Source organism: Ferdinandcohnia sp. SAFN-114 (genome assembly GCF_059415045.1).
In genome coordinates, this window is record NZ_JBPFDQ010000033.1 from 1 (window position 1) to 54,002 (window position 54,002).

The window sequence follows — 54,002 nt, forward strand, 5'->3', positions numbered from 1 at the left end:
ATCAAATTAATGAAAAAGTGTTAAATTTAATATGGATAGGTGTTTTATATATGTCTCATTTGGCTAGGTCAGTTCAAGCCATGGCCATCCTTTTTATTTCTTTTTCAGATCTTTCGTTTCTTCGTCATATTCCTCTGCAAACTCAGTTTGATAGCTTGGTCTAAAATGCGTTCTTGTCACATGTTTCTCTTCATTAAGAACCTTATTTTGCATATATGCATGGAAGAGTACTTCACTTATAGCAATAACACCAGCCGCAACAAGAGAGGCTGTGATTAACCCTGATGTATTATCCATGAACATGTAGCTCAATATCCAAATTGCAAAGAAAGATAAGCCAAAATCAGCAATAGTAGCAACGGTATTACCCGCTCTCGGCAGTGTAAATAAATCTCCAACGACGTATGCGAGCCCCGTTACAAGTATACTCATGAGTAGAATTTCTCCAAAGGAAGCACCTCTAAATATTCCAAAAAGGGACAAGAGTACAATGGATATTACGATAAACTTGATTCCTAAAGCCTTAAAGTGCCTCATGAATGAACATCACCCTTAATTCTTATTTAGGTTTATCATTTGATGATGCCCTATAGAATATAAAAGGTAATTTTTGGATTTAGATAACCTGATTCTCTAATTGACTATGATAGAGGTTATGATAATACCCTTTTTGCTCTAAAAGGGAGAGATGATCCCCTTTTTCGATGATTTCTCCGTCTCTCAAAACAATAATTTGGTCTGCTCTTTCAATCGTATTTAAGCGGTGGGCAATGATGAAGCTTGTCTTCCCCTTCATTAATCGTTGTAGTGCTTCTTGGATTTTCATTTCTGTGACAGTATCAATGCTACTTGTTGCTTCATCTAGGATAAGAATGGACGGGCTTGCAAGAATGGCTCTTGCGATTGATAGTAGCTGCTTCTGTCCCTGACTAATGCCACTACCATCTTGGTTTAAAATCGTATGATACTGTTTCGGAAGTTTCATGATAAACGAGTGTGCATTTGCCAATTTTGCAGCTTCTATTACATCTTCGTTCGTTGCATCTAGTTTCCCATAACGAATATTATCCAATATAGAGGCTTGGAACAGATAAACATCCTGAAGCACAAAGCCCATATTTTGACGAAGGCTTTCCCTTGTCATGGACGAGGTATTAACTCCATCAATTTTTATAGAGCCTTCGTCCGGTTCGTAAAATCTGGAAAGTAAATTAATAATCGTTGTTTTCCCAGCACCCGTTGGGCCAACAAAGGCAACTGATTCTCCTACCTTTACTTCAAATGATACATCTTTAATTGTATTGCCACCCTTGTCATAGGCAAAAGAAACATGGTTGAATTCGACCTTACCATCAATTTTATGCATTTTTTTCGCATTGGTTTCGTCCTTAGCCTCTACTTCTTCATCTAAAATATCAAATACACGTTCAGCGCCTGCAATAGCGGATAGTAATGTATTGAATTGATTGGCTAAGTCATTCAGTGGACGAGTGAATTGTCTCGAATACTCTGCAAAAATGACAATCGTTCCGATGGTGATATGTCCATTTAAAGCAAGTATCCCACCAATCCCTGCAATGATTGCAAAGCTTAGATTATTTAATACGTTCATAAGTTTCGGGATAAAACCAGAATAAGCTTGTGCATAATAGCCTGCTTTCTTTAGCTTTTCACCCTTTTCTAAAAATTCATTGATCACTTTTTCCTCTTGTGAAAAAGTTTTTACAATTCTTTGACCAGAAATCGTTTCTTCGATATAACCGTTCAGTTCTCCCAAATAACGTTGCTGTTCCTTAAATAGCTTCCCTGTTCGTTTTGTAATCCACTTAATCCCGATGAACATGATAGGGATGATTATCATCGTAATCAGAGTTAACAGAGGGCTTAGCCAGACCATTATCGCTATAGTACCAACCAATGTAAGTAAACTTGAAAAAATTTGAATGACTGACGTATTCAAAGTTGAGCTTACATTTTCAATGTCATTTGTAATTCGGCTCATCAGTTCCCCATGTTGGCGTTTATCAAAAAAGTAAATGGGTAACCGATGTAACTGCTCGAAAAGCTCAGTTCTCATAGAAAAGACTGTATTTTGAGCAATCCCTACCATCCAATAGTTTTGATACCACAGAGAAATGGAATGAAGAATATACACAATTCCTAAACTAAGAAGTACAATGAGGATTCCATTATTGTCTTTTGTTACGATATATTCGTCAATTCCTTTACCTAACAAGTACGGACCAAGGAGACCAAGCCCTGAACTCACGACTACCATAGCTAAGACAGCGATTAATAATTTATTATTGACCGCCAAATAGGACCAAATTCTTTTGACAGTACCCATTCTGTCCTTAGCCTGTTGTGGCTTACTCCCATCATTTTGTTTAAGGCGATTAATTCGCGTTGACATGGGCTTGTCCCCCCTTTCCGAACTGTGTTTCAAAGACTTTTTGATAAAAAGCTGAGGTTTGTAAAAGCTCTTCATGGTTTCCGGAGGCAAGTAATCTTCCATCTTCCAGCAGTAAAATCGTATCAGTTTCCATGGCAGTGTAAATCTTGGAAGTAATGATCAATGTTGTACAGGTGTATTCTTTCAATGCCGTTAATAATTGGGCTTCTGTTCTTAAATCTAATGCACTTGTACTATCGTCCAATAGCAGAATTTTAGGGTTGCGAACAAGTGCTCTCGCAATTGATATACGCTGTTTTTGTCCTCCAGATAAGTTAACTCCTTTTTGACCAATGATGGTATCGTATTGTAATGGAAGCTTTTCAATCGTTTCATGAATTTGGGCCACCTTTGCTGCTTCTATGATTTCTTCCATCGTCGCATCCTGTTTACCCCAGCGTATATTCTCTTTGATCGTTCCCGTGAACAACAATGCCTCTTGAGGAACATAGCCAATTTGTTTTCTCAATTCATCAAGTTTTCGATTCTTCACATCTATCCCGTCAATCTCAACACTTCCATGAATCACATCATATAATCGTGGAATTAATTGAAATAAGGATGTCTTACCTGAACCGGTTGCACCAAGGATTGAGACTATTTCACCTGGCTTAATTAAGAAAGAAATATCATGTAAAACCTTCACGCTTGTTCCAGGATACTTGAAATCAACATGAGAAAATTGAATGCTACCTTCCGGATATTTCATACTTTTAACATTCTTTGTTGACTCTATTAAGTCAACTTCAGTATCTAATACATCAATGACACGTTCAGATGAAGCTTTTGCTCTTGAAAAATGCATGATAATCCATGAAAATACACCAAGTGCACCGGTAATCCTTGTCGTATAATTGATGACTGCAACAACTTCCCCAACTTGAACATTCCCTTTACTCACATCTATACTTCCAAACCATAGAATCGCAATGATGCTGCCATTCATCAAGAGCAAAAGTACCGGCATTGTCAATTCAATAAGGCGAAGCGATGTTATCGTTTTTTTCTTTAAGTCTTCATTGGCATGTATGAAACGGAATGTTTCATGTTTCCATCGCACAAACGCTTTGATAAGTCGCATCCCCGATAGGTTTTCCCTCATCACTTCATTGACTGTATCTAGTTTTTGTTGAACAGATTGAAATAGCCTTCTTGCTTTTGTCATTACAAAAATAAGAAATAATATTAAAAAAGGGATTGTTAATATTAGCATCATCGATAGCTTGGCATTTACGAGGAATGCCATAACCATTCCAAAAATGATGAGCATCGGTGCCCGAATGGCGATTCGAAGACTCATAAATACGGTATTTTGTAACTGGGTGACATCATTGGTCATTCTCGTAATTAATGTTGCTGTATCAAATTTTTGAAGATTTGCAAAAGAGAAGGATTGAATTTTCCCAAACAATTCTTTTCGAATGTCAAAAGCAAAACTTTGACTGGCATGTGATGCAAAAAAGGAATTTGTAATACCGGATAAAAACGCAAGAAGCGAGATACCGACCATAATTCCTCCCCACTTCATTACAACAGAAAGATCATTTTGTAGTATACCATCATCAATCACTTTTGCGATTAAAAGCGGTTGCAAGAGTTCCACCGTGAGTTCAACAAAAGTCAAAACAAGAGCAACCGAAATGGCTAGTCGATAGGGTTTTAAATACGAAAAAATTCTAAACATAAGGGCCTCCAAAATGTATACCAACAAATTATTTCAAATTCCGAATTATTTTAATCATACAATAAAATCATATATTATTATAGAAAAAAACACCAAAAGCATCCGCTTTTGATGTTTCAATGATTTTCTAGTTTGTGAGAATATAATTTATTGCTGACCAAAAAGCTAATAATCGTTGCAAGAGTAACTGAAATTAACATATAGAGTATCAAATGATGCATTCCTTTTCCCACATCAACCTGACTTGTAATAAGCATTCCCATAATACTTGCCCCAAAGGTGGTTCCAATGTTTCTTGCAAAGAATTGAAGACTTGTTGACATTCCCTTTTGATGAGCTTCTGCTAATTCTTGTGATCCAATTGTCCCGATTGTAACGACTATTCCGAATGCGAAACCTTGAATCGTTAAAATCATGAAAATATACCAGAAACTTGTGTCTTTATTCATGAAAAATGCAAGAACTGCGGATAATATGAGCAGGCCGTTTCCTAGAAAGATTGTTTTTCGATATCCATATTTTAAGATTAGGTTTCCTGCCGGAACAGATGCAAGCATCCAGGCAACACTCATTCCGAATAGTACGAGTCCACTAACTGTTATTGAAATCCCTTGAACTTCCTGCATAAACAATGGAACATAGTTAGAAAACGCAAAAATACTTAAAAAGATTAAAAAACCATTAATATTCAACCAAGAAATGTTCTTATTCTTTAATATTTCAATTGGGATGAAGCGTTTATCTGATTTTTTCTCGGCGTATATAAATGCAATTAAAAAGAGGATCCCAATTATATTGTAGATTACAAGATTTTCAGTTGTAATGGTGTTCATTAAAAATGCCAGCATACTTCCAGTAAAAAGAAATGCGCTAAGATAATTAAGCGGATTTTTATCCTTAGTAATGTTTTCTTTGTAAGGAATTAAACATAAAAGGACAATGATTCCAATTGGAATATTAATAAAAAATATCCAACGCCATGAAAGTGTCTCTACAAAATAGCCCCCGACAAGCGGTGCGATGACAGCAGCAACTCCCCACATAGCTGAGAAGAACCCTTGAATTTTTCCGCGTTTTTCAATCGAATAAAGGTCACCGGCAATGATCATGGTTAGTGGTGATACTCCACCAGCACCTAAGCCCTGGATTCCACGGTACACGATTAGTTCTACCATCGAATCTGCTAATCCACAAAGTAATGAACCGATTGTAAATAGAATGATAGAAATACTAAATATTTTTTTCCTTCCATAAATATCGGCGAGTTTCCCGAATATTGGTAAGGAAACAGTAGAAAATAAAACATAGATGGCAAACATCCACCCATAAAACTTATATCCACCTAGTGTTTCTGCAATTGTAGGGGCAGTTGTTTGGAGGATTGTCGTATCCATAGCACTGATAAGCATCGCAAGTACAATACTTACTAACACAAATGGTCTAGATTTCATAATGTCTTCCCCTTTTTTACTTTGAATTACTCCATTATACTACAAAAATTGGAAAAAATAAGTTATATGTTTTTCAAAAATATTCTTTACAAACAAGATTTTATAATTAAAATGAGGTTATTTAATGATTCGCATTCTCGCAATTAGTCATCAAAATGAACGTTTAACTGATATCTCGATTACAGAAATAAAGGATATAGATTGTAAATGGTATTGGATTGATTTTAACAGACCAACAGAATCGGAAATTGAAGAATTGTCAAAAACACTTCAATTTCACCCACTGGCTATAGAAGACTGCATCCATGTGTTGCAACGACCTAAATTAGATTTTTACGAAAAAAATACCTTCTTTGTTTCTCACAGTCTTCATCGATTAACACTAGAAAAAGAAGAAATCAATATGTTTCTAGGCGAAGAATATATAGTGACCTTTCATTTATCAGAATTAGGTGAAATAAATGATGTGTGGAATCGATTAATGGTTACTGAAATGATTGAGAATTGGGACCCCTCTCTCGTGTTGTATCATATCATTGATAAGCTGGTTGATAATTATTTTCCTATTGTGTATCAACTTGAAGATACCTTAAATCATATTGAGGATAATTCAAATGAAAAATCGATGGAAGAGCTACTAGATGAACTTTTTGATACGCGTCATAATTTACTTACCTTACGTCATACGGTGATACCAATGAGGGATTTGGTATATCGAATTATCAACTCGCATCGACTTGACTTATTGCAGCATCGAATTGAGTATTTTCATGATATCCATGATCACCTGTTACGTCTAACTGAAAAAATTGATGCGAGCCGAGAGCTTACTGCGGATATACGAGATAGCTATTTGTCATTGAATTCCCATCAAACCAATAAAGTGATGCGCATTTTAACGGTTATAACGACAATTTTCATGCCGTTAACCTTTATAGCTGGTATTTATGGTATGAATTTTAGTCATATGCCTGAACTTACATATAGATATGGGTATTTTGTAATTCAAGCGATTATGATAATAATTGGAATAGGTATGTTCGTGTGGTTTAAGAAAAAAGGTTGGTTTCGGTGAGGTTACGGTATAGATGTTTTTCGAATAAGGGAGAATTCATTTGAGCCGACCAACATATATTTGGTCGGCTCTCCTTTCATTATTTCTTTTTACCCTTATTAGACTTCTCTTTTTCGTAAGATAGTCCAAATCCGTATTCGTATTTGACACCCGCTTTAGTTTTATAAGTAAAATGTTTATATTCTTCAGGTGCAAAGCTTGGAACGTCACCTACTTCTCGTTCTACGGCTTTTGCGCTAGCTGGAATTGCAAACGGAAGTTTACCAACTGGGTTGAATTTTCCTGTGATGACATCAAATACTGCTTCTTGTTGAGTACCAAATGTACCAATAAATGCAGCTGCTTTTGGTTCAAGCTTATTAATTAGCCATTGGTTCGTAAAGTTTACAGCAGTAATCGTTGGAACTGCTTTTTGAATCTCAACAATTCGGTCTATATCAGATATTCCTGTTTCTGGACCAACCGTAATTCGTGGGTTATTATCCCAGTTCGATTGAGTTGGTTTCAAATATACATATGCATGAGTTGCTTCCTCAACACGATCCACTATTTCAATGTTAGGGAATTTTTCGTTAAGTGTATGCTTTAAATCTGAAGTAAAGCCTTCAGATTGTTTTTTAGATTCCTCAATCACATATTGTTCAGGATTATCATTACCTCTAGGAGCTGCAACCCCAACAAATCCTTCAACATAAAGCTTAACAGTTTCTAATTTTTCTTCAGTAAACGGTAATAATTTTTCACCCTTTACTTTATCATTACGCATTAGAACAACTGATTTTTGATGTGCTTCATAAGCTAACGCTCTGTGTTCATCATCATTTGCCAAAGCAATCGCTTCTTCAGGATTTACATAAGGATCTTCAAACAGTCCTAATGTCATCATTTCAGAAAGAGTATAAGTTAATGATTCATTTACTTTGTCAATGTCTAGCAGGCCATTGTTAACTGCCTCGATTAAGTATTCTGGTGTTGCACTCCCTGAAATAATATTGGTACCAGCATTTACAGCTTTTGCAACTTTTTCTGCTGCTGTTTTATCATTGTATCCCCATGCACTACCTGCAACTGCTCCAGAGTCAGAGTTAACATAACCTTTGAAACCAAGGCCTTCACGGAGGTAACGGATTATCCCTTCATTTAAGGTCATACCCACTTCTTCAAATTGCTGATCCTCTTGATTTACATAAGGTGGTAACCCCTGGTCAGCACTATCATTACTTGGATATGCATAATAAGGCATTACGGATGAAACTCCTGCTTCAATCGCTCTTTGGAACGGAGGAATGTGATACTTTTCCATACTTCCCTCTGTCGGATAAATGTTAAAGCTACCGTTTTCAAAGTGAGGATCTTGTCCATCATCACGAGCTCCGCCACCAGGGAAATGTTTTACTGTGATCGCAACACTGTCTTTCCCAAGTTCTTCACCTTGGAATCCTCTAATAATTTCATAGTTCATATCTCCAACTACTTTTGGATCTTCCCCGAATGTTTCTTCAATTCTTGCCCATAGTGGATCAGTTGCAACATCCGCCATATATCCATACACTTTACGAATACCTGCTGCTCTCCATTCTTGACGGGCAATATCGGCGAACTCACCAACAGCTTCTACATCTCTCGCTGCAGCTAAACCTAATGTCCCTGGCCAGAATGTGTGTTGATCTTGGACATTGGTGATATTTGTATAATCGGTAGATGCAGAGTTTCTAGGATTTGAAGTGATAACAACTGGGATCCCTAACTCTAAATTTTCTGCTAATTTTTGCATTTGGTTATTATAGTTTGCGATATCCCCTAAGTTTTGAGACAAACGATAAATAACATGGCGCAATTTTTTATCAGTAACAATTTTACTATTTTCCGGAGTTACAAAATTTCCATCTGCTGGATCTGCTTCTGGAGTATGTGTAGCGATGTACATCAACCCAGCCTTTTGCTCAAGACTCATTTGACTAATTAAATCAGCAACACGTTCTGATACCGGCTTTCTCCAGTCCTCGTAGACATCTAAGCTTTGGTCTCCATTTGCATCTCTATAATACTTGTCGTTAATTTTTAGGATTCTATCTTGAGTTGCTACCTCAATTTCTGGTTGACCTTCAGCTTTTTCAATTTTATAGGTTGTGATTGCACCTCTTCCGTCATACGGTGTAGCCTCTCCCTCATTGCCGGTGTACCCTTGCTCATCTGCAAAACCAATTGTAGGAGCTACAATTGAGAGTGCAAGTGTACTTGCTAATAGTTTCTTTCTTAATTTTGAAGATTTTCTGATTTGCCTTGATACTGATGCCATTTTACTTCCTCCCCTAATAAATAAAAGTTTTCACATAAAAATAGTGAGTTTTATAGAAAAATACTCCCCTTCCAAATAATTTTAATAGTTTTTTTGGGGGTATTTATTCTCAAGTTCATTTCCTGCTTGATCGAATTGTTTATAGAATGAATAATTTTGGAACGTATATCCAGTTAACGCTTTCAGAATGCGCTTCCATTTTTTAATGAAAAAATAATTAATTCGGCTACTAAACAAATTAATTACTAATATATTACCATTCAAATAATTGCAGCGTCATGAGTCTTAGTTACTTATTTAGACCGGGACTTTCGGTGGTAATTATTTCTAGTATGTATATTAAAATGTAGTATCTTTGACTAAATAATCAGATGTATTTAAATTTTTCATAAAAACTTTTTGAAAATACTATTTAATCCCCCCTCTTTTCAGATATAATAATACTTAGAGTAACGAAATACTTTTTAGGAGGTAAATTTATGACAAAGGTTAAAGAAAAACTATTAACTCGTGCTGAGGTCCCTGTTGAACAAACCTGGAGACTTGAAGATTTGTTTCAATCGGTTGAAGAATGGGAACAAGAATTAGCTTCGATTGAGTCTGATGTATCAACTGTCACAAAATATAAAGGGCAATTAGGAAACGGTGCAAAAACATTCCTAGATTGTTTACTTGCAAAAGAAGAACTTCAAAAGCGAATGGTTTTACTAGGTACATATGCGAGTTTACGATTTAATGAGGACGCCACCAACCCTGAGAATCAAGGAAATGCAGCAAGGGTTTCGTCTCTTTTTTCAGCAATTGGTGCAGCGCTATCATTTATTGAGTCTGAAACACTTGCATTACCGGATGGAACAATTGAACAATACATAATAGAAGAAAAAGAATTAGAAGTATTTCAGAATAACTTAAGCTTCATCTTGGAAAAAAAGCCACATACCCTTTCACCTGAAACGGAAGAAGCGCTAGCTGCTCTAGGCGAGGTTCACGACGCACCATATATGATTTATCAACGTAGCAAAGCATCTGATATGACTTTTCCTTCTTTTAAGGACGAGGATGGTAATGAACTGCCACTTTCCTTTGCTTTATTTGAAGATCGCTATGAGCTTTCTGAAAACCCAACGGTCAGACGCAATGCATTTAATACTTTTTCAGAAACATTGAAGAAATATCAAAATACGTTTGCTGCTGCCTATGCAACAGAAGTAAAAAAACAAGTGGCATTATCAAAATTACGTAACTATGAATCTGTTACTCATATGCTCTTGCATCCACAACAGGTTACACTTGACATGTACCATAATCAATTAGATGTTATTCAAACTGAACTTGCACCTCATATGAGAAAGTTTGCGAAATTGAAGCAGCGCGTTCTCGGCTTAGACAACATGCACTTTAGTGATTTAAAAGCACCAATGGATCCTGATTTTAATCCAAAAACAACCTATGAAGAAGCATCAAAAACAATTCTTGAAGCTCTACAGGTGATGGGCCCAGAATACAGTGCAATCATGGAAAAAGGTCTTATTGAACGTTGGGTTGACCTTCCTGCTAACGTTGGGAAATCTACGGGTGCATTCTGTTCTAGTCCATATGGTGCACATCCTTATATTTTAATCACTTGGACTGATACAATGCGTGGTGCGTTTATTTTAGCTCATGAACTTGGGCATGCGGGTCATTTTTACCATGCAAATAGCCATCAACGTATTGGAAACACTCGTCCATCCACTTACTTTATCGAGGCGCCATCAACTATGAATGAGTTACTATTAGCGGAACATCTATTATCGAAAACAGATGATAAGAGAATGAAGCGTTGGGTAATCCTTCAATTGTTAGGAACTTACTATCATAACTTTGTGACTCATTTACTTGAGGGTGAATATCAACGTCGAGTTTATGCATTAGCCGAAGCTGGTAAACCAATTACAGCACCTGCCTTAAGTGCAATTAAAGGTGAAGTATTAAAATCTTTCTGGGGAGATACGGTGGAAATTGACGACGCAGCAAGCTTAACATGGATGCGTCAGCCACATTATTATATGGGACTATATCCATATACGTACTCTGCTGGATTAACAGCTTCTACTGCTGTAGCACAATTAATCAAAGAAGAAGGACAACCAGTAGTTGATCGTTGGATTGAAGTATTAAAAGCTGGTGGTACGATGAAGCCACTTGAACTCATGAAATATGCTGGTGTCGATATGTCTAAACCAGATGCAATCCGCAAAGCAGTTGCTTATGTTGGTGAGTTAATTGATGAATTAGAAGATCTATACGAATAATGTGAAATGCCCAGAGCTTATCTGGGCATTTTCTTACATCTTTAATCCATATACTATCCATATCAGCAAGTAATGTATTCTAACCTAAATTTCAAACGAACATTCTAATTCCCACAAACGTTCTCCGATTTCTTCGATTAGCGCCTTTGCTCTTTTTTCAATGTTGGTAGGAAGATTATCTTTGTTAAAGAACGCTAAATTTATACTTTCTCCATCGTTCATTTCTAAATTACCACTGACATTAAAAGCATGAAATAAGTTAATTACACTGTAAGTTTCATCCCCATTCGGATAACGAAAATAATATCGGGGACCAGAAAAGACACCAATTAATCTGAATTTATTTGCTATAAGTCCAGTTTCTTCTTTTAATTCACGGGTTGCAACTTCTTCAACTGCTTCCCCAAGTTCCATAGATCCGCCCGGTAATCCCCAATCCAATGTGTCCGAACGATGTTGAAAAAGAAGCTCTCTTTTATCATTAATCACAAGAATTGTAGCTCCTACTGTTATGATAGGTTGAGTACCGATTAATTTTCTTAATCTAGTAACATAGCCCATATATGTACCCCTCACTATTAGATATGTACTCTGAAAAAATTGACAAGATGCCATTATATGAATCGTTATTGTTAACCCGTACAAGCCATTATGACATTTCCATCGAGGTCTTTGAAATTAAACCAAGCAAAGTTCTCCCCCACTCTTTCAATTTCCCTTACGATTTCGATATCACATGATTTAATAAAATCATAAGCAACATCAATGTCTTCGACTAGAAAATTAAAGATTGGATTTGGAGATGGTTCATGATTGAAAGTAGGGTCAAATGCATGGTCGTCTAAGGTTAAACTCGTTGTTCCATTAATTGGAATGTTATAAACCGGTGACTGGACACGATTAATATCTGGTTCAAATCTTAAAATCTTACTGTACCATTCAACTGATTTTTTTAAATCTGTAACATGGATGAACACTCCTCCCATTATGTTTTTTATCGGTGTTTGGTTCAATTTCTTCATTTTGCACACTCCTTTTATAGTTTTCGAGCTTTTACGATCATCGTCGTAGGAAATTTTCGTGCTTTGTATAGCGAATAATAACGGTCAGAAACCTCCTCTTCACTTGAACGAAATATTGATGAAACATCACTTTCGATTACTTGCTCAATTGTAAATCCTGCTTTAATTAATTCGTTTAAATATGTACTCATTTTTCTTGTAGGTATTACCATCGGCGCATCTTCACCTTTAAAGTTATTGTATTTAACAAACCCTTCATTCTGGTATGATCCTTCTAGATAAATACGACCATCTTCACTTTTTAGATGAGGATATAATGGATGATCCCAACTGAATATAAAATAACCACCAAATAACAAATAGTCATAGATTAATTTAAATGTTTCTGATAAATCTGTCGACCAACCGATTGCATAAATTGAATAAACTAAATCAAAATATTCTTTTGGTATGCCAACATCCTTCTCCATTGGAGCACAAAATAAGTGAGGATCCAAACCCGACAATGTATGGTTGGCCGTTGTAATTTGGGCATCTGACAAATCTACTCCCCATAATTCAGTAGCTCCTTTATCTGCCATGTATTTTAATGAATGTCCGCTTCCGCAGCCGATATCAAGTACTCTCCTAAGCGTTACATTTTCAAACAGTCCCAGTTCATTCTCTGTTTGTGAAAACGGACCATAGCTAGGAAGAGCATCCTTTCCGTTAAAATGATGTGCTACGATATCCCAGCTTTTCTTATTGTTTATCAGAATATCACTTGTCATATTCTATACCTCCTCTAAAACATACATTCTATAAAAAATGATAATACCCTTTTACTTAATCCCCAAAAACTTACAAAAAATTGAAGGGGATTTTCCAAGATTAAAGAATTTATTAAATATCATTACTTTAATTAGCGGAGGAAAACATGCTTGAAGTGAAGAAAATAGAAGCAGAAATGACGTACGAATTGAGACACAGCATCTTACGCCCACATCAGCCAATGGAAGCTAGCATGTACGAATCAGATCATGAAAATGGAAGTTTCCATGTTGGAGCATTTTATTACGGGAGATTAATTAGCACCGCATCATTTTGTGCCATGTTAAACCCAGACTTTTCAAGTGAAAAGCAATATCGTCTAAGGGCTATGGCTACAGTTGGGGAATTTCGAAAGCGAGGAGCAGGAAGAGAAGTAGTGAATTATGCAGAAAGTATTCTACAAATAAAAGATATTGAACTTTTATGGTGCATGGGTAGAACGAATGTTCAGGGGTATTATGAAAGATTGGGTTTCAAGCAACATGGGGAAGTTTTTGATTATCCACCGATTGGACCTCATATTGTAATGGTGAAAAAGTTATTATAATTAAAAGAGGAGAGTTTAGGAACAATCGTTAATTCCTCTGCTCTCCTCCATTTTTCTTTAAAAACAGGTAAATGATTGAATTTGTCTTAAACTAATTCCAAAATACACCCAATTGAACCCAGTCCATCTAAATCCAGAGACAGATCTTCTGCCAACAAAAGTCGGGTAGAACCAGAATTGTCCAGGCCCACGTAGCCATACATAGGTATATCTAAACATACATCTCCTTATGCTACCAGGATCAACAGCAAATGTTTGAGCTTGTTGAGTTGGAACAAACGATGGTGGCGGTGCTGTTGGTGCTCCTCCCTGACCTTGGCCAGGAAATCCAAAAGGTGGTCCTCCTCCTTGACCTTGGCCAGGAAATCCGAAAGGTGGTCCTCCTCCTGGACCTTGACTAGGTGGTCCAAATGGAGGTCCCATAGAACCTCCTCCAAAAGATGGGAATAATGAGCCTAGTTGTCTTTCGTAATCATAATAATCTTCTAAATCAGTGTGGTATGGTAGTGATGTCGGCAATTGCCCGTTTGGGTCGTAATAATACATCTGTTAATCACTCCTTATTCATAGCCTACTAGCATCCTATTCCATAGGCTTATGCCTTTCAACTTGTACCTCAAAAATGTGCTTTTTACCTAGATGAGAGAAAAACACAAAAAACCTATCCCTACACGTTAGTATCTAGAGACAGGCATTTCCTGTTAATGGTTTCTATGTACAAAATAATTTAATGTTTGTTGTAAGAATCTAGTTTTTAGTTGAAGATCTTGCAAAGTTTCCATCGCCTTACAGTAATGCTCCCACATTTTTCTTTTAGCCCCCTCTAAACCAAGGACCGTGACAAAAGTTGATTGATTGTTAAGAGCGTCAATACCAACCCTTTTTCCAAGTATTTCGGATGTTCCTTCAACATCTAGCAAATCATCCTTAATTTGAAAGGCTATGCCAGCATGATAGGCAAACTTTTTTAAAGCTTGAATTTTTTCGTTGTTCACATTTGCGAGGATAGAAGGCATAATGAGAGCAGCCTCAAAACCTTTCCCTGTTTTTAAATGGCACATCAGATTTAATTCTTCTAATGTTAATTGTTTTCCCTTGGAATTTAAATCCATAACTTGACCTTTGCACATATCTTCCGTACTTTGTGTCGAGTATTGAATCAATTTTAGTACTCTTTCTGGATCAAAACCAAGTGATGCTTGCTCGAAAGTGGCCCTTTGAGTCAGAAAGAGCCCCGTTAATTCCGCAATGGCGGTATTATATTCTTGATGCACAGTTTTTTGACCACGTCGAAAGGCTGCATTATCCTGTGATGGAAGATCATCATAGATTAAAGATGCCGTATGCATATACTCTAATGACTTCAGCAATGGCATAATCGTGCTTTCTTTTAACCCATATTCTTTTACACCCATCATCCAAGTTGCGATAGGTCTCAGCCTTTTTCCGCCTCCGTTCAGACTATAATTTGCAGCGTTAATTACTGGTGAAACAAGGGTGTTATGTGGTTGGATGTCTATAAGGTTATCTATCTTTGTGCGCACTTGTTCAACTAGTTCAGTAAAGTCTTCTTTTTCTTGCTGTTCTTTTTTTAAGTTCGTAACCATGTGATCTCGTAATAGTTTATCAAAAAAATCGACATCTTCTGCTTTTCGAACCATTTTCTGAACGATATGATTAAAGGCTGGATTACCCGAAGCGAATGTCTCCATCATTTCTTCATACACTTTGTTTCCTACCCGCTTTTTAAATCGTTTCAATCCATTAATAGCTCGATTCAAAATAATGTCACAGGCTTTCGGATCAGATTTGTATATGTTATGGATTAGATAAGAAATGACAGCCCAGTATAATTCATACGGGTTTATTAAGTCGGTTCGCTTCTTGTGATAGGATAAATAATACGTATAAGGGGTTACAGCACTGTGCTTCATGTCAGAAAACATATCAGAAAAATCATCTGCAAGTTGATTATAAATCCCGTAACAGAAAATCCGTTTGTCATGACCTTCATCTTCGGGAGCATTTATTAATGAACGAACAATCAAACGTGATGAAGATGATTTAATAATAATGGGTACATATAAATCTTCATTAGTATATGTTGCATTTGAAAGTACCTTATCACGATCGATTTCTTGTGATTTAAAAAATACATAGGATTGTTCAAAAAAAGAGTGCAACTTCTCTGCGGGTTGCTGACTCTTAATATACTGGAAGGCTTCTGAAAGTTCAGCCTCAACAAATTCAAGTAATTTCTTATTTTTCCCTGTCCAATTCCCTGACTCAGGTACAGATTCAGTAAGTAGTGTTGTACGAATCATCTCGGAATATTGCCGCTGTTCTTTGTCAGACAATATATTTGCATCCAAAAGGTCATCAATAAATGGATAGGTAAGACCATAGGAAAAGCCTAGTCGAAGGGCTTTATCTAGTTTTTGGGTGCGTACATCTTGTGCGAGGTCCTCCCCCATTTCCTCCATCTCATTAATAATGACGCCAGCGATGATTTTGAGTAATTTTCTCTGAGCATGGGTTCCATCCATTCCCTCTGGAATATTTAAAGACACCGTCTTTAATTTATCCAACAACCAAATAATCGACGATTCAATACCTTCCTTTTGTCCCCATTTATATAATCCTACCGTACTAAAGAAATCAAATCCTTCATTTTCTTCTTTTGATACTGTTTTAAGTAAATGATCTTTCAGACTAGTAACTACGTTATCAATCCTTGATTGAGTATCAGACACTAAAAGATCTTTTCCCATATCTCTCATAAATATATATGAAATACTTCTGTCTAAGTAATGATCTAATTTTCCAGTGTAATTTAGCCATTTTATATAACTATGATAATCCTTTGTATCAGATGGTCTGTTCGCCCCTTTCAGAAAAGGAAATGGCGACCGATGAATATGCTGATGCTTCCAAGTTTTGAAGTCTTTTGTTAGTGTTGGAATATAACTTTTGTCATTGACATCTTGATCTAGTTCTTGAAAATATTGAGCCGCTTTATGCTCAGCCAGTTGATAACATTTTTCGGCATTGTTTTTTAATCCAACATTCATTTTTTTAGATACCTCAACTTTAGTTCATTATCTTATCTAAATGATAGTAAGGTTTATTCAAAATATATTTCATTTATTCTATCATTTTATTTTTACACCATCATTAATAATGGATTATTTATCAACCTCAAAACCTCACTATTTTTGAAATAATGCTGTTAAAAAACCAGGTACACCAAAAACTTCTTCTGGCTGTTCAAATACCTTCATTTCTCTTATTTCGATAGCTTTAAACTCTTTAAAAACAGACTTTAACTTTTGAGGGGTGTAGCCTAAGCCACCCTTTAGACTGCGTAATCTATAAACCTCCCAATCGGAGATATTAGAACCACCAAATTCTCCGCCCTCCTCAAAGCAAGTAATTGCAAAGTAACCATTAGGTTTTAATGCCTTTTTCACTAAATTTATGTATGATATCCTTCGATGAGGAGCAATATGGTGAAAGCAACCTGAGTCATATACAATATCGTAAGCCCCATTTTCAATCTCTAAATCAAAAATATTCTTATGAATGAAGCTTACTTGTAACTTACTCTCAGTAGCACGTTCTTCGGCCTCCTTGAGAGATTCTTCAGATAAATCGACAGCATCAACTGTACATCCTTTTGCAGCAAAGTAAATTGCGTTTCGACCCGGCCCACATCCTAAATCCAAAACTTTACCACCAGAGAAGAAATTTCTTTCGAAGTATGAAACTAAGTTTTCATCAGGAGAGTTTACAAAGAAGGGTATGCTTTTTTCTCTGTCAGTATAAAAAGTATCCCAAAAATGAGTGGGCTCTCGTAGTAAAGAATCTAACATTTTCATTACGTCTTCAAGATCATAAATTGTCTCTGACACAAGGCATTCCCCTTTCCGGTTTTAATAAATTTCTTTGGCGTCTGACGGTAAATGTCTCACATGCTTCAAATACTCGCTCATACCCCGGTCATCCTCAATGGGATATGTAAACGAAAGCTGTTCTGCCACTTCAATTGCTAGTGTTCTAAATAAATGACAAGTGATAAATATAGAATCCCAAAAGTGCTCATAGTTATGATCTGAATATGTTTTTTCGTACTGCTGCCAATAGGGTACTGGAAGATATCTTTTGAAATACTTCCCCATTTTTCCAACCGAAACCTGAAAATCAGTGTTACACCCAATCCACCATTCGACCATTTCATCCAAGCGATGCCTAATCACTATTTCAAACATCTGCTTAGCAAATGGTAACTCGTCACGCCAAATTCCTTTCGCAACATTTTGCAAACACCACCAAAAATCATTGCAACTGCTAAAAAACATAGCTTCGGTGGGTTGATTGACCTGATGATCAATATCTGTTGGAGCAGGAATGGTTGGTAAGATATTGTCTTTATCCACTAAAGGAACGGTTAGTTTATCACTACCATAACCTTCAAGCATTCTTTCTATTGTTTCAATGTGAAGATCAATTCGATTTCCGTCTTTGAAAAGCATCAAATAACCGTAAGAGTGAGCAAAATCTAGATTAGCTCCGCATAATTTATCATTTTTATCAGGCTCCTGTAACATGAGTAATTCTCCAAAATTATTCATCCAGTGATCATCCTCTATAAAAGAATGAGTATTAGTAACTACATATACAATGTCGTAATCTTGAAAAATATCTTTTGGAACATTTGGATTCGTTCTTGAACCGTTCATGTAGGCAGCCCGAATACGTTCGTCTTCCTTTGCGATATTCAGGATAAGTTCCATCATCTCTTGTTCGTTTCTCATAAAAAAACTCCTTGCAATATACTTTCAGTAATACATATTTCTATTCTTGCAATAAAATCACCTGCATTTCCCCAACAAAAATTAGATACTTCGTTAAATATTATTACTCAAAAAGATCCATGTCTTTTTAACTATAACCTAGGACTATTTCTCGATTTTATAAATAATGAGAACTAGGTCACATGGATAGTTAGGACGAACGAATCTTATTTATTTCCGAATATTCTGTTATATTTTCTCTAGCATACATAAAGGAGTGATGTTTTTGTTAAAAGTATTATCAAAAGCAGGTCTTACTCTTGCTTTAGCTGGGAGTGTTGTGCTTACAGGTTTTCAACTTGATGAGTCCTCTTCGGTTGAAACTAGCAAGTATGACTTAAGTCTTGCGAAATATGTTGCTGTGACTCCAGAACTAGCAGACAAGGCGAAAGAGTTAGGATTTGATGTGTCAAAAGTGGACCCAGCTGAAAAAATCGCGAATAACGGCAAGAAGTTTCAACAACCTGGTGATAATCATGTAGCTTACAAAGAAGCCACAGGGGATATTCCAGTTTTGGTAATTCTCGCAAAGTATAAAGATGGAGATGAACCGATTGGTGATCTTGATGGCCAGGTTCCTGCCAAATATTATGAGGATCTTATTTTTGGAACCGAATACAATCCGTATGAACTTGATGTTTTTAAAGAATACGACGGTCCCAACGTACCTAAGGATCGTACCATGCAAAACGCCTATCAAGAATCAAGTTATGGAAAAACGCACTTAATGAGACATGAAAATACTGAGTTTGCTTGGGTGGAACTACCTAAAGGAGCATCTTATTACCTCGATCAAGAAGGAACATATGCTGAAAATGGAAGGTATGTTCTTGGTAACGTAAATGGCGATGCACATACGGGTGAGTTTGTTCGTGACCTTTTGAAGGCAGCTGATGATCAAATTGATTTCTCTAAATACGCTGAAAAGGGAGAAGTTCCGAACATTTTTATCGTTCACGAAGGAACTGGAGCGGAATGGAGTCGTGATCCTGCTCAATTCTGGTCCCATAAATGGAATCTATTAAGTGCTCTTTATTATGGTAAATACTATGAAACGGGTATACCAGCTGATGTCTATGAAGGCATGAGCCAAGATGAATGGATTGCGAAGACGGAAGATGAAGCAATGACCTATGATGGCGTAATTGTTAACAATTACAATATCCAACCAGCGATTGGTGGAAATGTAGCCGGATTTAACGTGGCAACTGGCGAATATGATGAAGCATCTGTGACAGGACCATACCCTGCACAGGTTGGTGTATACGCACATGAATTTGGTCACGCGTTGGGATTACCAGATTTCTATGATACAGCATATAACTCTGAAGGTGTTGGTAACTACTCAATGATGGCGGGTGGATCTTGGATGCGTTACCCTGATGCACTCCAATACAACGGTAACTCTCCTACTCATTTTGACCCATTCTCTAAAATTTTCTTAGGTTGGGTGAATCCAATCGAAGTGAAACCAGATGATGGAGTTCAGAAAATTACCTTACCTTCCATTGATCAAGCGGATGACGACAATGGAATCGTAAAAATGGCGGTTCCAGGTTCTAACGGAACAGAATATTTCTTATTTGAAAATGTTCAACAAAGTGGCTTTAACCAAGGGTTAATCCGCCAAGGTGGAGATGCACATGGGTTAGTAGCATGGCATGTGGATGAAAATATCATCAATTTATACCAAACTGCTGGTTTCCGTCCAAATAACGTCGCGAATTGGATGAATAAAAGATTCCAACACAACCAGTCTCAGACTGCAAGCGATGGTACAGTTGTAACACATTATGGACTCTCAGTGTTACAAGCAGATGGAAAATATGATCTTGAAAAATATGTAAACCGCGGAGATGCTGGTGACTTCTTTAAGTCAGGCGATAAAATCACCCCTGTTTCTGGCAATGTTCACACTGGTTCATACTACTTCTGGAAAGGCTATGGATCAACACCTGCCGATTCCGGAATCCATGTGACGGATATTGTTGAAAACGAAGATGGTTCGATTACAGCAAAATTCTATTACAGCACAAATGAAGGTAAGAAAAAATAAACATAGGGAAACCTGAGTCTACTTTAGACTCAGGTTTCTAATTGGTGGAACCAAACAAACCTATTTATCAAGCTTTAGCTTTGCTAAGGCATCTGCTAATGCTGTATTTATTGGTTCTTCTTTTTGTTGTTTTTTCATATAATTGGAGACTTCTCGTTTAGATAGTTTACCGGATTGGTTCTTTTTACGTCGCTCGTTGAATGTCGAGAGTTTTTCCCGGTGTCCGCATTTACAAACAAATAATTGTCCTTCCCCTTCTCCACGTAACTCCAATTTTTTGTGGCAGTTCGGGCATCTTGCATTTGTTAATTTTGCAATATTTTTACGATGACCACATTCACGGTCCTGACAAACGAGCATTCTTCCCTTTTTACCATTAACCTCAAGCATTAATTTCCCACAATCAGGACATTTTGTGCCTGTGATATTGTCGTGCTTAAACCTTGAATCACTCATTTTTATGTCTTTGACGACTTCCTTTGTGTACTGCTTGATATCTGATATAAACGTATTCTTTTTTAATCTGCCTTTTGCGATTTGTTCAAGCTTCTGTTCCCACTCCGCTGAGAGTACAGGAGATTTTAAATCATCAGGTACTAGCTCTAAGAGTTGTTTTCCCTTATTGGTGATGTGGATATCTTGCCCTCTTTTTTCGATTAAAAATGTATTAAAAAGTTTATCAATGATATCCGCGCGTGTCGCTACCGTACCTAATCCGCCTGTTTTACCAATGGTTTCAATTAACTCCTTGCTTTCTCCAGCCATATATTTTGCTGGATTCTCCATTGCGGAAAGTAAGGTTCCTTCATTGAATGGCTTTGGTGGCTGCGTTTCTTTTTCGATTTCCTTAACAGATAGAACCTTTAGGCTCATTCCTGGATGTATGGTTGCCGGTATTTGACCTGCATCATCATTCTCATCAATCGAAGTAATTACTTCTTTCCAACCTAGTGAAGCAACAGTAATCCCTTTTGCCACGAACAGTTCTTTGCCTATGCGTGCCTGAACGGTTTTTTGTTCATAGGTATACGGTGGAAGAAAAACGGCTAAGAAGCGTTTTACGATTAAATCATATAATTTTTCTTCCTTTGCGGATAGAGCCTGTATGCTTGGGCGTTCCTCCGTTGGAATTATTGCATGGTGGTCGGTTACCTTGCTGTTATCAACAAACGACTTGTTTGTTTTAATTCCGCTTTTTAGTATCTTGGCACCGAGTTTCGCGTATGGTTGTACCATACAAGCCTCAATTCGATCTTTCAGAGTATCTATAATATCTGTTGATAGAAATTTTGAATCGGTTCTTGGGTACGTAACAAGTTTGTGTTGTTCGTAAAGCTTTTGAAGAACATTTAAAGTCTCCTTAGCTGAAAATCCGAAACGTTTATTTGCATCACGTTGAAGCTCTGTTAAATCATAGAGCTGTGGTGCATAGCTTTTCTTTTGTGCAGTTTGCACGTCTGTAATTTTAGCTTCTTGTCCCTGAAGGGAATGTAGAATGGAAGTTGAAACTTCTTTTTTAAAAATACGTTGTTCCTTTGTTTTTTCATGTTGCCACTTCAAGGTTAAGCTGTCCGTTAATGCATTTATTTCAAAGTAAGGTATTGGTTTAAAGTTGCGAATTTCTTCTCCACGCTTTGCAATAATGGCTAACGTTGGAGTTTGCACTCGTCCACAAGAGAGCTGTGCATTGAACTTTGTTGTCAATGCTCTTGTTGCATTGATTCCGACTAACCAGTCAGCTTCGGCACGGGCAACGGCTGAGGAATAAAGATTCTCATATTCCTTCCCGCTCTTTAAGTTTGCGAAACCTTGCTTAATTGCTTTATCAGTCACTGATGAAATCCATAAACGTTTGATGGGCTTACGTGTATTTGATTTTTCAATAATCCATCTAGCAACAAGTTCACCTTCACGACCGGCATCTGTTGCGATAATAATCTCATTGACATCTTTACGATGCATTTGTGTTTTTACGGCACTATATTGTTTACCTGTTTGCTTAATTACAACGAGGCTTAGAGGATTCGGTATAATCGGTAGATCCTCTAATTTCCATGATTTATATTGGTCTCCGTATTTTTCAGGGTCTGCTAATGTAACAAGATGGCCAAGTGCCCATGTCACAATATATTGATCTCCTTCGAAAAAGCCATTCCCTTTCTTATGGCAATTAAGGATACGTGCAATGTCTCTTCCTACAGAAGGTTTTTCTGCAAGAACAAGTGATTTCATATAAATTCCTCCAATTCACTCTTCCTATTATACACGATTCCTATTTTTGGACATAATGAAAAGTGCAAGGAGCCTTCTAATCGGTGACAAGTATAAGACAAGCGCTGACAGAAGGTGCATTTGGCCTTCAGAAGGCTTATGATCTCGAGCCGATGGCGCCTGGAACAAGACATAAAAAAACTCGGTTCTTTTCCCGAGTTTAGCTAGCATTACTATATGGTAAGACGATTTTAAATTCCGTTAAATTTGAATCTGATGAACATGATATGGATCCACCGTGTTTTTCAATGATTTTTTTACAAACAAAAAGTCCAATCCCTGTACCAAATTCCTTTGTTGTATAAAAGGGTTCAAATATCGTATCCAAGGATTCCTTAGGTATGGCTGGGCCATTGTTAGAAATAGACACAATAATTTGATTATCAAGGTTATAGCCCTTTATGATAATATTGCGATCGGTTTCTCTTTGTTTTAATGCGTCAATGGAGTTCATTAGAATATTCAACAATACTTGTCTAATTTCATCCTCATTAACAGTAATATAAATGTTTGATCCAATATTTGTATGTACTTTTACATCACCATCTAAAATACTAGCATAAATAAACTCCGTAATTTCAGTAAATAAATCGAGTAATGAAACCTCATTTTCACTTTTCTCAATTAATTCCTTCTTAGATACGTGAAGAAATTGCGAAATTTTGTAATTCAACTGATTTAGTTCATGACTGATGATATCTAAATATTTTATGTTAGGGTTATCATTTCCAATTAATTTAACAAAACCGATAACTGCCGTAAGCGGATTACGGAATTCATGAACAAATGTAGATGCCATTTGTCCCAAAATGGTTAGCCGCTCTTGATGGCTTTGGTCTATGTATTGAATTTTTTCCTGGAGCTGATTCTCTTTTATTTCCGTGTATTTGGAAACAGCATAATAGGAGAACAGATCAAAAATCCGATTCACTTCTTCAAATATAGGGTCTAATTGATCATGATCTAGTTTAGAACGGTATATGTATTTTAAAATTTCTGTTCTACCTAAATTTACATTATAAATGAATTCCCCGATATTAATATTCGCTTCTACTCGTTCTTTGGCTAGTTTATACGCAAACGATTTTAGTGCTTCTTCATCAATTGGGTTAATCATTGAGTTTTTTATCAGTTCAAACATTGTTAACCCATTTAAAACTAATTTTTCTTTATGAATGTCAGTTTCAGACATTACGGCTTTATCTTTCCAAGATGTTAAAAAAAGCGATAGATTGCTTTCAAGATAATAAATCAGTTCTCCTACTACAGGATTCATTCCGTTCAAGTCCTTTCCTTCACTTCAATCAGTTCTTAAGTTCGTAGTTATATATTCTATAATATTCTACATATTTCGCAAAACTCCTTTTTAGAATTTTAAAAAAACTTAAATAGTAGACAAGTTTTCGAGTGGGTCAAGCATACATTATAGGGAGACAAACATTAGGAGGGTTGATTATGAAATTTGTTGTGATTAAAAGAAGTTGGATTGTTGCCGCTTTTGTTGCTGCAGTGGTAATGATAGGAGGTTGGGTTTGGCTGCAGCCTGAGATTATTCCAACGATAGCCCCACAAACAACTGCCAAAGATGATGTTGTAATACATATTACAACTGGAGAATTAAAATCAAAAACAGATGAAGGCAAAGAAATTGAATCCTATTTCTGGAATCCTGGGACGGTCTATGTTCCTCAAGGTAAGGAAGTTACCTTTAATATTTATGGGGTAAATGGCAAAGAGCACTCATTCTATATCGAAGGTACAGACATCAAAGGTACAGTGAAAAAAGGAGAAGAAATCACGATTAATGCAAACTTTGAGAAAGAAGGCATGTATCGTATCATTTGCTTGAATCACTCCGATATTAATAATAACGGTCCGATGATTGGTTATATTGTCGTAGATTAATAGAAAAGTGCAAGGCGCCCCAATTCCGCTAAGAGCAATCCCTGTGCCAACGCTGGAATCCTAGCCTTCCCGGCATGGGCGACAAGCACTAGACAAACGTTGACAGAATGCACTTTTCGCCTTCAGAATCGAATGGCTTGTGACCTTGGGCCGATGGCGCCTAAAGCTAGACAAGTAGTAAAAACAGGAGAGAAACCTCTCCTGTTTTTATTGTTTACGTACAGTGATTGCATTTGTAGTTTTTGTGACAATACAATCCTCAATGTCTGCTTGTCCAAGAAGACCTAGTGTAATTGCAGCATCAATTTTCTGACGGTCAGGTTGTTTTATAATTTGGATGCAATCGACAAGATTAAGTTCTTCTAATTTCTTAACCAGTTTTTCATCATGATAGCTTTCAGAGGTACGTATTTGTCGTTGAATCTTGTAATCTCCAACGATTGACTCCCCTTTTTCTTGCTTTCCTACCGTCTCATCAAAATACACATTAATAACCTTCTTCATTTCTTTTAATTCCTTCTCAATTACCTTAGCCTGTTCACTTAATGTAAAATACTTTGATATGAGTTCTTCTGGAATTTGTGTAAATCGCTTTGAATCCTGCACATCCTTCACCCCTCATTACTTGATAATTCATCATATGATTGGGGATGGGATAACATTCTAGTACAGAAAAAATCCAGCTAAAGTAGCTGGATCTTTTTTTATCGATTTCTATGACATAGTGGCTATCAGCCATAAAGTCTTGTTATTGGCCGTAAAATTAATTTATCGGCCATAAATCTAAATTATCAGCCATAAAACTTTTTTATTAGCCGTATTTTTGAAAAAAGGCTGTTTTACTAAGCTTTGTTGTTTTTTATATTGTTGACTTTCGCTTCAGGTGGACGCTTTCCGCGGGCGTGGCTTGAGCCTTCTCAACGAAATGTGGAGGCGGCTTGCACAGAAACGAGAAAATTTGGCCACTCCGACAAAGAGGCGTAATTTGCCTCTGAAGGAGAGTTGAAATTTCTCGAGTTTCTAGCCGCTGAAACTGAACAAGTCGCTGCCGCTCCTGCGGGGTCTCAAGTCTCACCTTTTCCCGCTGGACTTGAATTTGCTTCTTTGAAATAACCCACGCACGAAGAAAATGTGAATATATTTTCGAGGAGTCGCCACCTTATGCTCCGATCAACTTGGTATCAATTATTGAAAAAGACAAAATAATCTTGTTAAATACTTTTGTATAATAGCTTTTTCAGTAATGGGAACAGGACATCTGGTAATTGCTCGATGTTTGGTACTAAAATACTGTACTTACCGTATATGTTTTGGATCGTTGTTTGTTGACCTTCATCAATTTCTCCATTTGATAAGAAGACGTTGATGACTTCGATTCCATGTTTTCGTGCTTTTAATACGGCTTCGTGTGTATCAATAATACCATTTTGCTCATAATCAAATGCTGCGGGCTCTCCGTCAGAAAAGACAAGTAAGAATTTTTGTTTCTCGGTACGTTGTAATAATTTCTTCGTTTGCAAACGAATCGAAAAACCGTCACGATTGTCTTCTTCTGGCTCAAGCTGCATGATTTCCGCTCCGTAGCTACGCTTTAGGCTCGAATCGAAATCAATCACTGTTTGCAGATAGTTCGGTTGTTTTGTACTATCGGCATCATTGGTGTCCTCCCAAAAACCTGTCACATCATGAGGAACTTGGACAGATTTTAACGCTTCGTGAAAGAGTGCAATCCCTAACTTTGTTTGGTCCATTTTATCGTACATCGATGCTGAACAATCCACTAACAATGAGAATACCGCATCAATTTGATGGGATGGCTGTTCTTTTTTATAAAATAATCTAGGATTGTCGTCTGTAAAGATACGAATTAGCTTCTTATTTAGTCTTCCAAAATGCAAATCCCCTCTAGGGAGATTCTTTTTATGTTCCAATGTTTTAAGGATCATCTGCTTAAGCTTTTTCTGATAAGGCGCAATGACCGATTTGTTTTTTTCATATTGGATCACTTCTTCGTCCGTTGGTTTTCGTGTGTTCTTGAAGACAGGGTATGCAAAGCGATTTTCCTTTCCAAATTCAGCTTCTGAGGAACCTTCTTTTTCAGAATGTACCATTTCCATTGCTTCCATCTTGGAATAGTCTTTATTTTTACTTTGTTTAGACGAGCCTTGGGCAATCCCTAACGCTTGGTCACCCTCTTCTCCTTCTCTTGCCCCTTCACCCATCAGATTCGTTCGTGAACCTTGTTCTAAATCAAATTGTAAAAAGCTTTTTGTTGGTGTACTTGTTTCACGATGCCAGGTTTCGAACTTCTCCTCATGGATATCTTCATCCCCTTTTTTGACATCATCAAGCACATCGTTATTTTTTAACTTATCTTTCCGTTTCAAATCATCAATTGTTAAGCCATCTTCAAGTACTTCATAATCAAGTTCTGGTAAATGAAAATACGTATTTAACATATCTTCATCAAGCACATCCTCAAGTACTTCAATGATTTCCATGCAAATTTTGATGATATCCTTTGTATTTTTTGCATCAAAGACTTTCTCAATTTGCCCTCGTAAAAACGGAATCACGAGATCTATTTTTTGTTGAATCGTCGGAATTTCTTCAAGAGGTGTCTCAGCCGTTAATAGTACAAAAATGCTTGTAAACAAAGCGTCAGTCGGTACACTTTTAACAATATTGACATGGAGCTGATCCTCATAATACTTGCGATAAATACGTCGTCTTTCGGTAAAGGATTTTCGTGTTCCTGGCCGTTCTTTTTTACATAGTTCTTCCAAACGACTATCTTCAAACAGCATAAACAATTGCTTCGCGAAACTTGGAAGATCGCTTTTTCTACAGAATGATAAATAACGATCAATTTCTTTAAAATCCGTATATTTCATGCTACCAATAGTCCGTAAAAAGACATCACTTAATAGTCCATATCGTTTGTCGCTAGTTGCGCGATTATCCCAAAAATGACTAATGATAATCTTCTGCTGGATCGGGTCAAGATAAGATTTATAGCCTAACTCTATTTCGAGTTCAGGATTTTTTGAGATTGTTTTGGCAAGGTCCGATAATTCCATGAATAGAAAGGAGTCGACCTTTTTATCATTAAATTGAATAAATCTCATTGTAAAAACCTCACTCAAACAGAGTTTCTGCTATATTTTTAACGGCTGCTTTCTCACGTTCATCTTCTAATTTTTCAATGATACCACGTTCAATCGCGCGTAATGGTGGCATATACATGGCTAAATCACAAGTATCAATCAATGCCCGAATGGATGCTGCTTCTTCAGAAAGCATACCACCTCGAACCTGTGTAATTAAATCAGCAGACAAGGATACAAATTTATTGATTACCTTTTCATCCTTCAATGCTGTTTGAGTTTGAAGAACTTCTTTAAGGGTTTCTCCTTGAATATATGGTACCTCAATTACGACAAAGCGGTTTTTCAATGCCTCATTTAAAGGTACGGTTCCCACATAGCCCTCGTTAATTGCGGCAATGACCCCGAAGTCATTCTCTGCACGTACTACTTCAGCAGTAAACGGATTAGTGATCATTTTACGATAATCAAGGACACCGTTTAATATTGGCAATGTTTCTGGTTTTGCCATATTGATTTCATCGATATAGAGTAAATAGCCTTTCTTCATTGCATTGATTACAGGTCCAGAAACAAATTCAATTTTCATTTTTCCATCATGCTCTTGAATGGTTTTGTAGCCAAGTAAGGCTTCTGCATCTAGGTCGACTGAGCAGTTTATACTGTACATAGGCTGTTGGAATAACTGAGAAATGGTTTCAGCAAGCTTTGTTTTTCCTGAACCAGTTGGGCCTTTTAGTAGCACATTTTTACCGATGCTTAGTGCAATAATCGCATCTCGAATAATATTGATATCTGAAGGTGTGTAACCACCTTTTCCGATTAATAGTTCATCATCAGAACCTTTATTCTTTCTATTTGAAATCTCAGTTTGTATTTCTATCGGTAACTTCAATTCTTCTAGCTGAATCGTCATGAAGTATCAAATCCTCTCATACATATGTTTATAATGTGAGTTCAAAAAGGAGGATGAAAAGGACCACGTCGACAAGGACGCCACTTCCTGTGCATAGAAATTGCAAGGCGGTGCGAACTCCAGAGTACCAGAACGTATATAGATAATACGTGAGGAACTAAAAAACAAGCCAACTCAGAAATTCGTCGTGTCATTTTTCACCGGACTTTTTGAACAACCTTTTATATCCCCACGTATTTTACCGAAGTTTGTACGTGAGAGCAATGAATACACCTTGAAATTCAAGTATTTGTGACATTTTTTATTAAGATATGGTATTATAATATTAAATACTCGTAAAATACAAATAGACCGCAGATGTTGCGAGCATCTACGGCCTAGCAATAGAATGGTCCCACTAAGAGGATCAGCCTAAGATAAAATAGACCTCACCCGATTTTTAGCGGAAAAAGGGAGGTCTATTTTTTATTGTTGTCAAAAGATAAAATCGCAACAACAAGCGACGCGAACGAAAGCATTAACACAAGGCTCTCATATATCGTCATATAGGCATCACCCCCTTTCATTTGGGAGCTTAGCCGACCACCCTTATTGGACAAACTATTGCTTATTCATTATAACACATTTTACCATACGAACACACGTTTCATTTAAAATTGGTTCTTTAGACTTACAAGTGCGCCATCGAGGTTTGCTTTAATCGCATCCCCTTTCTTATTAAGATGATCACCAATATAGGCAATTAGCTCATTATCGAAGGCTAAGCCACTTGCAAATTGACGTTTTATAAAGCGCTCGGCTTCTTCAAACGTTGAAAACTTTGCATCGAGTGTTTTTTTATCGTGGTGAATCACCCAGCGAGCGTCCTTTTTAAATATAAAGGACTTTTCCCCTTTTCGATTTACAAACAGAGTGCCATTATCATTCACTTTGAGATTGAGTTGGTTTTCAGGTGCATCATGGCGAATTGCATATAATGGGAATGTATTTTTGACGAAAAGCTCAAATGCTGTATCGCCAAGTGAGCATCCTGATGCTTTTGGATGCCCTCCGCCGCCGAATCGCTTCGCAAATTCAGAAACATCGACCTCATCATATATGGTACGAAGTCCAATTTTTTTAGTGCCAACATTTAGTATAGCAATTAAATCAAGATGAGGATTTAGCTTTCCAAGTGCATTTCCAAGTTCAGAAATGTATTGTTCTGCATGAACAACTCCCACACAATAATCTTCAATGAAGGTTTGCACCATTTGTCTATTTTTTGAGTTAATATATCTTTCAATTTTCTTATCTTCGGTATCTAAAAGAAATTCTTCCGCTTCTGTTAACTGGAAAGTATCTCGATTGTTCTGAAGTCGTTCTAGCATCTTCGTTTCAAACTCTTCAATTCCAATAATAAAAAATAAATCATTTAAGCGTTTCGCTTCTATGCGATTTTCAGTTTCCCATTCCCATGTATCATATAATCTTACAAGTTCAATAAACTCCTCTAAGCCATTATGTTTTTGGATGAGGTTCTTTTCAAGAAGAAATTCATAGTAGAGCGAAGTTGCACAAGTTTTCTTACCTGTCTCATATTCAGCCTGTACAAATCCCCAGTCATATTTATTAAAATGCATGGCTGTCTTATGATGGTCAACCATTTGTATGTAGTGACCCGCCTTATGACGTTTTTCCAATGCTTTTTCGTTTTTATCGTTCACTGCAAGATCGGTTATGTATACTTTTGCTTGACGGTGTTCTGGGTTTTCAATATATTTTTCCACACGCTCGTTTAAGTTTCGGTAAGAGCAATAGGAGACATCAACCTCTTCACCAAATGCCAGTTTGGCAACAAGTCCACATCCTACTCCGTCTAAATCACTATCTGAAAATAACTTTATCAAGTCGGATTCCCCCTTTTACTCCTAGTTTCGATTAGATTTGCTATTTTCATACACATGTACTACTTTACACTAAAAATGAAAAAAGGACGAGTATTGGTTGTCAATCGAATAATTTTCACCTACCATTTTGTCATTTTTGTGATATAATCCTTTAATCATCAAGGAAGGCAAAAGGAAATCATCTATGCATCAAACATTTAATTTAAAAGAAAAAACTAAATTATTTTTCCATATCCTCTTTCCAATTTTGGCCACACAGATTGGTCTTAATCTCATAAATTTTGTGGATACGATGATGTCTGGTCGCGCTGGAGCAAACGACCTTGCAGGGGTTGCGATTGGTTCAAGTCTTTGGGTACCGGTATACACAGGCTTGTCGGGGATATTAGTAGCGATGACACCCATTATCGCTCAGTATGTTGGAGCAAGACAAAAGAATAAGGTTCCATATTCCGTTATGCAAGGTATCTACATCTCTGTTGTCGTCGCTATAGTCGTTGCTATAATTGGTGGATTTGTGCTTGACCCAATTTTAGGTTTTATGAACCTTGAATCCGAAGTACGAGAAATAGCTAAGGAATATCTGATTGGACTTTCATTTGGAATTGTTCCTCTTTTTGTTTATTCTGTATTGAGATCATTTATTGACGCACTGGGTCATACACGGGTGACGATGATTATTACTCTTTCTTCGTTACCAATTAATGTATTGTTTAATTATCTGTTGATTTTTGGGAAGTTTGGTTTTCCTGAGTTAGGTGGTGCGGGTGCAGGTTATGCCACAGCGATTACCTATTGGCTGATTGTGTTTTTAGCTGTTTGGATTATTTTAAGTCGACCTCCATTTACTGAATATCGTGTTTTACGGAAACTTTACTCAGTATCCTTTTCAAGCTGGGGAGAAATCTTAAAACTTGGGTTGCCGATTGGGTTTGCAATCTTTTTTGAAACAAGTATTTTCTCAGCAGTTACATTGCTAATGAGTGAATTTAATACGACTACCATTGCAGCTCACCAAGTCGCAATTAACTTTGCGAGTTTGCTCTACATGATTCCTTTAAGTATTTCGATGGGACTTACAATCGTTGTTGGCTTTGAGGTCGGAGCGAAACGATTTAAGGATGCAAAACAATATAGTATACTTGGCATTTGTATCGCTGTTATTATGGCGCTTGTTTGTTCAATGATTATACTTTTGTTTCAAGAGCCAATTGCAAAAATGTACTCTACAAATGCCGCAGTTATCGGGTTAACGACTCAATTTTTACTATATGCGCTGTTTTTTCAGCTTTCAGATGCCATTGCGGCACCAATTCAAGGTGCACTGCGTGGATATAAGGACGTAAACACGACTTTTGTGATGACACTTATCTCTTATTGGGTGATTGGTTTGCCTGTAGGATATGTCTTGGCAAAATTTACAACGCTTGGTGCGTTCGGTTATTGGATTGGCTTGATAGTAGGGTTAGCTGCCGGTGCTGTAACATTATCTGGTCGTTTAGTCATTGTCCAGAAAAGAGCAGCACATGTGAAGTTTAGTGAAGAATGAAGGAAACCAGCCTTTTGAGGGCTGGTTTTTGTGTGTGAAATTTTCTCTAAATTTAACTTTATGGACATTATTTTGATTTTATGGTCAATCTTTTATTTTTATGGCCGTTAATGTAAATTTATAGCCGATATTTTTCGTTTATGGCTGTTAGTCAATTACTCCATCATCTCATTCAAAAACTTGATCTCTTTCTCATGGGAAAAGTGATTCTCGTGAGGGGTTTCGAGTACAAACGGAATATCACCAAACACGGAACTTGTTAATAATTCTTTGATTTGTTCTACTTTTATCTCCCCAAAAGGGATATTGGCATGTCGGTCCTTCATAGACCTAGTTGGGTATGCTGAATTGTTTAAATGAACCGCTTTTAAATGTTCAAAAAAACCGAGTTCAGTCCCTTTTGCTCCAACCTCATCCCAATTGTCTCCATCCCAAACACCGCTTGCGAATACATGGCAAGTATCTAAACAAAAACCAATTTTATCAGGAAACTCTGTTAGCTGCCTTACTTGGACTAGCTCTTCAAGCATTGTGCCAGTTGGCCCACTTTTACCGGCATTATTTTCTAATAAAAGCATTGCTTCCCCCTCCCACTTCGACAGAACCTCATTGAGGGTTCCAATCATCCGCTGATAGCCTTCTAGTGGGTCTGAAGCGTTTTTCAATACACCAAAATGAACAACTACACCAATCGATCCGCATTCATTTGCAATCTCTAAATCATTTAATAACGAGTTCTTAACATGGTCGATTTGTCCTTCATCCGCAACTAAATTGGTTGGATACGGTGTATGGGCAATGGTTTGGATATCATGCTCTTTACAAAATTTCGCACATTCTTGTGCATCAAGAATATTATATTCTTTAACTGACAGGCTTCGTGGATTTTTTGGAAAGTATTGAAAGGCATGTGCTCCAATTTTTTTTGCATGTTGGGCAGCCCCTAAATACCCTTCCCTAATACTAATATGACTCCCAAATCTCATGATTTCGTCTCCTATCCTACATATATAGTTAGTTTTTCTATCAGAGTAGGAACTATTCAATTAATGGACATACTAGTTTTGAGGTGAGAAAAATGGAAGACTTTACATCAAAAGACGAGACTGTACAAAATAAATCAATCGAAGAATTAGAAGAGGAAATGGGGTTATACATTGTTTCACCTGAAAAAATTAATTCTATTTTTGAAGAAGAAGAGCAATGAAAAAAGAGCGAAAACCAACTCGCTCTTTTTGTTCAATATCTATTTATTTAATGAAAATACGACCACAGACTCGTTGCTCTCCAGACAATGGCAAACGAACATAAACTGATAAATGTTCCACTAAGTATTTTGGCTACTCTTTTATGTGTTCCTTTAAAAATGGAATGTGCGAAGCTAAATGCAAAAATCAAAAATAATATGATTGAAATCTCCATATACATATTCATCTCCATAAAAATACCCCTTTCAAATCTAGACATGCTGAGATATTTTGACGAGTCTCTCTTATTATCATCAGATTATAAGGGAAACTAAGGAGTTGTACAACAGAAATTAGTACTAATTGTAAATATTTTCTTGTTTTGTTTACAATTTCTTCACATTTTCCATTTCCTCAAGATAGACATGCTGCAACTGAAGCTTTTCTTCAATTGATAGACTGGAGTCGAAAATTCGTCTGCTTGCCATAAAAAATTTTTCATAGGGAGTTTTGCGAAGTCTTGGATGGGTCAATTCATCTAGTATATCCCTTCGAATTGTGGAACGCAGAATGTCTTCACTGCTCATGTCCTTTTGCCATAGCCGACGATTCATCCAAAGCGACTGATATGCTTTTAAGAGTTGATCAAAATTAACAGGATCCATTTTCAATATAGCTCCTTTTATACCCGAGAGCCCATCAAAAGATGGGCTCTAAGTACTTAATCGTCAAACTTATATGTCCAATATACTTCTGTTCGTAGCCACTCAATAATTTCATTATCACTGTCATCAATCTTTTGGAGCAGATTTCCCATCAAGCCTTCTGTTTGGGAACGATGTGCTTTCAATGTCGCAATCTTCTTGTCTAATACTTCACTTACATCGAATTCAACATCATGTTCACCAATTTTTTCAACACGGTCATGAGTGATTGCTTTGCAGTAAACAGTTGGTCTATTTTCTTTCGGAATACGCTTAACTGCACGAATGGTTGCTTCTCCTGTTGCATCATGGTCAGGATGGACACCATGTCCAGGATAGAATGTAATAACAAGAGATGGATTTACTTCCTTGATGATTTCCTCAATTGTGTCTGCGATTCTTTCTGAATCTAAAAATTCTAATGTTTTATCACGATATCCTAGCATGCGGAGATCGCTTATTCCACATGCTTTACAAGCTTCTCTTAGTTCTTTTTTTCGAATCTCAGGCAGGGTTTCTCTCGTTGCAAAAAACGGATTTCCTAAATTTCTGCCCATTTCCCCAAGGGTTAGGCAGGCATATGTAACAGGAACCCCTTTTTGTGTATTTAAACTAATTAAACCTGATACTCCAAATGCTTCATCATCTGGATGTGGCAATACAATTAAAATATGTCGCTCCATTTTACTACTCCTTTTATTAAAATATGCCGTTGAAGTTCCAAAACTCTAGAATGGGGTTGTGCTAATTTGCAGCGCAACTGCGAGTTTGCCTTCCTCATCATGACCTGCTAGTAATAAACGGTCCTTCTCGTCAAGCTCCCAATCTGTTAACCCTTCTGCATAAATCCAGCCAATATCCATCTTAAGGCCAACACGGTACGGATCATTTCCAACGATTTTTCCTTCTGTATACGTAACAAGGGCATTTCGAATAAATGCACCCGCTGATGTTTTTTTAGCGCCAGAATGCACTGCATATGCGCCATTTGTAGTTTCAAGGTGAATATAAACGTTTTGATTGGCAAAACGGTTAATTATATCCTGAATGTCTTCTTTTTTTATCGGTTTCAAATGTGAATCCTCCAAACTCTAAATAAATATGTATTCATATATAAATATTAACGATTTTATCAATAAAATTCCAATAATGCGAACTGCAAAATCAAATTAATAGCAATCCCTTGAAAAGATGGTATGATTTTCTACGTATTGGACATATTACGTATATGAAGAAGGTGGTGAACAAAATTGGCAAGAGAAAACCTTGAACTAGTAAATAATATGGAATTTGGTATTACTTCAAAATTCATTCCGAATTTATGTGAAGCAAAAACGTTAAAAGTTGTTGAGATAAATCATACTTCAGTTCGAATTGAACTGGAATCAAAGCAAAAAGGGGTCTTCCCACTTTCCCATTTTCAATACTTAATTCGTCATGGGGCATTAGTTCTATCAAAGGATGAAGATGAAGAAACTGCGTGATTCAAATATGTCTTGGCTCATTTGTGCCTAGATTTTTTAGCTCACGAGGTGGGTCATAAAGACGTTGCCACAGGAAGTGGCGTACTTAGTCTTTGATCTTATGCTCGAAAACTTTCCATTGAAATCTGTGGCATCCTCCATTCATTCTACTGTTCGATATGTCTGGATAATTGCTGAATAAAGTTAAAACAACCATCTGAATGGATGGTTGTTTTTATTTGGTGTTATTCACCTAAGTTTTCTTCTTTTAACACAGACCCAATTCCTTCTAAGGCTGCATCTGCATCATTACCTTCAGCTTGAATCACGATTTGTGAACCTTTTGGTACACCAAGAGACATTACACCCATAATTGATTTAAGGTTTACAGATTTACCGTTGAAAGTAAGTGTAATTTCTGATTGAAATTGACTTGCTTTATGTACGAGCTTTGTAGCTGGTCTTGCATGTAAGCCAGCGTCACTTGTAATTGTAAATGTTTTTTCTGCCATAAAAAATCCCTCTTTCTATTATTGACTCATATATAGAATAGCCATTAACCTATGTGATAATCAAGTGTATTTTTTTAGAATTGGCAATTTGCACAGAAAAATGTTTTCCTGGATGACACTTCTTTCTTCTTTATGATGGATCCACAACGAACGCACACTTCACCTTCTCGGTCATATACTTTACATTTTTCATCATAACCGCCGGTTAAATGATCCCCCTTAAAAAGTGGCTGTTCCATGTATCCACCAAATCGAATGGCATCTTGAAATACAGAATGAATCGATTGATACAATTTTTGAACTTGTGTATCATCCAATGTATCAAACGTCCTGGTTGGTAGAAGTTCTGCAGCAAAGCAAATTTCATCAGAGTAACAATTACCGATCCCTGCAATAAAATCCTGATCGACAAGCGTTGTTTTAAGCATTCCCCTTTTGTTTTCAACTAAATCTTCAAAAGATTGAAGTGTAAAACCAGGTTGCAGAGGTTCTGGCCCTAAATCTGCTAATTCGGATTCAACTTGGTCAGGCGTTAGTAGATGTAAGTATCCTAATCTTAATCCAATAAAACAAAGTTGATGGGATGTAAATCGAAGAATTACTTGTTTTGTTCTTGAAATTGAATCGTTATTTGTTTCAATATACATCAAACCGCCAAGCATAAGATGAAGAAGTAATTTATTTCCGCTTTCAAGTTCAAAAATGAGATGCTTCCCTCTACGGCGGATTTGAGTAATTTTATTTCCGACAAGCTCTTTAGTAAAATCAGAAACCGAAGTATTGATGGATTTTTCACGATTTACTTCCACATCTTGAATGACATGACCTGCTACTTTTAGTTGAAGGAGGTTTTTGTATGTTTCCATTTCTGGCAACTCAGGCATTTTCACACCTCCGATGATTATTTACATTTAGCATAAACAATAAATGAATATTTCATGTATCTATAAAAGCCACGAAGGTGTGATTCCCTCGTGGCTTTGATTAGTGAAGTTTTGAAATTTCATTTTGGAGCTGTTTCGTGCGCTTTGCATTTCCTTCTGCGAAGTTCGCAAGTCTTTCTTTCAGTTCAGGATCATTATGAACTCTTTCTGAGGTAATCAAGTAGCGTCGCATCAGTTCAGACTCTGCAGTATAGGCTGTTTCTAGAACTTCCTTTAAAGCATCCTCGGTTAACGCATCTTCACGATCATGATCCCGATCAAAATCCTTTTCATGATTCATCAAAATCACCTCTATAAAAGTATCTGCTTTTTTTAAAGGAATATGATGATAAAGGCGAGGAAAAATTTTATTCGAATACCCCCATTATCGGTTGTCCATTTTTAACCTGAGTTTGTACACCTGTTTCGTCTTTTGCAACACTACCAGATACAATAACATAATCAATCCCTTTGGATAAGGATGCTGGTTTTTCGGCTGTTGAAGTGTCGATGATCTCATGGTAGTCAAAAACCGTAATATCTGCGGTAGCTCCAACATGAAGCCTTCCTCTTGTACTCATAGCTGGTGCAACTTCTTCAAGTTGTCTTGCGGAATGAATGGTAATTTTCTTCATCCCTTCCATCAGTGGTAAGATATCAAGGTCACGAATGTAACGCCCGATAAACCTCGAAAAGGTTCCCGCTCCTCGTGGATGATTAAACTCACTGTCCATCGTTGCATCGCTACCAATCATACTATGGTCTACTTGTAATGCTTGAATGAGCTCGTCCTCATCCATCGCATAAACAATAACTTGTCCACCTTTCTTACGGTAAATAGGAAATGTTTCCTCCGTTAGTCTCTCAGTTGTACCCGCTACTTGAATGTCGGAATAGGATATGCCAAACCTTGATTGCCAGTCTCCACTGAGACGCTCAAATGAAATATCTGTTGCCCAAGAATCGTATGGGTACACATCATATGTAACTTGGTAGCCATCAGCACGAGCTTCTTCAATTAGGGCTATTGCTTCATCCATCGCACCTGTCCCACCTGTACTGTGAAGATGCATAAAATGAACCGGGGCATCTAACTCCCTTGCATAACCAAGAACTTCTTTTACTGAATCAATACTTGTATGTTCGCCTGTTAGACTAGAATGCCTACCATGGAAATGTGTAACAATGCCATATTCCTTTGCAACTTTCATGAGGGCCCTGATTTCATCAGGAGTTGTTCCTGGATAATACTCAGGGCTAAAAGCAAGTGCGAGCGCACCTTTTTTAATTTCCTCATTTGCCCGTTTTACCATATAGTCAATTTGTTCCTGAGTTGGTGTGCCATGGTTGCCAAGTCCGGCTTCATAACGTAAACGTACCGCAAACAAGGCACCCCCATAGTTTACTGATGTTGGATGATTTTCATATTGATTAAAAAAACCGTTAAAATCAACCGTACACCCATGCATGGAAAGATTTGTTGTTACCCCATCACCAATCTTGAACTTTGCTGCCATTGGATTTGGATTGAACGAAAGCATATCTATAAAGCCGGGACTTACGATTTTTTGATACGCATCAATTTCGGTCTCTCCACGTATAGGTGATTTAGTAACCGCAGCCACTTTGTCGTCCTTAATTCCAACATGATAGCCAATTTTCATGGTTTCCTTGTCTGGATCTATCACAATTCCATTTTTAATCACGATATCATAAGTTACGTTCTCAGGTTCTTTAGTCGATGTCATTTGTTTATATTTGAACTCTTTAATGTCCAGTTTGTCCTTTTTTGATTTAAAACCGATGAGCTGTTCCCCATCAAATAGAAACTTATCTCCACTTATTTTATCAAGTTGGGTTGTCTTATTGGTCGCTAAATCATGAACAAAAGCAGAAATCTTCCCTTGGTCTTTAATTGTGTAGACAATATGCTCCAGCTCGGGATCTGCATCGACCCAGTCAACAGTCGCCTTTTTTGATGGAAGGTCAACGACGAATAGGTCCATATGGGAATCAAATTCAGGTGTGTTAAAAATGATTTCGGCTTTTTGCTTTTCGGGATTTGTCTTGGCATAGAGCATCCCTTCTTCATAGCCGTTTTTAAACTTAATATTACTGATTTTAGCAGAACCCTCAAACGGAATTTCGGAAACGGTTTCTTTCGTGCCAATATTAATCATCTCGATAAAATTGCTGCCGTCATCTTTCTTTCCGTATAAATACAACAAGTGTGCGTCCGGATTCACTTCTACCCCTCTATAACTTTTATCAGGACTGTTAGGAACTTGGTAATCCACCCATGGTGTCACGTTCTCAATTACAGCTTGTTGTCGGTCCCCGATGTAAAGTTTTTTTTGACCGTTTTCCTCTAACAAGGCGAGAACTTGATTCCCATAAAAGGTAATCCCATCTATCTTAAAGCCATTCACAACCAGTTGGCTTTTTACCTCCTCATCAGTGTCGGTAAAAGACTCAGATGGAGAAATGATTTTTGAGCCGAAAAAGGCAACAAACAAGACAGCTGCTAACGTCACACCATATCTAATAAATCGATTTTTCATAATTATCACCCTAATAAAAGAGGAAAAAATCTCGAATCCCGAAATCTTTTCCCCTTAATCAAATGCGCCTTGGCGTATTTGTGCCCGATTTTTAGGCCCACATGAAGTGGGTCATAAAGACGTTGCCACAGGATGTGGCGTTTGTAGTCTTTAATCTTACTTACTGCTCGAAAAATTCTCTCTGAAAAATCGTGGCATCCGCCGTAGGCATAAACTATATTCAGCGGTGTTTTGCTCGGCCGGATATAGTTTATTTATTCCTTCAACGCTGCTTCTAGAGCAACCTCAATCATATCATTAAAAGTTGTTTGACGTTCTTCAGCTGTTGTTTCTTCTCCCGTTAAAATATGATCACTTACTGTTAAAACTGATAATGCATTGCGACCAAATTTCGCCGCTAATGTGTAGAGTGCCGTTGTTTCCATTTCAATCGCAAGAATCCCATACTGTGCCCATTTTTCTAATTCAGCATTTTCATTATAGAAAACGTCACTAGTGAAGACATTTCCAACTTTAAGATTAAGACCTTTTTCAGTCCCTGCTTCATATGCTTTTTTCAATAAATCAAATGATGCTGTTGGGGCATAATCGACACTACCAAAATTGATGCGGTTCATTTGTGAGTTCGTTGAGGAAGTCATCGCTAAAATGACATCTCGTACTTTCACATCCTTTTGAATCGCACCGCAAGTTCCAACTCGAATTAAGTTTTGGACTCCATATTCATTCATTAATTCATGTATGTATATTGAAATGGATGGAACCCCCATACCTGTTCCTTGGACAGACACGCGCTTTCCTTTATATGTACCGGTAAAACCGAGCATTCCACGAACTTCATTGTAGCATTGAACATTTTCAAGAAAGTTTTCAGCAATATACTTTGCACGCAATGGGTCTCCTGGAAGCAATATTGTTTCAGCGATATCCCCTTGCTTTGCTCCAATATGTGTACTCATTCATGATCCTCCTATGTAGGTAAAATTACACTTTTACTATGTTACCACAATTCCATTCTACTTAAAAAGTTTGATTAACGCAAAAATATGGGGAAAGATAAGATTGTATCATCATCAAAAAGGGGGTATTCGTACATGGCAAACGAAAAAATGAGCAAAAAATTAAGACAAGCTGTTGACTATGCAAATGCAACTGACACCACAAAAGGTGTTGGAAATCCGCCAAATACATCGAAAAAAGCAAAAGATGGCTTTATGCAGCCTAAATAATTAAAAGAGAGTTCAAAAGGAGGATGAAAAGGACCAAGAAGTTCGAGGCGGCGAAGCTTCGAGCACCGGAACGTATGTAATTGATACGCGAGGAGCGGAAAAGCAAGCCAACGAAGAAATTCGATGTGTCATTTCACCGGACTTTTTGAACATCCTATTGGAGGGAATAAAATGGGTAAGAAAAATCGTAATCGTATTAATGCTCCAAAGAAAAACAACCATACTCCACCTGAAGCAATTGAAGCGGAACAAATCGCTCACGGTAAAGAATTTTCAGCTGCTGGTGGCCGTAAAAACGGACCAGGGCATAATGAATAAATTGAAAAAGGGCGTCCGATTGCAGGGCGCCCTTTTTCAATTAGCTATGGCGGCTAATAATTTGGTTAATTTTTGATTTGAGATTTGGAAGATCATTCGTCGTTACAGTGAAGTTTACAAAGGATTCATCCATATCCAATGCCTCAGCAAGGAAGCTACTTAACCCACGTGCACGTCGATCCACCTGCATCATCACTTCCACCCGATCTTCAGATTGAGGGAAGAACATTACTTCTACTTCATCTAATCTTCCACGATATTGTCCACTCGTTGGGACAAACTCAAATTCCTGTACAAATGGTAATCGTCTTCTTAGTCGGTATGGTGCCGCTTCGCAATCTACCTTACGTAAGCTAAAGCCTAAATCATATACCGCATTCAACACACCTGCTGCAAGTGGTGATGGAGAAACTGAAATATAATCTTTATCTGATGGGTCAATTGCATTTTTAATATCTAAGCCTGTGTGAATCCACACTTTTGATTTCCCGAACGTTACAGGTGTATCAAGTGGGAGGACGAATGAAAATGGAATTTCACGTCTTTCGTTACTTCCAATTGTAAAACGCTCAACAATTTTCACTTTTTCAATCGTTGCTTGTTGGTTAAACTTTTTGTCATTCGATTCTTTAATGTAGGTTGTCATTAAGGAAAGATAAATCTCGTCGATTTGTTGTTCCGTATTTCCTCCAACAATTTCAACAACGCCAGAAACCTTGTCACCAGCCCTAAGTTGGTCAGTTGTTAACTTAGTATCAACTCTTGCACTTCCTATCCCAATACTTGAAAAAAGTTTATTAAATAAAGACATGGTCATTCCTCCTAATGCTTGATATAAAACTATACGACTGGGCATGAAAAAAGTTTCTACAGAAATGATATTTTTTCATTAAAAAACGACGGGTTTCCCCGCCGTCATATGTACCTAGTCTTCTTCTTCGTCAATTACACATTTAAAGAGTAAGTATTCAAAAGTAATATCTGCTAGTTCCTCTAGCTCTTCCTCGCTTGGGGCAAATCCCCTTTGGACAAGCTCGTTATAGAAAAACTCTGCAATTTCCTCCGTATCAATAACAACCTCAATCTCCTTCAGCATGATCGCCCCCTTTACTTAAGATGTATGATGTAAAAACGTCACCTATGTCATTTCATATGTATATTATTTTTTAGTCATGAAATCAAAAGTTCATACATAGGATGGAATATAAGAATTGGACAAGCCTAATGGAGGGGTTCTCATGACAAAGCAAGCCGTTATTGTAAAATTTCCAGTACAAGCAGAAGTGAATCGCACCAATAAATTACTAGCATTTATTGACGGAGACGGGTTTGACAAAGTGTTAGGAAAAGTAACAAAAGGATTATTTTCGTTTATTTTGTTTTTAGGGATCCCTTATTTCTTTTATGTGTTAGTACAAGCGTTACTCATGGGTTAATCGTTACCTTTCCCAGACTCAAATTTTTGTAGATTTTTCATTGCTAAATCCATAACATCTTTATATTTCTGATCCTGGAACATGTCGTACAGGATCTTGTAGTCGTTGTACACATCTAATAAACCGTCAATGATTTCTTTTTTCTCTTTTTTAATACGCATATGATCTTTCTCGGATTTACGATAGATATCCATATTTTCATACATCCCCGCATTATTGTTTTTCTTTTTCACAAAATACTTCAACGAATATTTTTGAAGGAATGTTTCAGCTTGATCAAAGTCTGCAAGTAGTGTCAGCTCATCCTCTCCTGCTTCGAGCCACTCACCGTCTGTCACTCTCGCTAGTTCGTAAATCACATCCTCCCACGCACCCTCTTTGTATCTCCAAATTTCAGTGTGAATCCCAACAATTTTAAACACATCATTGTCATATCCTTGCACAAAGACAAGGTCACCAAAATAATATTTGTATTCAATATCGATTTTTTCAATTTCCATCGGCCTTGCTTTATATTGGGAAAGCAAGGTTAGGGCCGATTCTGAGTAAAATGCCTCGCCTTTATTAACTTTATATAGAAAGTTTCCATCTAGCTTACGGATATCGGTCACAGATCCAACTGTTCCATATAACTTAACAACGACGATATCCCCGATTTTGTATTTTGGCTTTTTGCTTTTATCATCCATATCCTCATCCCTCTGCTTTGGTGTCGATTTAAAGGGTGTGACATAGTATATGCAAGTCTTTTGCAAAACGGCAATATAATAGGGCTTGTGAATCAAGAAATATTAAGGGTGGGCGAGCCTAAAATTTGTGGAGGTGAAGTGTTCGTTATAGAGGTTTATTTTGGGGAGAATGTTAGTGGCAGTATTTTTAAAATAGTGGGAGTAAAACATGGATAGCGGCAGTAAATCCAAGTTAGTGGCAGTAATTTAACCTAGTGACAGAAAATCTTGGATAGTGACAGTATTTTTTCATTCTTAATATCTAGTTGCTCAGAAAACGTAAAAAACCACCGAGATTCTGCATCTCAGTGGTTTATATCAATCTTCGTTTTCATAAAGATCCCAGGCCTTATCGAAAGTAGACATACTTTTTAAATATTGGCCGTTTAACTCCAAATAAGAGCTTAATTCATTGTAATCCTTCGAATAGATTGGAAAGCTATGATCCAAATAGATGTCATTTGCAAATTGACTAATCTCATCTTTCGCTTTTGCCGTACGAAATTTTACAATATAGTGATAAAATGACTTTCCCATAACAACCACATCCTACATAAGCGTTCGTTTTGTCATTTTATCATGATATCGAATCAAGTCAACTGAAAATGACTTAAAAACGGAAGTAGTTATGCTTTAAAAATCGCGGAATCTCCATTAGTTCTTTATAGCTAATTGTCTTCAAAAGTTTTTTTGTATCGATTAACATGAGTTGGTCTTCAATTTCATTTATTATGTTTTCTTCTTGATACTCCATTCCGCATTCATCACACTTTACACTAGGTGTATCGGTAATTTCAATTGCTCTTGTTCCATCTGGAAGTTCCCAAAATACACTGTTTGTTGCTTCTTTCGCCTTTTCCGAATCACACCACATACAATTCAACAATATAACCTCCAATCACATTTAACTAGATTTTTCATCTTCCTTACTAGAGCCCTTCATTTTTTGTAAAGTAGATTGGTATTTTTTCTCCTTCAATTCGTCCCGTTTATCACGTTTATCTTTTAATGTGCTATGACTTGGGTCTTCATTGTATTTCTTTCTACGAGAAATTCGGTTTATGCCTTCAGGGACAAGGTTAAAGCCATCACCTAGAAGACCCGCTATACCCGCAGTTGATTTTTTATCTTCGAGCGAGCCTACATGCTCTGTAAAATAAGCGTCTGCACGGCCGGGTACATAGTTTTCTGGCTCTGGATACGTGGTGATGACTCCTTCAAAATTACGTAACACCACTTTTTCCGGACTTTGCGAAAGCAGATAATTTGGCTGAACCGCAATTTTTCCGCCACCACCAGGTGCATCTACGACAAAGGTTGGCACGGCATAACCTGAAGTGTGACCACGTAAACCCTCGATAATTTCTAGTCCTTTAGAAACAGGTGCTCTAAAGTGACCAATTCCTTCAGATAAATCACATTGATAAATATAATAAGGACGAACTCTGATTTTGACCAAATCATGCATAAGCTTTTTCATGATTTCCACACTATCGTTAATGCCTGCTAAAATAACAGATTGGTTTCCGACTGGCACACCACTGTTAACCAGCATTTCACACGCTTTTTTTGCTTCCTCTGTAATCTCAATAGACGTATTAAAATGTGTATTTAACCATACAGGATGGTATTTCTTTAAAATATTACACAGGTTTTCTGTAATTCGCTGCGGGAATACAACAGGTGCCCTTGTTCCGATACGAATGATTTCCACATGCGGAATCGCCCGTAAATTTTTCAAAATGTACTCAAGAATATTGTCATTGATCAGAAGGCCGTCACCACCTGAAATAAGGACGTCACGTACTTCAGGAGTGTTGGCGATGTAGCCTATCGCAGCATCAAGCTGTTTTTTCGGCACACCCATACCGATTTGGCCGGAAAATCGTCTCCTCGTACAATAGCGGCAATACATTGAGCATTGGTTCGTTACTAAGAAGAGGACACGGTCAGGGTAACGATGTGTTAAACCAGGTACTGGTGAATCTTCGTCTTCTTCAAGAGGATCTTCTAAATCATATTTTGTTTTGTAAATCTCTTTCCCAATTGGCACTGATTGCATCCGAATTGGGCAACGTGAATCATCAGGATTCATTAACGATGCGTAATATGGTGTTATATTTAAAGGAATCGTCTTTGTGGAGATTAAGACACCTTCTTCTTCTTCTGGAGTCAGATTAATGACCTTACGTAAATCATCGATTGTGCGAATTGTATTCGTCAATTGCCAAATCCAATCGTTCCACTGCTCATCCGTTACATCCTTCCATAATTCAATGTCCTTCCAATGACGCTTAGGTTTATATAAGTTCATCTGCATAAAAAATCTCCTCCCTACTCTTATTAACATGCAAGTAGCATGCCAACTGTTAAGTAGAAAAGAGATCTAAATGAAAATATGGGTCTAATTATTTTTTTTTTGCAATTTGTATTGCAGGGTTTGACGAGGAATCTCTAGAAGTTTTGCCGCTCTATTGATGTTCCCGCCTGACTTTTTCATGGCTGCATCGATCAAAGAGTTTTCGGTTTCTTGTATGACTTCACGAAGCGGTCTTAATGTGACTGTAGACTTTGGTTTGGTATCGACAAGATGAACCGGTAATAAATCCGTTGTAAGTGCTGTTCCTTCAGCCATAATCATTGCATGTTCAATGATATGTTTTAATTCCCTTACATTCCCTGGCCAAAGGTAATTAGCAAATAATTGAAGGACCTCATTATCAACCTTTGAGACACTTTTTTGAAAGCTATGGTTATATAGTCCAACAAAGTGGTCGACTAAATATGGTATGTCCTCAAGTCTGTTCTTTAAAGGAGGAATCTCTAAAGAGAAAACATTCAAACGATAATACAAATCTGGTCTTAGTTCATGATCCCTCACGCAATCTGTTGGATATTTGTTTAGTGCAACAATCACGCGAACATCGACTTGAAGTGTCTTCGGGCTGCCAATTCTCCGAACCATCCCATCCTCAAGGACACGGAGCAATCGGGATTGGAGCTCAAGTGGCATCGAATTGATTTCGTCTAAAAAAAGCGTTCCTCCATGTGCAATTTCAAATAACCCAGCACGGTCCACTGCTCCCGTATAGCTCCCTTTAACCGTTCCAAATAAAATACTTTCTAATAAACTTTCGGGTAACGCTGCACAGTTTTGCGCGATAAAAGGAGCTTGCCTTCGTGGTGAGGTATTATGAATCGCTTGCACAAGAAGCTCCTTACCAGTTCCGGTTTCACCATACACTAAAACAGTTGATGATGAGTTCGCAACTTTCATTGCTTGTTTTTTTACATTGTTGAAGCGCTCATTTTTCGTCAGGATGTCATGAAAAGTGTATTTTGCTCCATATAATTCCTGAGGCTTTTTTGAAGGACTGCGAACCTTTGATTGCAGGTCCATCAATTTATTGGATAAATCTTTAATCTTCGAATAATCTTTTCCAATTTCAACAGCACCAATGAATTTACCATTTATATGGATGGGTAAAGTCGTATTTACCGTATCAATCAGCTTTCCCCATTTGTTTTTATAAGTTTGGGGAAGATGATAAATCGGCTGTTTTGTGCGAATGACCTTTAATAGAGTACTAGAATCCTCATTTAAAGAAGGAAAGACCTCGAGAAGATGCTTACCAAGTACCTCATCCCGGCTAAGCCCATCATGCTCGGCTGCTACCTGATTATAGAAGATGGTGATTCCTTCCTCATTAACAACATGTATGGCTTCATCAATACTATCTAAAATGGCAATGACAAGTTCTTCCCCGATTTGCACTCATCTCCACCTCCCTCATCACATGATGAAAATCCGGCGCTTACTGCCGAAAAATTGGCAGGTTCAGTCAATTGATAAATCCTTGACCCACACATTCATGTCTTCAATCTTATCAAAAATATAGCAGTTGTTTGTGAGTCTGCCAGTATAAGAGTATCCTAACTGGTAAAAGCTTTTATTCATTCCATATGAAAGTGCCCTTGCAATTGAATAGGCACAATATATTCCATTGTTAATAAGCTCCATTTCCAGTTGTATTAAAAGCTTCTTCATTAAGCCGTGTTTCCTATACGCATCCAAGGTTGCACAATCGGTTAGCTCCGCATTATGAAAGCTATAATTAACTTCGGCTGAGGCGCTACTAATAATCACGCCATTGTCGAGAGCGACATAAAAAACCGTGGAATCCTTCATTGCTTTCTGAATATAGTCTGGGTTGTTTAATGGAGTTGGATAAATCTTGAACACAGTATCATACAATTTAGCAAGTTGCCCTGCATCTTCGGGTGTTGCTTTGCGGATTAGAAATTGAGTGTTTGTTTGATTATTTTTTCGCGGATTCCTTAAGATGTCGGTTATTATTTGTTCTTCTTCCATCCATTTATCACTATTTCTTCTTTCATTTGTAAAATACTTCGTAACAAAATAGGCATCACTGCCATTAAAATATTTTTGAACCATTGCCTCAATCATAAAGCCACATTTCATAAATTCAAATAAGTCCTCACGTTTAGCCATACAAATAACTTTTTCAAAAGAATGGAATACTGCAAGCTCGTTAACCTCATCTAATAAGGTCATAAGATTACCTCGATAATCTAATACACGAAGTCTCCGGTTGAAATAGTCTACTACAATGTCTGCTTGATATGAAGCTGCATGTAATCGTTTTTGTTCATTGTATTTTTGACCTGACAACATCAAACCTCCTCATAGCATAGCCTTTTCATCTATCATATCATTTTTCAGAAACTTCACACCATGCTAAAATCGTTTGAGCAATGATTTCTGCCGTTTCAAACATCCGTTCAAGCTCAATATACTCATTTGGGTAATGAGCAACTTCAGTTGTTCCAGGACCAAATACAATGGTCGGGATATTGCCGACTGCTGTTAAAAGTCCGCCATCTGTTCCCCAAGGAGATGCCTCAATGATTGGTTCTTTCCCCAAGACATCTTTATACGTATTGATTAAAAGATTCATTAGTTCATGGTCAGGATCAATTGTACCAGGCACCCAACGTGCACCAAACCACTCAAGTCCAACTGGATGGTTTTGGAACCATGGATCTATTTCAGGTAATTTTTCAAGCCATTGTTGCATTTCAGCTTTTGCGTTCTCGATTGTTTCCTCAGGGGCGACACCCATTCGACCTTCAATGGTAACAACGTCTGGAACAGAAGACGGCCAAGTTCCTCCGTTTATTTTTCCAATATTAATAGGCACTGGGATTGGCGTATTTCTATAAAGTGGATCATTAATCTCCGCATTGCGAATCATTTCAAGCTTCAAAAGATGGTTAATTACCGTCATAGCCTTTTCGATTGCACTAACACCTTCATACCTCGTTCCACCATGTGCAATTCGGCCGTAAATATCAATTTTAAACCACATTGAACCTTGTTGTTTCGGGAAAATCTTCATATTCGTCGGCTCTGGGATTATGGCTCCATCTGCTTTATAGCCCTTGATAATCGTTGCAAGTGTTCCGGCACCACCACTTTCCTCTTCGATGACACTTTGGAAAATGACATCGCCTTTTAGTTGAATACCAGATTCCTTGATAGCTTGGATTGCTAATAGCATTGCGACATTTCCACCTTTCATATCAGTGGAACCTCGCCCATATAATTTTCCATCTTTCACTTCAGCGGAATACGGATCCATCTCCCATTGGGTGATATCACCTTCTGGAACAACATCAATGTGACCATTTAAGAGAAGTGATTTTCCCCCACCTGTCCCTTTTAGAACACCGACTACATTCGGACTATCGAGAAAGTTTGTTCTTGGGGAAACAAAATATGGATGCTTTAAAAGTTCCGAACCATTCGGTTCCCAGATGTCAATTTCCATCCCAAGTTGGCGGCATTTTTCTATAATAATTGCTTGCGAAGACCTTTCATTGCCTTGGAGACTCGGTTCTTGAACAAGCTTTTTTAATAGACGGATGCCTTTTCCCCTATTTTCTTGGATCCACTTCTTCACTTTATCGTTAGTATCACTCAAACACTTCCCCTCCCTTTAGGTTAGTTGTGAAATGGTTTCATCCCACTTCAATTCGGCACTCGTATTTTTTATCACATCTTCAATTGTAAAAGGAGTCATCACTTCTAATAGATGGAGGCCATCCTCTTTTACCTCAATCACGGCCATATCGGTAATGATAAGATTAACACAGCTTTTAGAGGTTAAAGGCAAACTGCACTCTTTAACAATCTTTGAGTTTCCATGTTTATCGACATGGTTCATTAAAACAATCACTTTTTTTGCTTTTTGCGCTAACTCCATTGCACCACCCATCCCAGGTACACGTTTACCTGGAACAATCCAGTTCGCGAGGTCTCCTTTTTCACTAACCTGAAGTGATCCAAGAATGGTTATATCAATATAACCCCGCCGAATCATACCAAAGGCAATTGAACTATCAAAATAGGACGAACCTGTAATGGTGGTTACGGGGTAGCCCGCGGCGTTACAAATATTCTCATCTTCTGACCCTTTTTCTGGGCTTGGACCGATCCCTAAAATGCCATTTTCAGCATGAATCATGACATTAATCCCTTCAGGGAGGTGATTTGGAACGAGGGAAGGAATACCAATTCCTAGATTCACAATCATACCATCTTTGACTTCCTGTGCAGCCCGTTTTGCAATCCGATTGCGAACATCTACTCCCATACCCATTTCCAATTCACCCCTCTACTCTTAATAATCATGTCTACATAGATTCCGGGTGTTACGATTTCTTCTGGATCTAATTCTCCTAATGGAACAATTTCCTCAACCTCGGCAATTGTGAATTTCCCAGCCATGGCAACAAGCGGATTCATGTTTCTGGCACTCTTATCATAGACAAGATTTCCAAATGGATCGGCCTTTTTAGCGAAAAGAATGGAAATGTCCGCTGTTAAAGGCTTTTCTAATAGATAGTTTGTGCCGTCGACTGGAATGATTTGTTTCCCATTTGATACGATTTCATTGTCAATTCCAACATCGACTAAAATACCACCAAGGCCAACACCACCTGCACGGATTCGTTCAGCAAGTGTGCCTTGGGGTGAAAATTCGATTTCCATTTTTCCATCCGTCATCAATTGACCTGCAACTGGATTCGAACCAATATGGGAGACAATACATTTTTTCGCGTGTCCTCGACTGACAAGTTTCCCAATTCCGATGTTGGGAAAGCCGGTGTCATTTCCAATCAACGTCAAATCTTTCACATTTTTTTCTAGCAATCCGTCTATTAACGCTGGGGGACTTCCTATTCCACCAAATCCCCCAAACATTACCGTTGTTCCATCATTGATATGTGTGAGTGCATCTTCTAGAGTTGAAATCTTATTGTATCGATTTTCAATCAATTATGGTCACCTCCAGATTATGTTGAAATGATTCCTTTTTTCTGTAGTTCTGCCTCAACATCTTCAAATGTTTGATCAAGGAGCTCGATTAACTCATCAATTTGTTGAGTTGTAATTGTTAAAGGCGGTGCTACAAGAATAGCGTCACCACCGACCCCTTCAATGCCAGCTGCAGCCGGATATAGTAACAATCCATTGTTTTGACCTTGACTAACAACCAGTGAAGTTAAGTCGATTTCTTTTTTAAAAGGGAACTTTGTGATCATGTCGGATACGAATTCGATTCCACACATCAGCCCTTTTCCACGAACATCGCCGATAATCGGGTGCTTTTTTTGCAATTCTTCTAGTTTGGTATTAAGATATTTTCCGTTTTTCGCAGATTTTTCAACTAGATTATGAGTTTCAATATAGCTGACGACTGCTAACGCAACAGCTGTAGATTGCGGGTTCGCACTATAGGTGTGTCCACTCATAATTAGCTTTGAGCCTTTTTGAATTGGTTCCATTACATTTTCACTAACGAGGGTTGCGGCAATGGGTGTGTACCCCGCACTCATACCTTTTCCTAGTGCAATGATGTCAGCATGTGTGTCCCAATGTTCAAGGGCAAACATCTTTCCGGTCCGGCCCATTCCTGTCATGACCTCATCAGCAATAAACAAGATATTGTGTTTTTTACAGATTTCTTTAATCACCTGATAATAACCAGGAGGCGGGACAATGGCACCACCCGCAGCTCCGATAATTGGCTCGGCAATAAATGCGGCAATATGATCGGCCCCAATTCTGTTAATCGCTTGTTCTAGCTCGGTTGCACACATATGATTACAAGCTGGATAAGTGGCGTTGAAAGGACATCGGAAACAATACGGTGGTTGAATGGTCGGAAAGTCTTCTAATAATGGTACAAAGCGAGCTCTCCTTCCGGTGTGTCCAGACATTGAGAGTGCACCAATCGTAATCCCGTGGTAGCTCATCCAACGTGACAATATTTTGTTTTTCCCTTTAATCCCTTTTTCTTGCCAATGCTGAATGGCAATCTTCATGGCCGTTTCCGTCGCCTCAGAGCCACTGTTCACAAAAAAAGACCAGTATTCACCGCCTTTTGCTAGGTCACTTAATTTTTTAGCCAATTTTTCTGCAGGTTCACTTGTGAACTGTGACCTGTAGACAAATGATATTTTGTTAGCCTGTTTTTCAATTTCTTCCATGATTTCTTTCACGCCATGGCCGATGCTAGCCGTGATGGCACCTGATGAGCCATCGATATATCTTTTTCCATTTGTGTCGTATAAGTAGATTCCATCCCCATGGCTAATCATCGGATATTCCTTATCCAATAAAGGTTTAATCAAGCGGGTTGCGTCCATCGCGAACCCCTCCTCACGAAAAATGGTATTACAGTCCTATTATGGTAATGGGTATGCTGCGTGTTTTGTGTTTGAGTGTTGTAAAAATTGGGCTGTGGATGGTGGACTAGGAATTTTATGTTTTTATGGTTGATGAAGGACTTTAACACGTGATATCTTGGCCATAGGGTCCTTCTTAGTGCTGATGAAGGACTTTAGCATGTGAGCTCTTGGCTATAGGGTGCTTCATAGTGCTGATGAAGAACTTTAGCATTGTGAGCTCTTGGCTATAGGGTGCTTCATAGTGCTGATGAAGAACTTTAGCATTGTGAGATCTTGGCCGTAGGGTCCTTCATAGTGTTGATGAAGAACTTTAGCATGTGAGATCTTGGCCGTAGGGTCCTTCATAGTGCTGATGAAGGACTTTAGCATGTGAGATCTTGGCCGTAGGGTCCTTCATAGTGCTGATGAAGGACTTTAGCATGTGAGATCTTGGCTGTAGGGTCCTTCATAGTGCTGATGAAGGACTTTAGCACGTGAGATCTTGGCTGTAGGGTCCTTCATAGTGCTGATGAAGGACTTTAGCATGTGAGATCTTGGCCGTATAGTCCTTCATAACCGAGATGAAGAGGAAAACCTGATGAAAACTCCCCGTGAATCCCCTTCATAGCCACGATGAAGAGGAAAACCACCTGAAATCTCCCCGTGAACCCCCTTCATAGCCACGATGAAGAGGAAAACCAAACGAAATGTCCACCGAATCCCCTTCATCAACTTTCTCTTATACAAACGCTATTTTTGTAAGCGGATACAATAGATAAAAGCCTATTATTACATCATATGTATGTAAGGATTGATAATTTCGTTAATTGCAGGTTTTTTCCTCTAAAAGGCTTTTGTGTATCCAAATGGCTGCTTGCATGCCGTCTCCCATGGCAATCGTTGTTTGTTCAGAGTGCACGGCTATATCTCCAGCTGCCCATACATGCTCGACGTTTGTCTTTTTTGTCCTGGGATCAACGATGATATGCTTATTTTCTGTTCGTTCAATGCCAAGCTGGGTAGCTAGTTCGGAACGGACTTCGTTTCCTGGAAACCCCAAAAATCCTCGGTCCCCATGTATGACTTCTCCACTTTTCAAGCGAACACCGACAAAATTTGAGGATTCCTCTTCAAGCAATACTTCCTCCGTATCATCCTGGATATGTGTGATTCCGTTTTGCTTTAACTTTGACAACAATTCGCTATCAAGTTTTTTCCAATCATGATTAATAAATGTGATGTCTTTTGTAAAATAGGTTAGAGTGAGTGCCATGTTTGCACCAGATTTTCCAGAACCGATCACAATTACATGTTTGTCTACTACTTCATATCCATCACAATCAGGACATACATATATTGATAAACCAAGGCATTTGTAGATGTTTTTGATGGGAGGAATATTGTCCTTTACACCTGTTGCCAGTAACAACCTTTTAGCAAAATAGGTATCTCCACCGCGGCAATATAACTTAAATATCCCATCCGCTTTTTCAACCTTTGTAACTTCATTTTGTATAAAAGAAACACCAAGTTTTTCAGCCTGCATTTTTCCAAGTTTTCTTAAAGTTTGTCCACTCACACCGTCTGGCCAGCCTAAAATATTATGGTAAGACCTGCAAATGGTGGAACGTCCGTCATTTGAATCAATCACTGTTATTTTATGTTTATATCGTCCAAGTTGGATTGCTGCCTGTAGACCAGCAATACCTCCACCGATAATTGTAACATCATATTGTACAGACATACTTTCACCTCGTATAAGACATATACCTTTTATCTTTTGTTTATAATAGAGGATTCTATTCAAAAAAAGTAAGTTTACATAATGTAATTATGGTTAAACAAGAAAAATAACTTTACATAATATTTTTATGATAAACCACCATCCTTACCTCTTTTTAACCCAATAACAAAAAAAAGCTCCTTTCTGAACTGACCTAGCCAAATGAGACATATATAAAACACCTATCCATATTAAATTTAACACTTTTTCATTAATTTGAT

Annotated in this window: 53 protein-coding genes; 11 read left to right on the top strand and 42 right to left on the bottom strand. The window is 37.6% G+C overall.

Annotation, left to right across the window (positions count from 1 at the left end):
• Positions 1–93 precede the first annotated feature (93 nt).
• From ACR65M_RS12145 to ACR65M_RS12160, 4 genes are all read right to left on the bottom strand, one after another.
• Positions 94–537, bottom strand: a complete 444-nt coding sequence (locus ACR65M_RS12145) for a YndM family protein (RefSeq protein ID WP_440273435.1) — start codon at positions 535–537, stop codon at positions 94–96.
• A gap of 79 nt (positions 538–616) precedes the next feature.
• The gene (locus ACR65M_RS12150) at positions 617–2,413 is read right to left on the bottom strand and encodes an ABC transporter ATP-binding protein (RefSeq protein WP_440273436.1); all 1,797 of its coding nucleotides are present in this window, start codon (positions 2,411–2,413) and stop codon (positions 617–619) included.
• On the bottom strand, positions 2,397–4,136 hold the full coding sequence (locus ACR65M_RS12155) for an ABC transporter ATP-binding protein (protein WP_440273437.1): 1,740 nt from the start codon (positions 4,134–4,136) through the stop codon (positions 2,397–2,399). The genes ACR65M_RS12150 and ACR65M_RS12155 overlap by 17 nt, the downstream gene beginning before the upstream one ends.
• A 116-nt stretch (positions 4,137–4,252) precedes the next feature.
• The gene (locus ACR65M_RS12160) at positions 4,253–5,587 is read right to left on the bottom strand and encodes an MDR family MFS transporter (protein WP_341331657.1); all 1,335 of its coding nucleotides are present in this window, start codon (positions 5,585–5,587) and stop codon (positions 4,253–4,255) included.
• Positions 5,588–5,711: 124 nt separating this feature from the next.
• Here ACR65M_RS12160 and corA point away from each other — a divergent pair, with 124 nt between their 5' ends.
• Positions 5,712–6,662 (top strand): magnesium/cobalt transporter CorA, encoded by a 951-nt coding sequence (gene corA, locus ACR65M_RS12165; RefSeq protein WP_341331656.1) that lies wholly within the window; start codon positions 5,712–5,714, stop codon positions 6,660–6,662.
• A gap of 79 nt (positions 6,663–6,741) precedes the next feature.
• Here the strand turns inward: corA and ACR65M_RS12170 are convergent, their stop codons facing one another.
• The gene (locus tag ACR65M_RS12170; RefSeq protein ID WP_440273438.1) at positions 6,742–8,961 is read right to left on the bottom strand and encodes a glycoside hydrolase family 3 protein; all 2,220 of its coding nucleotides are present in this window, start codon (positions 8,959–8,961) and stop codon (positions 6,742–6,744) included.
• A 479-nt stretch (positions 8,962–9,440) separates the two neighbouring features.
• On the opposite strand from ACR65M_RS12170, the gene pepF reads away from it, so the two are divergent.
• Positions 9,441–11,255, top strand: a complete 1,815-nt coding sequence (pepF, locus tag ACR65M_RS12175) for an oligoendopeptidase F (RefSeq protein WP_440273439.1) — start codon at positions 9,441–9,443, stop codon at positions 11,253–11,255.
• A gap of 84 nt (positions 11,256–11,339) precedes the next feature.
• Here the strand turns inward: pepF and ACR65M_RS12180 are convergent, their stop codons facing one another.
• From ACR65M_RS12180 to ACR65M_RS12190, 3 genes are all read right to left on the bottom strand, one after another.
• Positions 11,340–11,816 (bottom strand): NUDIX domain-containing protein, encoded by a 477-nt coding sequence (locus ACR65M_RS12180; protein ID WP_121448663.1) that lies wholly within the window; start codon positions 11,814–11,816, stop codon positions 11,340–11,342.
• Positions 11,817–11,887: 71 nt separating this feature from the next.
• Complete coding sequence (locus ACR65M_RS12185; protein WP_121448662.1) at positions 11,888–12,277, bottom strand: VOC family protein; 390 nt, start codon at positions 12,275–12,277, stop codon at positions 11,888–11,890.
• Positions 12,278–12,291: 14 nt separating this feature from the next.
• Positions 12,292–13,047, bottom strand: a complete 756-nt coding sequence (locus tag ACR65M_RS12190) for a class I SAM-dependent methyltransferase (protein ID WP_341331653.1) — start codon at positions 13,045–13,047, stop codon at positions 12,292–12,294.
• Positions 13,048–13,193: 146 nt separating this feature from the next.
• Between ACR65M_RS12190 and ACR65M_RS12195 the strand changes: the two genes are divergently transcribed.
• Positions 13,194–13,634: a GNAT family N-acetyltransferase gene (locus ACR65M_RS12195; RefSeq protein ID WP_440273440.1), complete on the top strand. Its 441-nt coding sequence runs from the start codon at positions 13,194–13,196 to the stop codon at positions 13,632–13,634.
• Positions 13,635–13,691: 57 nt separating this feature from the next.
• Here ACR65M_RS12195 and ACR65M_RS12200 read toward each other — a convergent pair whose 3' ends face one another.
• The 4 genes from ACR65M_RS12200 to ACR65M_RS12215 form a co-directional block, all read right to left on the bottom strand.
• The gene (locus ACR65M_RS12200) at positions 13,692–14,180 is read right to left on the bottom strand and encodes a hypothetical protein (protein ID WP_121448659.1); all 489 of its coding nucleotides are present in this window, start codon (positions 14,178–14,180) and stop codon (positions 13,692–13,694) included.
• A 155-nt stretch (positions 14,181–14,335) separates the two neighbouring features.
• Positions 14,336–16,705, bottom strand: coding sequence for a polyprenyl synthetase family protein (locus ACR65M_RS12205; protein ID WP_440273441.1), 2,370 nt, complete (start codon positions 16,703–16,705; stop codon positions 14,336–14,338).
• A gap of 138 nt (positions 16,706–16,843) precedes the next feature.
• Positions 16,844–17,545, bottom strand: a complete 702-nt coding sequence (locus tag ACR65M_RS12210) for a class I SAM-dependent methyltransferase (RefSeq protein ID WP_440273442.1) — start codon at positions 17,543–17,545, stop codon at positions 16,844–16,846.
• Between the two features lie 21 nt (positions 17,546–17,566).
• On the bottom strand, positions 17,567–18,448 hold the full coding sequence (locus ACR65M_RS12215; protein WP_440273443.1) for an aminoglycoside 6-adenylyltransferase: 882 nt from the start codon (positions 18,446–18,448) through the stop codon (positions 17,567–17,569).
• A 265-nt stretch (positions 18,449–18,713) separates the two neighbouring features.
• Between ACR65M_RS12215 and ACR65M_RS12220 the strand changes: the two genes are divergently transcribed.
• Entirely contained in the window at positions 18,714–20,543 is a 1,830-nt protein-coding gene (locus ACR65M_RS12220; protein WP_440273444.1) for a M6 family metalloprotease domain-containing protein, read from the top strand.
• 60 nt (positions 20,544–20,603) lie between these two features.
• Here ACR65M_RS12220 and ACR65M_RS12225 read toward each other — a convergent pair whose 3' ends face one another.
• Both ACR65M_RS12225 and ACR65M_RS12230 read right to left on the bottom strand, forming a co-directional pair.
• Complete coding sequence (locus tag ACR65M_RS12225; RefSeq protein WP_341331646.1) at positions 20,604–22,775, bottom strand: DNA topoisomerase III; 2,172 nt, start codon at positions 22,773–22,775, stop codon at positions 20,604–20,606.
• Between the two features lie 199 nt (positions 22,776–22,974).
• Positions 22,975–24,090 (bottom strand): histidine kinase N-terminal domain-containing protein, encoded by a 1,116-nt coding sequence (locus ACR65M_RS12230; protein WP_341331645.1) that lies wholly within the window; start codon positions 24,088–24,090, stop codon positions 22,975–22,977.
• A 179-nt stretch (positions 24,091–24,269) separates the two neighbouring features.
• Here ACR65M_RS12230 and ACR65M_RS12235 point away from each other — a divergent pair, with 179 nt between their 5' ends.
• Positions 24,270–24,719: a cupredoxin domain-containing protein gene (locus ACR65M_RS12235; RefSeq protein WP_341331644.1), complete on the top strand. Its 450-nt coding sequence runs from the start codon at positions 24,270–24,272 to the stop codon at positions 24,717–24,719.
• Between the two features lie 207 nt (positions 24,720–24,926).
• Here the strand turns inward: ACR65M_RS12235 and ACR65M_RS12240 are convergent, their stop codons facing one another.
• The 5 genes from ACR65M_RS12240 to ACR65M_RS12260 all read right to left on the bottom strand — a co-directional run bounded on the left by ACR65M_RS12240 (position 24,927) and on the right by ACR65M_RS12260 (position 30,631).
• Complete coding sequence (locus ACR65M_RS12240) at positions 24,927–25,325, bottom strand: hypothetical protein (protein WP_341331643.1); 399 nt, start codon at positions 25,323–25,325, stop codon at positions 24,927–24,929.
• A gap of 605 nt (positions 25,326–25,930) precedes the next feature.
• The gene (locus tag ACR65M_RS12245) at positions 25,931–27,847 is read right to left on the bottom strand and encodes a vWA domain-containing protein (RefSeq protein ID WP_341331642.1); all 1,917 of its coding nucleotides are present in this window, start codon (positions 27,845–27,847) and stop codon (positions 25,931–25,933) included.
• Positions 27,848–27,857: 10 nt separating this feature from the next.
• Positions 27,858–28,742, bottom strand: a complete 885-nt coding sequence (locus ACR65M_RS12250; RefSeq protein WP_341331641.1) for an ATP-binding protein — start codon at positions 28,740–28,742, stop codon at positions 27,858–27,860.
• Positions 28,743–29,200: 458 nt separating this feature from the next.
• Complete coding sequence (locus ACR65M_RS12255; protein ID WP_373604844.1) at positions 29,201–29,308, bottom strand: putative holin-like toxin; 108 nt, start codon at positions 29,306–29,308, stop codon at positions 29,201–29,203.
• Positions 29,309–29,392: 84 nt separating this feature from the next.
• Complete coding sequence (locus ACR65M_RS12260) at positions 29,393–30,631, bottom strand: DHH family phosphoesterase (RefSeq protein WP_341331640.1); 1,239 nt, start codon at positions 30,629–30,631, stop codon at positions 29,393–29,395.
• A gap of 184 nt (positions 30,632–30,815) precedes the next feature.
• On the opposite strand from ACR65M_RS12260, the gene ACR65M_RS12265 reads away from it, so the two are divergent.
• A complete protein-coding gene (locus ACR65M_RS12265; protein WP_440273445.1) occupies positions 30,816–32,180 on the top strand; it encodes an MATE family efflux transporter in 1,365 nt (454 codons plus the stop codon).
• A gap of 155 nt (positions 32,181–32,335) precedes the next feature.
• On the opposite strand, the gene ACR65M_RS12270 is transcribed toward ACR65M_RS12265, so the two are convergent.
• Positions 32,336–33,166, bottom strand: coding sequence for a deoxyribonuclease IV (locus ACR65M_RS12270; RefSeq protein ID WP_341331638.1), 831 nt, complete (start codon positions 33,164–33,166; stop codon positions 32,336–32,338).
• A 92-nt stretch (positions 33,167–33,258) separates the two neighbouring features.
• On the opposite strand from ACR65M_RS12270, the gene ACR65M_RS12275 reads away from it, so the two are divergent.
• The gene (locus ACR65M_RS12275; protein WP_341331637.1) at positions 33,259–33,387 is read left to right on the top strand and encodes a hypothetical protein; all 129 of its coding nucleotides are present in this window, start codon (positions 33,259–33,261) and stop codon (positions 33,385–33,387) included.
• 47 nt (positions 33,388–33,434) lie between these two features.
• Here ACR65M_RS12275 and ACR65M_RS12280 read toward each other — a convergent pair whose 3' ends face one another.
• The 4 genes from ACR65M_RS12280 to ACR65M_RS12295 all read right to left on the bottom strand — a co-directional run bounded on the left by ACR65M_RS12280 (position 33,435) and on the right by ACR65M_RS12295 (position 35,144).
• Positions 33,435–33,620, bottom strand: coding sequence for a hypothetical protein (locus ACR65M_RS12280; protein ID WP_341331636.1), 186 nt, complete (start codon positions 33,618–33,620; stop codon positions 33,435–33,437).
• A 133-nt stretch (positions 33,621–33,753) separates the two neighbouring features.
• The gene (gene yoyC, locus ACR65M_RS12285; RefSeq protein ID WP_341331635.1) at positions 33,754–34,032 is read right to left on the bottom strand and encodes a protein YoyC; all 279 of its coding nucleotides are present in this window, start codon (positions 34,030–34,032) and stop codon (positions 33,754–33,756) included.
• Positions 34,033–34,088: 56 nt separating this feature from the next.
• The gene (gene bshB2 / locus ACR65M_RS12290; RefSeq protein ID WP_440273446.1) at positions 34,089–34,754 is read right to left on the bottom strand and encodes a bacillithiol biosynthesis deacetylase BshB2; all 666 of its coding nucleotides are present in this window, start codon (positions 34,752–34,754) and stop codon (positions 34,089–34,091) included.
• Between the two features lie 45 nt (positions 34,755–34,799).
• Complete coding sequence (locus ACR65M_RS12295) at positions 34,800–35,144, bottom strand: DUF1806 family protein (RefSeq protein ID WP_121448643.1); 345 nt, start codon at positions 35,142–35,144, stop codon at positions 34,800–34,802.
• Positions 35,145–35,321: 177 nt separating this feature from the next.
• On the opposite strand from ACR65M_RS12295, the gene ACR65M_RS12300 reads away from it, so the two are divergent.
• A complete protein-coding gene (locus tag ACR65M_RS12300; protein WP_121448642.1) occupies positions 35,322–35,555 on the top strand; it encodes a hypothetical protein in 234 nt (77 codons plus the stop codon).
• 224 nt (positions 35,556–35,779) lie between these two features.
• On the opposite strand, the gene ACR65M_RS12305 is transcribed toward ACR65M_RS12300, so the two are convergent.
• The 5 genes from ACR65M_RS12305 to deoD all read right to left on the bottom strand — a co-directional run bounded on the left by ACR65M_RS12305 (position 35,780) and on the right by deoD (position 40,489).
• Complete coding sequence (locus tag ACR65M_RS12305; protein ID WP_121448641.1) at positions 35,780–36,046, bottom strand: phosphocarrier protein HPr; 267 nt, start codon at positions 36,044–36,046, stop codon at positions 35,780–35,782.
• A gap of 74 nt (positions 36,047–36,120) precedes the next feature.
• The gene (gene mutM / locus ACR65M_RS12310; RefSeq protein ID WP_440273447.1) at positions 36,121–36,930 is read right to left on the bottom strand and encodes a bifunctional DNA-formamidopyrimidine glycosylase/DNA-(apurinic or apyrimidinic site) lyase; all 810 of its coding nucleotides are present in this window, start codon (positions 36,928–36,930) and stop codon (positions 36,121–36,123) included.
• A gap of 100 nt (positions 36,931–37,030) precedes the next feature.
• On the bottom strand, positions 37,031–37,270 hold the full coding sequence (locus tag ACR65M_RS12315; protein ID WP_121448699.1) for a hypothetical protein: 240 nt from the start codon (positions 37,268–37,270) through the stop codon (positions 37,031–37,033).
• Positions 37,271–37,337: 67 nt separating this feature from the next.
• Positions 37,338–39,530, bottom strand: coding sequence for an amidohydrolase family protein (locus ACR65M_RS12320; RefSeq protein ID WP_341331631.1), 2,193 nt, complete (start codon positions 39,528–39,530; stop codon positions 37,338–37,340).
• Between the two features lie 254 nt (positions 39,531–39,784).
• Complete coding sequence (gene deoD, locus ACR65M_RS12325; RefSeq protein WP_099353011.1) at positions 39,785–40,489, bottom strand: purine-nucleoside phosphorylase; 705 nt, start codon at positions 40,487–40,489, stop codon at positions 39,785–39,787.
• Positions 40,490–40,624: 135 nt separating this feature from the next.
• On the opposite strand from deoD, the gene ACR65M_RS12330 reads away from it, so the two are divergent.
• Both ACR65M_RS12330 and yoyE read left to right on the top strand, forming a co-directional pair.
• Entirely contained in the window at positions 40,625–40,759 is a 135-nt protein-coding gene (locus ACR65M_RS12330; protein WP_281254514.1) for a hypothetical protein, read from the top strand.
• Between the two features lie 171 nt (positions 40,760–40,930).
• Positions 40,931–41,077 carry a protein YoyE gene (yoyE, locus tag ACR65M_RS12335; RefSeq protein ID WP_010281467.1) on the top strand — a complete coding sequence of 49 codons (147 nt, stop codon included), beginning with the start codon at positions 40,931–40,933 and terminating at the stop codon, positions 41,075–41,077.
• Positions 41,078–41,117: 40 nt separating this feature from the next.
• Here the strand turns inward: yoyE and ACR65M_RS12340 are convergent, their stop codons facing one another.
• Both ACR65M_RS12340 and ACR65M_RS12345 read right to left on the bottom strand, forming a co-directional pair.
• A complete protein-coding gene (locus ACR65M_RS12340) occupies positions 41,118–41,888 on the bottom strand; it encodes a sporulation protein (protein ID WP_341331630.1) in 771 nt (256 codons plus the stop codon).
• 114 nt (positions 41,889–42,002) lie between these two features.
• Positions 42,003–42,170, bottom strand: coding sequence for a YozD family protein (locus ACR65M_RS12345; RefSeq protein WP_121448698.1), 168 nt, complete (start codon positions 42,168–42,170; stop codon positions 42,003–42,005).
• Positions 42,171–42,315: 145 nt separating this feature from the next.
• Here ACR65M_RS12345 and ACR65M_RS12350 point away from each other — a divergent pair, with 145 nt between their 5' ends.
• Positions 42,316–42,513, top strand: a complete 198-nt coding sequence (locus ACR65M_RS12350) for a hypothetical protein (protein ID WP_341331629.1) — start codon at positions 42,316–42,318, stop codon at positions 42,511–42,513.
• Here the strand turns inward: ACR65M_RS12350 and yodN are convergent.
• The 11 genes from yodN to ACR65M_RS12405 all read right to left on the bottom strand — a co-directional run bounded on the left by yodN (position 42,510) and on the right by ACR65M_RS12405 (position 53,742).
• Positions 42,510–43,202, bottom strand: coding sequence for a germination protein YodN (gene yodN / locus ACR65M_RS12355; protein ID WP_341331628.1), 693 nt, complete (start codon positions 43,200–43,202; stop codon positions 42,510–42,512). The two genes, ACR65M_RS12350 and yodN, sit on opposite strands and share 4 nt — an antisense overlap.
• 357 nt (positions 43,203–43,559) lie before the next feature.
• Positions 43,560–43,778, bottom strand: a complete 219-nt coding sequence (locus ACR65M_RS12360) for a YozE family protein (protein WP_121448634.1) — start codon at positions 43,776–43,778, stop codon at positions 43,560–43,562.
• 73 nt (positions 43,779–43,851) lie between these two features.
• Positions 43,852–44,124, bottom strand: a complete 273-nt coding sequence (locus ACR65M_RS12365; RefSeq protein ID WP_341331627.1) for a YokU family protein — start codon at positions 44,122–44,124, stop codon at positions 43,852–43,854.
• A gap of 21 nt (positions 44,125–44,145) precedes the next feature.
• Positions 44,146–45,561 (bottom strand): lysine 2,3-aminomutase, encoded by a 1,416-nt coding sequence (gene kamA / locus ACR65M_RS12370; protein WP_440273448.1) that lies wholly within the window; start codon positions 45,559–45,561, stop codon positions 44,146–44,148.
• Positions 45,562–45,645: 84 nt separating this feature from the next.
• Entirely contained in the window at positions 45,646–47,016 is a 1,371-nt protein-coding gene (locus tag ACR65M_RS12375; protein ID WP_341331625.1) for a sigma-54 interaction domain-containing protein, read from the bottom strand.
• 63 nt (positions 47,017–47,079) lie between these two features.
• Positions 47,080–47,934 carry a putative beta-lysine N-acetyltransferase gene (gene ablB / locus ACR65M_RS12380; protein ID WP_341331624.1) on the bottom strand — a complete coding sequence of 285 codons (855 nt, stop codon included), beginning with the start codon at positions 47,932–47,934 and terminating at the stop codon, positions 47,080–47,082.
• A 40-nt stretch (positions 47,935–47,974) separates the two neighbouring features.
• On the bottom strand, positions 47,975–49,246 hold the full coding sequence (locus ACR65M_RS12385) for a peptidase (protein WP_341331623.1): 1,272 nt from the start codon (positions 49,244–49,246) through the stop codon (positions 47,975–47,977).
• A gap of 15 nt (positions 49,247–49,261) precedes the next feature.
• Complete coding sequence (locus tag ACR65M_RS12390; protein WP_341331622.1) at positions 49,262–49,924, bottom strand: 3-oxoacid CoA-transferase subunit B; 663 nt, start codon at positions 49,922–49,924, stop codon at positions 49,262–49,264.
• Positions 49,909–50,601, bottom strand: coding sequence for a CoA transferase subunit A (locus tag ACR65M_RS12395; RefSeq protein ID WP_341333537.1), 693 nt, complete (start codon positions 50,599–50,601; stop codon positions 49,909–49,911). Before ACR65M_RS12395 ends, ACR65M_RS12390 begins: the two co-directional genes overlap by 16 nt.
• 20 nt (positions 50,602–50,621) lie before the next feature.
• A complete protein-coding gene (locus ACR65M_RS12400; protein ID WP_440273449.1) occupies positions 50,622–51,977 on the bottom strand; it encodes an aspartate aminotransferase family protein in 1,356 nt (451 codons plus the stop codon).
• Positions 51,978–52,821: 844 nt separating this feature from the next.
• Entirely contained in the window at positions 52,822–53,742 is a 921-nt protein-coding gene (locus tag ACR65M_RS12405; protein WP_341331620.1) for an NAD(P)/FAD-dependent oxidoreductase, read from the bottom strand.
• Positions 53,743–54,002: the final 260 nt, after the last annotated feature.

Excerpts from the sequence above, each read along its gene's own strand:
- ACR65M_RS12145 (WP_440273435.1), bottom strand. The coding sequence starts at position 537 with ATGAGGCACTTTAAGGCTTTAGGAATCAAGTTTATCGTAATATCCATT.
- ACR65M_RS12150 (WP_440273436.1), bottom strand. The coding sequence starts at position 2,413 with ATGTCAACGCGAATTAATCGCCTTAAACAAAATGATGGGAGTAAGCCA.
- ACR65M_RS12155 (WP_440273437.1), bottom strand. The coding sequence starts at position 4,136 with ATGTTTAGAATTTTTTCGTATTTAAAACCCTATCGACTAGCCATTTCG.
- ACR65M_RS12160 (WP_341331657.1), bottom strand. The coding sequence starts at position 5,587 with ATGAAATCTAGACCATTTGTGTTAGTAAGTATTGTACTTGCGATGCTT.
- corA (WP_341331656.1), top strand. The coding sequence starts at position 5,712 with ATGATTCGCATTCTCGCAATTAGTCATCAAAATGAACGTTTAACTGAT.
- ACR65M_RS12170 (WP_440273438.1), bottom strand. The coding sequence starts at position 8,961 with ATGGCATCAGTATCAAGGCAAATCAGAAAATCTTCAAAATTAAGAAAG.
- pepF (WP_440273439.1), top strand. The coding sequence starts at position 9,441 with ATGACAAAGGTTAAAGAAAAACTATTAACTCGTGCTGAGGTCCCTGTT.
- ACR65M_RS12180 (WP_121448663.1), bottom strand. The coding sequence starts at position 11,816 with ATGGGCTATGTTACTAGATTAAGAAAATTAATCGGTACTCAACCTATC.
- ACR65M_RS12185 (WP_121448662.1), bottom strand. The coding sequence starts at position 12,277 with ATGAAGAAATTGAACCAAACACCGATAAAAAACATAATGGGAGGAGTG.
- ACR65M_RS12190 (WP_341331653.1), bottom strand. The coding sequence starts at position 13,047 with ATGACAAGTGATATTCTGATAAACAATAAGAAAAGCTGGGATATCGTA.
- ACR65M_RS12195 (WP_440273440.1), top strand. The coding sequence starts at position 13,194 with ATGCTTGAAGTGAAGAAAATAGAAGCAGAAATGACGTACGAATTGAGA.
- ACR65M_RS12200 (WP_121448659.1), bottom strand. The coding sequence starts at position 14,180 with ATGTATTATTACGACCCAAACGGGCAATTGCCGACATCACTACCATAC.
- ACR65M_RS12205 (WP_440273441.1), bottom strand. The coding sequence starts at position 16,705 with ATGAATGTTGGATTAAAAAACAATGCCGAAAAATGTTATCAACTGGCT.
- ACR65M_RS12215 (WP_440273443.1), bottom strand. The coding sequence starts at position 18,448 with ATGAGAAACGAACAAGAGATGATGGAACTTATCCTGAATATCGCAAAG.
- ACR65M_RS12225 (WP_341331646.1), bottom strand. The coding sequence starts at position 22,775 with ATGAAATCACTTGTTCTTGCAGAAAAACCTTCTGTAGGAAGAGACATT.
- ACR65M_RS12230 (WP_341331645.1), bottom strand. The coding sequence starts at position 24,090 with ATGAATCCTGTAGTAGGAGAACTGATTTATTATCTTGAAAGCAATCTA.
- ACR65M_RS12235 (WP_341331644.1), top strand. The coding sequence starts at position 24,270 with ATGAAATTTGTTGTGATTAAAAGAAGTTGGATTGTTGCCGCTTTTGTT.
- ACR65M_RS12245 (WP_341331642.1), bottom strand. The coding sequence starts at position 27,847 with ATGAGATTTATTCAATTTAATGATAAAAAGGTCGACTCCTTTCTATTC.
- ACR65M_RS12250 (WP_341331641.1), bottom strand. The coding sequence starts at position 28,742 with ATGACGATTCAGCTAGAAGAATTGAAGTTACCGATAGAAATACAAACT.
- ACR65M_RS12255 (WP_373604844.1), bottom strand. The coding sequence starts at position 29,308 with ATGAAAGGGGGTGATGCCTATATGACGATATATGAGAGCCTTGTGTTA.
- ACR65M_RS12265 (WP_440273445.1), top strand. The coding sequence starts at position 30,816 with ATGCATCAAACATTTAATTTAAAAGAAAAAACTAAATTATTTTTCCAT.
- ACR65M_RS12270 (WP_341331638.1), bottom strand. The coding sequence starts at position 33,166 with ATGAGATTTGGGAGTCATATTAGTATTAGGGAAGGGTATTTAGGGGCT.
- ACR65M_RS12275 (WP_341331637.1), top strand. The coding sequence starts at position 33,259 with ATGGAAGACTTTACATCAAAAGACGAGACTGTACAAAATAAATCAATC.
- ACR65M_RS12280 (WP_341331636.1), bottom strand. The coding sequence starts at position 33,620 with ATGGAGATGAATATGTATATGGAGATTTCAATCATATTATTTTTGATT.
- yoyC (WP_341331635.1), bottom strand. The coding sequence starts at position 34,032 with ATGGATCCTGTTAATTTTGATCAACTCTTAAAAGCATATCAGTCGCTT.
- bshB2 (WP_440273446.1), bottom strand. The coding sequence starts at position 34,754 with ATGGAGCGACATATTTTAATTGTATTGCCACATCCAGATGATGAAGCA.
- ACR65M_RS12305 (WP_121448641.1), bottom strand. The coding sequence starts at position 36,046 with ATGGCAGAAAAAACATTTACAATTACAAGTGACGCTGGCTTACATGCA.
- mutM (WP_440273447.1), bottom strand. The coding sequence starts at position 36,930 with ATGCCTGAGTTGCCAGAAATGGAAACATACAAAAACCTCCTTCAACTA.
- ACR65M_RS12315 (WP_121448699.1), bottom strand. The coding sequence starts at position 37,270 with ATGAATCATGAAAAGGATTTTGATCGGGATCATGATCGTGAAGATGCG.
- ACR65M_RS12320 (WP_341331631.1), bottom strand. The coding sequence starts at position 39,530 with ATGAAAAATCGATTTATTAGATATGGTGTGACGTTAGCAGCTGTCTTG.
- deoD (WP_099353011.1), bottom strand. The coding sequence starts at position 40,489 with ATGAGTACACATATTGGAGCAAAGCAAGGGGATATCGCTGAAACAATA.
- ACR65M_RS12330 (WP_281254514.1), top strand. The coding sequence starts at position 40,625 with ATGGCAAACGAAAAAATGAGCAAAAAATTAAGACAAGCTGTTGACTAT.
- yoyE (WP_010281467.1), top strand. The coding sequence starts at position 40,931 with ATGGGTAAGAAAAATCGTAATCGTATTAATGCTCCAAAGAAAAACAAC.
- ACR65M_RS12340 (WP_341331630.1), bottom strand. The coding sequence starts at position 41,888 with ATGTCTTTATTTAATAAACTTTTTTCAAGTATTGGGATAGGAAGTGCA.
- ACR65M_RS12350 (WP_341331629.1), top strand. The coding sequence starts at position 42,316 with ATGACAAAGCAAGCCGTTATTGTAAAATTTCCAGTACAAGCAGAAGTG.
- yodN (WP_341331628.1), bottom strand. The coding sequence starts at position 43,202 with ATGGATGATAAAAGCAAAAAGCCAAAATACAAAATCGGGGATATCGTC.
- ACR65M_RS12360 (WP_121448634.1), bottom strand. The coding sequence starts at position 43,778 with ATGGGAAAGTCATTTTATCACTATATTGTAAAATTTCGTACGGCAAAA.
- kamA (WP_440273448.1), bottom strand. The coding sequence starts at position 45,561 with ATGCAGATGAACTTATATAAACCTAAGCGTCATTGGAAGGACATTGAA.
- ACR65M_RS12390 (WP_341331622.1), bottom strand. The coding sequence starts at position 49,924 with ATGGGTATGGGAGTAGATGTTCGCAATCGGATTGCAAAACGGGCTGCA.
- ACR65M_RS12400 (WP_440273449.1), bottom strand. The coding sequence starts at position 51,977 with ATGGACGCAACCCGCTTGATTAAACCTTTATTGGATAAGGAATATCCG.
- ACR65M_RS12405 (WP_341331620.1), bottom strand. The coding sequence starts at position 53,742 with ATGTCTGTACAATATGATGTTACAATTATCGGTGGAGGTATTGCTGGT.